Here is a 55897-nt window from a genome sequence, read left to right as displayed (position 1 = left end):
CTGACGCGCCGCCAGATTGTGATGGTATTTATGGTGCAGGGCGCGACGGCCGGGATTGTCGGTTCGGTGCTGGGCGCGCTGCTTGGCGTGCTGCTCGCCAGCCAGCTGAACAACCTGATGCCGCTGATTGGCGCTTTCCTTGACGGGGCGGCGCTGCCAGTCGAAATTTCTGTAACGCAGGTGTTGACCATCGTCATCACCGCGATGGTCGTGGCGCTGCTTTCCACGCTTTATCCTTCCTGGCGCGCCGCCGCCGTTCAACCCGCAGAGGCTTTACGTTATGAGTAACCCGATCCTGTTGCAGTGCGACAACCTGTGTAAACGCTACCAGGAAGGCAGCGTGCAGACTGATGTGCTGCGCAACGTCTCTTTTAGCGTAACGCCCGGCGAAATGATGGCGATTGTTGGCAGCTCCGGCTCCGGCAAAAGCACCCTGATGCACCTGCTCGGCGGGCTGGATACGCCCACTTCCGGCGACGTGGTATTCAACGGTAAATCGCTGAACGGGATGTCTTCAGCCGCGAAAGCGGAGCTGCGTAACCGTGAGCTGGGCTTTATCTATCAGTTTCACCACCTGCTGCCGGACTTCAGCGCGCTGGAAAACGTAGCGATGCCGCTGCTGATCGGCAAAGCCGCAAAGGGCGAGGCGGAAGCCAAAGCCATTGAAATGCTGGCCGCAGTGGGTCTGGAAAAGCGCGCCGCGCACCGTCCTTCTGAGCTTTCGGGCGGGGAACGTCAGCGTGTGGCCATCGCCCGTGCACTGGTTAACAGTCCGCGTCTGGTACTGGCGGATGAGCCGACCGGTAACCTCGATGCCCGCAACGCGGATGCCATCTTTGACCTGCTGGGCGAGCTGAACGTGCGGCAGGGTACTGCTTTTCTGGTGGTCACCCATGACCTGCACCTGGCAAAGCGCCTTAACCGCCAGATGGAGATGCGTGACGGCCAGTTGAGCGGGGACGTAACCCTGGCAGGGCTGGTGTAATGGCGGGATCTCTTTCTCTTCTTCTGGGCCTGCGCTTCAGTCGCGGGCGCCGCCGTGGCGGCATGGTTTCGCTGATTTCAGCGATCTCCACCGTGGGTATCGCGCTCGGCGTGGCGGTGCTGATTGTCGGCCTGAGTGCAATGAACGGCTTCGAACGCGAGTTGAACAACCGTATTCTGGCGGTGGTTCCGCATGGTGAAATTGAGCCGGTGAATCAGCCTTTCACCGGCTGGCAGGCGCTGTTACCGAAAGTTGAGCAGGTCAAAGGCATTGCCGCAGCTGCGCCGTACATCAACTTCACCGGCCTGATTGAAAGCGGCGTCAAGCTGCAGGCCATTCAGGTGAAAGGGGTGGACCCGCAGCAGGAAAGCAGACTCAGCGCCTTGCCTGCCTATGTACAGAACAACGCCTGGCAGAGCTTCAGCGCCGGTAAACAGCAGATTATCCTCGGCCAGGGCGTGGCGAAAAGCCTGAACGTCAAACAGGGCGACTGGCTGACCATCATGATCCCAAACAGCGACCCGCAGCATAAGTTGCTGCAGCCGAAGCGCGTGCGCTTGCAGGTCAGCGGCATTCTGGCGCTCAGCGGCATGCTGGATCACAGCCTGGCGCTGGTTCCCCTGGCCGATGCGCAGCACTATCTGGCAATGGGTGACAACGTCACGGGCATTGCACTGAAAATGAGCGACCCGTTTGCCGCGCAGAAGCTGGTGCGTGATGCCGGTGAGGTCACTCACTCTTACGTCTACATCCGCAGCTGGATTGGGACTTATGGCTATATGTACCGCGACATCCAGATGATCCGCGCCATTATGTATCTGGCAATGGTGCTGGTGATTGGCGTGGCCTGCTTCAATATCGTCTCCACGCTGGTGATGGCGGTAAAAGATAAAAGCGGTGATATCGCGGTGTTGCGTACCCTGGGGGCGAAGGATGGGCTGATCCGGGCTATCTTTGTCTGGTATGGCCTGATGGCCGGGCTGGTGGGCAGCGTCAGCGGCGTGGTGGTCGGCGTGCTGGCGGCGTTTAATCTCACGCCGATTATTCGCGGAATTGAAACCTTAACCGGCTACCATTTCCTGTCCGGCGATATCTACTTTATCGATTTTCTGCCGACTGAAGTGCACTGGCTGGACGTGACTATCGTGCTGGCGACCTCTCTGGTGCTGAGTCTGATAGCCAGCTGGTATCCGGCCAGAAGAGCGAGCCGTATCGATCCGGCCCGCGTGCTCAGCGGCCAGTAGCAGAGGTCCGGATGTATTACGGTTTTGACGTGGGCGGTAGCAAAATCGCCCTTGGGGTGTATAACCCACAGCGCCAGCAGGTCTGGAGCAAGCGCGTTGCCACGCCGAAAGATGACTATGCGGCCCTGCTGGACGTGCTGGTCACATTGACCCATGAGGCAGATGCTTTCTGCGGCGAGCATGGCAGCGTGGGCGTTGGCGTACCTGGTCTGCCAGTGCCGGATGACGGAACCCTGTTCACCGCCAACCTTCCTGCCGCTCGTGGTCAGCGGTTTCAGGCCGATCTCAGCCAGCGACTGGGGCGTGAAGTGCGTATCGATAACGATGCTAACTGCTTTGCGCTCTCCGAAGCCTGGGACGATGAGTTTCAGGCTTACCCCGTGGTGCTGGGGCTGATCCTTGGCACCGGGGTGGGCGGTGGCCTGATTGTTGACGGTAAACCGGTAACCGGCCGCAATTATGTGGTTGGCGAGTTCGGTCATATGCGGCTACCGGTTGATGCCCTGGATGTGTTGGGCTGGGACGTGGAGCTGCCCGTTTGCGGCTGCGGCAAGCGTGGCTGTATTGAGTCATGGCTCGCAGGTCCGGGATTTTCCCGCCTGTGGCAGCGCTATAATCAGTCTGCTCTCAATGCGCCGGAGATTATCACCCGTTATTATCAGGGAGATGCACAGGCCATTGCGCACACTGAACGCTATAAAGATTTGCTGGCCGTCTGCCTTGGCAATCTGTTGACGATGGTCGACCCGCACCTGGTGGTGCTGGGCGGCGGATTATCCAATTTCGATGCGCTCTTTGAGGGGCTGGAAGCACGGGTCAGCAGGCATCTGCTGCCGGTGGCCAGGCCGCCACGCTTTGCCCGGGCGCGTCACGGAGACGCAGGCGGAATGCGCGGTGCCGCGTTCCTGCACGTTAAGGAGTAGAGGAGTTATGATGCGTACCCCCCGTCGCCGACTGAGACTGGCACGTTACAAGAAAACCCGACGTCAGGTGCATCAGCGCTTTCGTCAGCGCATTTTTGAACGCGACCGCAATATAGAAATTGCCCGCAATCCACTGCCCCGGGTGGTGGTGCTGACCGGGGCTGGGATCTCCGCTGAGTCGGGGATCCGTACCTTCCGCGCGGCAGATGGCCTGTGGGAAGAGCACAAGGTGGAAGATGTTGCCACGCCGGAAGGCTTCACCCGCGATCCGGCCAGGGTTCAGGAGTTCTACAATGCCCGTCGTCGGCAGCTTCAGCAGCCTGACATCCAGCCCAACGCTGCACATATGGCGCTGGCGGAACTGGAAGCGGCGCTGGGAGATCACTTCCTGCTGGTGACCCAGAACATCGATAACCTGCATGAGCGTGCCGGAAACAGTAACGTCATCCATATGCACGGTGAACTGCTGAAGGTACGCTGCGCCACCAGTGGTCAGGTATTGCACTGGCAGGAGGATGTGAAAGCGTCCGATCGCTGCCACTGCTGCCAGTTCCCGTCGGTGCTGCGCCCGCATATAGTGTGGTTTGGCGAGATGCCGCTGCAAATGGATGAGATTTATGCCGCGCTGGCTGAGGCGGATTACTTTGTTGCTATCGGGACTTCTGGTCATGTTTACCCGGCTGCGGGCTTCGTGCATGAAGCGAAGCTGCAGGGCGCGCATACCATTGAGCTGAACCTGGAGCCAAGCCAGGTTGGCAGCGAATTTGAAGAGAAGGATTACGGTCTTGCCAGCGAAGTGGTGCCGAAGTTTGTGCATAGCCTGCTGCAGAAAATCGGCAAGTAATCGATGATAGTTCGACCCTATCAGCACTGGTTCCGTCGCCTGTTTGACTGGCACGGTTCCGTGCTGTCAAAAATCCTGTTTCGCCTGTCGCTGAATCTGCTGATGTCGATTATCGCGGTGATCAGCTATCAGTGGTACGAATCACTGGGTATCCATCTCACCACTGCACCCTTCAGCCTGCTCGGGGTGGCAATCGCCATTTTCCTCGGTTTTCGTAATAACGCCAGCTATGCCCGTTTTACCGAAGCGCGCACAATTTGGGGCTCGCTGCTGATCACCCAGCGTTCTCTGCTGCGGCAGATTAAAAGCATCCTGCTGCTGGATGATGCAGCCGCACGGGAGTTCGCCGCACTGATGGCAGCGTTCGCCTGGAGTCTTAAGCATCAGCTGCGACAGACCGAGGCCAGCAGCGACCTGCAACGGCTGCTGGCGGAGCGCTGGCACGATCGGGTGCTGAACAATCCGCTACCGGGCAACCAGATTTTGCTCTGTATGGGGTTGTGGCTGGGCGAGCAGCGGCAAAAGGGCACTTTGTCAGATATTTTGTGGCAGAGCGTTGATGAAAATCTGAATCATTTGTCACAGGTGCTTGGTGCCTGTGAACGTATCGCCACCACGCCGATCCCGTTTGCCTACAGCCTGATCCTGCACCGCACCGTCTATTTGTTCTGTACGCTGCTGCCGTTTGCACTGGTCTCCGATCTACACTACATGACGCCGCTGGTGTCGGTGTTTATCTCTTATACCTTCCTGTCTCTGGAGTCGCTGGCTGAAGAGCTGGAAGATCCGTTTGGCACTGATGCTAACGATCTGCCGCTGGATGCGATTTGCGTGGTGATTGAACGCAACCTGAAGGCGATGAATGGCGACTTCCCACTGCCCGAGCCGCTGAAGCCGGACAGCCGGTTTAACCTGACCTAGGGCGCTGTTCTGCCACTATCAGCGATGGGGAAACGTAACGCCGTCGTCTGGGGAAATTTTCCTGAAATCATTCGGTTATCATTTTTTCGCTCAAACTGGAAAAATATTTTCTCCTCCGGCGAAACTTTTTACTGCTCCGCAGCGAACTGTTGAAGACAGCAGTTCTCTTAACCCTGATGGAGCTTTTCATGAACCGTACTAAAAAAATTTTATGTTCTGTGACCGCCGCTGCCTTCATGAGCCTCGCCCTGCCAGCCATTAATGCCGAAGCGGCGTTGCCGGTCGGTTCCCAGGCCCCTGACTTCAAATTGCAGGGTGCACTGGCGGGTAAACCGCTGACTTTCTCCCTTCAGCAGGCGCTGCAGAAAGGGCCGGTCGTGCTTTATTTCTTCCCTGCGGCGTTCAGCAAGGGTTGTACTATTGAGGCCCACGATTTTGCTGAGGCCTCTGATGGCTTCAAAAAACTGGGCGCAACGGTGATTGGCGTGACTGCCGGTAATACCGATCAGGTGGCTGACTTCTCCAAACTGGAGTGCCGCGATAAATTCGCAGTGGCTGCCGATCCGGGTGCCAAAATCGCCGCTGAATATCAGACCACGATGCAGATGCAGGGCAAAACGCTTTCTGACCGCACCTCCTATGTCATCGCTCCGGACGGCAAAATCCTGCTGAGCTACACCGACCGCAATCCAGACACGCACATTCAGAAAGCGATGGATGCAGTGAAACAATATTCTGCGTCACACGCATCCCGATCCTGATTGCCCGGTAAATCTTCAGCCGACAGAGGCCCGTTATGTTAACTGCAATTTTGTCCGCCTTTTTAGGCGGCATTATCCTCAACTTTATGCCCTGCGTGTTCCCGGTGATCTCGCTGAAGGCGCTGGGCCTGCTGCGCCATCAGGGAAGCCCCTCCGGCGCACGCGCGGAGGGGCTGGCTTTCCTGGCCGGTGTCGTTGTCACCATGCTGGCGCTGGCCGGTATTCTGCTGGCTGCGCGGGCAACAGGGAACGCTGTCGGCTGGGGCTTCCAGCTGCAGTCTCCGCTGGTGATTGCTATTCTGGCGTTGATCATTCTGGCGGCTGCTATCAACCTGCTCGGCGTGTTTGAAGTCGGGCTTTCACTGCAGCGTGTGGGTGAAATCGAAATGGGTAGCAGCTCGCTGGTTCGTTCGGCGCTGACCGGGGCACTGGCGATCGTGGTTGCCACGCCCTGTTCGGCACCGTTTATGGCCAGTGCTGTCGGTTATGCGCTGGTTCAGCCGCCCGCCGTTTCTCTGGCGATATTTTTCTCGCTGGCTGTGGGCTTTGCCGCGCCGTTTACGGTGGTGTCACTGTTCCCTCAGCTGGCAAAACACCTGCCTCGTCCTGGTGCATGGATGGATATTCTCAAGCGCGGGCTGGCTTTTCCGATGTTGGGCGCCTGGGCATGGCTGGTCTGGGTGCTGGCCCAACAGGCGGGAACCGCAGCACTGGCGACAATCCTGGCCTGCTCGGTGCTGCTGAGCTTTACCGCCTGGATGTACGGTATGGCACAAAAACGCCGCTTCTCCGGCAAGCCTCATAAGGTGATGTTTGCCGTCACATTGGTACTGTTTGTCGCGGTGATTGCGCCGATTTCTGCCATTATGCAACCCGGCTCACCTCTGCCCGACGGGCAGGCGGCTCCCACCGTTACGCAAGTTAAATGGTCGCCGCAAACAGTTGCTGCGGAGCGCGGGCACGGTAAGGCTATACTGGTAGACTTCACCGCATCATGGTGCATTACCTGTCAGGTTAATCAGCGCACCACGTTGTCGACCAATACGGTGAAACAGGCACTGCTGCGCACCGGCACGGTCTACATGGTCGCGGACTCGACAAAATTCAATCCGGACATTGATGACGTAATGAGTGAGTTCGGGCAGGGCGGTTTGCCGCTGTATATTGTCTATCCGGCAGATGGCAGTGCACCGAAGGTATTGCCGCAGGTTCTGACTCCGTCAATTGTGGTCAACGCACTGGAGCAGGCAAGCGGCAAAAAGGTCTGAAAACAGGCCGGGGCTTAAAGGCGGTCAATGGATAAAACCGACACACCACGAGAGGAATGGCCAATTCTGATGGCGCAAGCGCAGGCTGGAAACCAGCAGGCATACACTCGTCTGCTGACTGCGCTGGTGCCGGTTATTCGCTCAATGGTGCGCAAGCAAATTGACGATGCGGTACTGGTGGAAGATGTGATTCAGGATGTTCTGCTGGCCGTGCATCGGGTTCGCCACACTTACGATCCCGCCTGCCCATTCCTGCCCTGGCTGATGGCGATTGCGCATGCCAGAACCATTGATACGCTGCGGCGGCGTGGACGGCAGCGCCACTGGGAAGTGGCAGAAGTAGAGTCCGTAGCCCATTCGGAAGCGGTTTTTGTCTCCCAGGAGCGTCAGGATCCGCGGGAGGAACTGGGCGTTTATCTTGACCAGCTTTCCACCCGGCAGCGACAAATCGTCGAGCATGTCCACCTGAGGGAAATGAGCCTGGCGGAAGCCGCAACGCAGAATAACCTGACGGTCCCCGCCGTAAAGTCACTTCTGCACCGCGCGCTGACCAACCTTCGCCGTTTTGGAGCTAAGCATGACCGATCATGATTTATTAATTGATAAACTCAGCCGCGGTGCTTCACCGGTGAAGAGAACGCGGCCAACGGGCTGGCGCGTGCTGGCGTGGATAGCGATGGCGCTGCCCTGTGGCGCGGCAGCCAGTCTGATCGTGCACCGAACGCTGAACGACTGGTCGCAGCCGGGCATGCAGTGGGCGGCACTGCAGCTGTTGCTGACATTTCTGACCGGTACGTTGGCTATTCGTAATGCCTTCCAGATGAGTATTGCCGGACGCCGTCCACTTGGCTGGCGATGGTTTATGCCGCTGGTGGGAGTGTGGCTGGTCAGCATTCTGATCAATCTGCGCAACGCGCCTGAGACAGCGGGGCATATGGAAGGCACCAATTGCTATCTCTTTATGATGGTGGTCAGTATACCGATGATGGCGATTGTTATCGGTTATCTGCGCCAGACCCGTGCGCTGTTCCCGGTTCGCAGTCTGGCGGTGGCAGGGGCTGGTGTTGCCTGCATGGCGCTGTCGTTACTGTCGTTGTGCCATCCCATTCATCTGCACTGGCTGGACTTTATTCAGCACCTGGGTGCGATAGCCACTATCGTGCTGCTTACCATCCTCTTTGGCCGCAGGTGGGTGGTGTTAAGATAGCGTTTCCGGCCAGCTGTAGCGGCCGGTATCCGCTAAGCTTCGATTTCCCCGTTGCCCGGGGCTTCGGTCAGTGAGATCGTTGTTCTTGCTCTTTTTATTCCGCCTGTGGGCGCCGGGGCAGTGAAAGAATGACATGCGTAATCACCCCGCCAGCCAATCCCCAGAATGCGGCGCCGACGCCCAGTAGCGTCAGGCCTGAAGCCGTAATCAGAAAGGTAATCACCGCCGCCTCCCGCTGTTTCTCATCCACTAATGCCCGTTGCAGGCTTCCGGCAATGGTGCCCAGCAGCGCCAGTCCGGCAATGGTATGGATCAGGGCAGGCGGCAACGCACTGAACAGTTGGCCGATGGCACCCCCAAAGACTCCCGCCAGCAGATAGAAGAACCCGGCACAGGCTGCGCCCCAGTAACGACGTCGCGGGTCGGGATGGACATCCGGACCCATACAGATGGCGGCAGTGATCGCGGCAATACAAACCGAAAACCCGCCGAACGGCGCAAGCAGCAGTGAGGTCAGCCCGGTCCAGCTCATCAGCGGCGAAATGGGCACCTGATAGCCTGCAGCCTTCAGCGTGGCAATGCCTGGCGCATTTTGCGATGCCATAGTGACTACAAAGAACGGCACGCCAATCCCCAGCAGCGTGGAGAGGGTGAAGTGCGGCGCAATAAATTCCGGCGGCGCAAAGCTCAGCGGCTGGTGGGAGAAGTGGATCTCGCCCTTCAGCGCGGCACTCGCCAGCCCGGCCAGCAGCGTCAGCACGATAGCGTAACGGGGCAGGTAACGTTTCATCAGCAGATACGTCAGGCACATGACCGCCGTCAGGGTGAAATCGAGTTTAAACGAACTAAAAGCATCCATGCCGAAGCGCAGTAAAATCCCGGCCAGCATCGCAGCTGAAATTGCCTGTGGAATGTAATTCATCAGGCGGGCAAACAATCCGGTCACGCCACAGAGGAAGATCAGCCCGGATGCGAAGATGAACACGCCGATGGTCTCCGGCATTGGTGTACCGGGCAGGCTGGTGACCAGCAGGGCCGCCCCCGGCGTTGACCAGGCGGTCAGTATCGGTGCGCGATAGTAGAGGGACAGACCCATTGAGGTAATGCCCATCGCCAGGCCGAGCATGCTCAGCCAGCCGCCAATCTGCAGCGCTGTTGCTCCCGCCGCCGCGGCTGCCTGGAAGATAATTGCGGCAGAACTGGTATAACCCACCAGTACGGCGACAAAGCCCGCCACTATGGCAGGGAAAGTAAGATGTTGCAGAGCGAAGGACGGGCGCATAGTATCTTCCGTATTGAGCGTTATAGCGCACAAACTAGCACCGTGCGTTATAACGCACAAGCGCATTTTGGGTGAAAGATAAGGAGGTCCAATGGCCGAACATCCGATCCAACTGGGTCTGACCCTGAAGTCTTTACGGCAGGCGCGCGAATGGAGCCTGACCGAAGCCGCCACACGGACAGGCGTCAGTAAAGCCATGCTGGGACAGGTTGAACGGGGTGAGTCCAGCCCGACCGTGGCGACATTGTGGAAAATTGCCACCGGGTTTAACGTGCCATTTTCACTTTTTATCCCCGCTGACCTGCCACAGGAAGCCTCAGAGGTGATCCGCAGCGGGAGTGCCACCGCCTGGCAGCAAAACCATGCTGCTATGAAGGTCACGCCACTTTTTCCTTTCGATCCCGGTTTACGCTTCGATATGCTGGCGATAGAGCTTGCTGCGGGCGGGTTAAGCAACTCGTCTCCCCATGACAAAGGTGTGATTGAGCACGTAGTGGTTACGGAAGGGGAGTTACAACTGGCGGTTAACGGGAAATGGCATACCCTTAATGCGGGTGAGGGTTTACGTTTTCAGGCAGACTGTCCGCACAGCTACCGCAATGATGGCGGCCAGCCGGTGAAGTTCCACAGCCTGATTCATTATCCACAAGGACATTGATCACGATGAGGGACGAAGCCGGGGCAGTCACCCGCAGCTGAACTGACCTGACGCAATATTCTTTCAGAAAAAGTTACAGATAATAAAACCTGTCATTCAGAGGGAAGGAAGATGAATAATTTACTCGACCGCTTCTTGCACTATGTTTCATTTGATACGCAATCAAAAAGCCATGTCCGCCAGGTGCCCAGCACGGAAGGACAATGGCGGTTGGCAAAAGTGCTGCAGGAAGAGCTGGAAACGCTGGGCTTCAGTGAGGTCACGCTTAGCGAACACGGCATTGTCATGGCCACGCTGCCCACCAATGTTGACTGGCCGGTGCCGACGATTGGTTTCATCTCCCATATGGATACCTCGCCGGATTTCACCGCCAAAAATGTGAATCCACAGATCGTAGAGAACTACCGGGGCGGCGATATTGCGCTGGGTATCGGTGATGAAATTCTCTCACCCGTGATGTTCCCGGTCTTGCACAGCCTGATTGGCCATACGCTGATCACCACTGATGGCAAAACGCTGCTGGGTGCGGACGACAAAGCAGGCGTGGCCGAAATCATGACGGCGATGGTGCAGCTGAAAAACAGCAATCTGCCGCACGGTAAAATCCGCATTGCCTTTACGCCGGATGAAGAGATCGGCAAAGGTACCAGCTGTTTCGACGTTGCGGACTTTGGCGCTGAATGGGGCTATACCGTTGATGGCGGCGGCATCGGCGAGTTTGAATATGAGAATTTCAACGCGGCCTCGGCGACGGTCAAAATCACCGGCAACAATGTGCATCCCGGCACGGCAAAAGGGGTGATGGTGAACGCGCTGGATCTGGCGATGCGTTATCAGGCCGCGATGCCAGAGAAAGAAGTGCCCGAACACACTTCAGGTTACGAAGGTTTCTACCATCTGCACGGCATTAAAGGCGGCGTGGATAAAGCCGAGCTGCATTACATCATCCGGGATTTTGACCAGCAAAGCTTTTCGGCGAGGAAAGAGGTGATGAAGAAAATCGCGGCGACGCTGAGCAAAGATCTGCAGCCAGGCTGTGCGATCGAAGTCAGTATCGACGACAGCTATTTTAATATGCGCGAAAAAGTTGAGACTCATCCGCACATTATCGAGCTGGCGCTCCAGGCGATGCATGAATGCGATATTGAGCCGGACGTGAAGCCAATCCGTGGCGGCACTGATGGCGCGGCGCTCTCCTTCAAGGGCTTGCCATGCCCGAACCTGTTCACCGGCGGTTATAACTACCATGGGAAACATGAGTTCGCGTCGCTGGATAATATGGAGAAAGCGGTGACGGTGATTATGCGTATTGCGACGCTGACCGCTGAGAAGGCAAAGAAATAACGACCGGGCGGAATAAATTCGCTCCCTACAGGCATTATCATTCTTCTGTAGGGGCGAATTTATTTACTGATTGTGCCCGATAATCCTGACGCGGCCTGACCTACTCTTCTTCGCTGAAATACCAGTAGCCACTGTTCACCAGCGCGGCCAGTTGCGCGAGGAATGACGGGTCGTCCAGTACGGCACCCAGCTCTTCCGCGCCCAGTGAATGCTGATTCGCCAGTATGGTCAGCGCTTCACGGTGTGGAGACTCAATCTGCTCACCGTTCACAAACACCGCATGACCAATCGACAGCACCCGCAGGCCCCCGAGTCGCAGCAGGCGGTCACCCTGTTGCAGCGCATCGTAGATCTCATCTGGCTGATACGGCGGCTCTGGCGGCGCGACGTCCAGCTCATGGCGGGACTGAGAGATAAACTCACCAAACCACTGGTTGAAATGCTCCGGCTGGTTGATCACATCCAGCATCATTTTGCGGATACCCTCCAGCTCCTGTGGCAGGATCTCGGCCATATTTTCACGGGACGGGACATCCGGATCGCTGAAGCGGTAGCTGCCCAACTCGCGGGAAAGAACGTAGTCAGCAAATCCGCTAATCAGCTCGCGACCGCTTGGCGCACGGAAGCCCACAGAGTAGTTGATAGCGCTTTCCAGCGAGTAGCCTTCGTGCGGGAATCCTGGCGGGATGTAGAGGATATCACCCGGCTCCATCTCTTCATCAATGATCGCCTCGAAAGGTTCGACCTGCAGCAAATCCGGATGCGGACAGTGCTGCTTCATCGCCACTTTTTCACCCACGCGCCAGCGACGGCGGCCTGTGCCCTGGATAATAAACACATCGTACTGGTCGAGGTGCGGACCAACGCCACCACCCGGCACCGAGAAGGAGATCATCAGATCGTCAGTACGCCAGTCAGGGAGAAAACGGAAAGGGCGCATCAGCGCGGCAGAAGGTTCGTGCCAGTGATCTACCGCCTGAACCAGCAGTGACCAGTTGTTCTCACCAAGGTGGTCGTAGCTTTCAAAAGGACCATGGCTGACCTGCCACTTGCCATCCTGATGGCTGACCAGGCGGCTGTCGACTTCGTTTTCCATCGCCAGGCCGGCCAGTTCATCCGGGGATATCGGGTCAACAAAGTTTTTGAAACCGCGTTTGAGCACCACCGGACGTTTCTGCCAGTAGCGCTGGATAAAATCGGGCCAGTTAAGATCGAGCTGATAATCCATGATGAAGTTCCTGAAACGCTGAATTTCATCGATTATAACAGCGGCAGTGCAACCCGGGGTAACGCATTTAGCTTCGGATTGCTAAGTCTGAAAGTGGTCGCATTTATTCGCCGTCGTGCAGCATTTCCTGACGTTTGAAAATGACTTCCATCCGCGCACCGCCCAGCTCGCTGTTGGTGGCGATAATATCTCCGGTGTACTGCTCCAGAATATCTCTTGCCACTGCCAGCCCCAGCCCCTGCCCTGGTCGCAGCGTATCAGCCCGCTGACCGCGAATAAAAATGACATCCCGTTTGCTTTCAGGAATGCCCGGGCCATCATCATCGACAATCAGATGCAGCTCGTTATCCGTCTGGCGGGCGGTGATCTCTACAAATTCCAGGCAGTATTTGCAGGCGTTATCCAGCACATTGCCCATCACTTCCATAAAGTCATTCTGTTCGCCGACAAAGGTCAGTTCCGGAGAAATATCCAGCGTCAGCACCACGCCTTTGCGCTGATAAACCTTATTCAGTGCGGAACAGAGGCTGTCCAGCAGTCCCGGGACGGAGTGCAGTTCACGCTTCAGCACGTTGTGATCGGCCTGCATGCTGGCCCGGTGCAGGTAATACCCGATCTGCTGAGAGATGCGGCTGATCTGTTCGAGCATAATGGGTTCGGCCTGCTCGATGGAGAGGTTACGCCCGCCACGCAGGGATCGCAGAGTGGTTTGCAATACTGCCAACGGTGTTTTCAGGCTGTGGGTCAGATCGCTCAGCGTGGTGCGGTAACGTGTGTAGCGCTGGCGCTCGTTATCCAGTAGCAGATTAAGGTTGCGCACCAGGCTTTTCAACTCCTGTGGCGGCTTGGGATCCAGTGCATCCCGCGTGCCATTCTCCAGTTCACGCACCTGACCCGCCAGGGTGCCAATCGGCCGCAGGCTCCAGTGCGCCGCCAGCCACAGTAGCGGGATCACCAGCAGCAGATTAACCAGCAGCACGTAGCTGAACCATGACCATACCACGTCAGAATGCTGCAGCTCCTGCGGGATAGAATCAACCACCACAATGGTCAGTGCGGGCAGGGTAGGTGTCGCCTCGTAGCGGTTGACCGCCACCGAGTGGGTAAAGGTATCGTTATTATCGTCGTCATAAGCCGTCAGCTTATTCTGCGCATCCTGATTATCGCCCAGCGCCTGACGACTGGTACCGTTATCGGTGTTAATCTCATAAAAATCAGCGCGTTTCAGCCACTCACGTTTAATCTTGTCACGGATTTCAGGCACGTCACGCAGCTGCCACAACAGTTTGCCTTTCTCGTTGTAGATATACACGATCGTCGGGAAGTTTAGAGAAAACCGCTCCGGCTGGGCGATAGTCAGCTTGTTGTCCTGCCATTGAGCAAGAGTAAAGAACAGATTGCTCTCGGCACGCATCACCCGGTAGGTGTTTTTATCGAAGCTGACCACATAACCCACCACGGCCACCATGCCGTAAGAGAGCGAGAGGATCAGCACCACCGCCGCTGTTGCCAGCAGAAAGCGCGCACGCAGGGAAAAGGGGGTTTTAGGACTGAATGTTGGCATCAGGTTATAAATCGAACCTGTAGCCCTGACCCCGGACGGTGGTAATCACATCTTTCGGGTATCCGGCCTGCATTTTTTTACGCAGGCGGCCCATCAGCACATCGATAGTGTGGCTTTCGCGCAGTTCTGCGTCCGGGTACAGCTGCAGCATCAGCGAGTCTTTACTGACCACTTTGCCGGCATTGCGGATCAGCGTTTCAATGATGGTGTATTCAAAGGCGGTGAGTTTGATTTCCTTTTGATCGATGGTCAGCTCGCGGCGCGAGAGATCGACCTGGAAAGGGGCCAGAGTGATAATTTGTGAGGCCAGACCGCTGTTGCGACGCATCAGCGCCTGCATGCGGGCAACCACTTCTTCGATATGGAATGGTTTGGTCACGTAGTCGTCGGCACCGGCTTCCAGCGCTTCTACCTTGGCCTGCCAGCCTTCACGGGCGGTGAGCACCAGAATCGGCTGTTTCACTTCCTGACCGCGCCAGCGGCGGATCAGCGTCATGCCATCTTCATCAGGCAGCCCCAAATCGACCAGGGTAATATCAGGCGAGTGTTCGTTCAGAAAGTAATCCGCTTCTTTGGCATCTTCGGCTGCATCAACCTGATGGCCCATTTCCCGCAGCTGGACGGCGAGATGATGGCGCAGCAGAGGGTTATCTTCCACAATCAATACGCGCATAACATTATCCTTTCTGTCAGATTCAAAGGTGGCCTCAGCCTTATAGTAATCTGAAGAAAGTATAGGTTAAAGCAGATAAACAGCAGGTTAACACAGGCCGACTTGCACCGGCCTGTGTCGGGGAGGCTTACTTCAGATCGTCAACCATCTGAACTGCACGGCCCAGGTAGTTGGCCGGGGTCATTAACTTCAGGCGGGTTTTCTCTTCTTCCGGCAGGTCAAGGCCATCGATAAAGGCCTTCATGCCAGCCGCGTCAACACGCTTGCCGCGGGTCAGCTCTTTCAGCTTCTCATAAGGCTTCTCAATGCCGTAACGACGCATCACGGTCTGGATTGGTTCAGCCAGCACTTCCCAGTTGTGATCCAGTTCATCCAGCAGGCGGTCGCGGTTCACTTCCAGCTTGGCGATCCCTTTCAGGGTAGCCTGATAGGCGATCAGCGCATAGCCGACGCCAACGCCCAGGTTGCGCAGTACGGTAGAGTCGGTGAGATCGCGCTGCCAGCGGGAAACCGGCAGTTTGCTTGCCAGATGCTGCATCACCGCGTTGGCCAGGCCGAGGTTGCCCTCGGAGTTTTCGAAGTCAATCGGGTTCACTTTATGCGGCATGGTGGAGGAGCCAATTTCTCCAGCGATGGTTTTCTGCTTAAAGTGGTTCAGCGCAATGTAGCCCCACACGTCGCGATCGAAGTCGATCAGGATGGTGTTGAAGCGTGCCATGCAGTCGAACAGCTCGGCAATATAGTCGTGCGGTTCGATTTGCGTGGTGTAAGGGTTCCAGGTTATGCCCAGAGAGGTCACAAAGCTTTCGCTAAGCTGGTGCCAGTCCACTTCCGGGTAAGCGGCGATATGGGCGTTGTAGTTACCCACTGCACCATTGATTTTGCCCAGCACTTCAATGCGTTCCAACTGGCGCAGCTGGCGCTCAAAGCGGTAAGCCACGTTAGCCATCTCTTTACCCAGCGTTGAGGGGGTGGCAGGCTGACCGTGAGTACGGGACAGCAGCGGAATATCGCGATACTGCACCGCCAGGTCTTTGACCGCAGCGATGATTCTGTTCCAGTAAGGCACTATCACGTCGCGACGGGCCGCTTCCAGCATCAGCGCGTGGGACAGGTTGTTGATGTCTTCAGAAGTACAGGCAAAGTGAATGAATTCTGCGACTGCGTGCAGCGCGGCATTTGGCTCCACTTTCTCTTTCAGGAAGTATTCAACTGCCTTCACGTCGTGGTTGGTGGTGCGCTCGATTGTTTTAATGCGCGCAGCGTCTTTCTCATTGAAATTGGCGACAATCGCATTAAGGAAAGCGTTTGCGTCGGCATCAAATGCAGGAACTTCCTTGATCTCTGCGCAGGCGGCCAGTTTCTGTAACCAGCGAACTTCCACCTCAACGCGGAATTTCAGCAGACCATATTCGCTGAAAATGCCGCGCAGCGGGCTGACTTTGTCGCCATAACGGCCATCAACGGGGGAGACGGCTGTCAGAGAGGATAATTCCATCGGTGCAACTCCTGAATCGGTTAACAAATTAAAGTGAAGACTCGGTGATACGGGATAACAATTGCTTCGCCTCACCGGCGAGACGATTGCGTGAAAACATCAGTTGCAGCCGGCCGCCGCCAACCTGGTGCCACAGCACCGCAGCGCGAATACCGGCCAGCAGGGTGGCGCGAACTTTACTCTGGATCTGCGAATTCTGCAGCACGGCAGGCGAGCCTGTGACCTGAATTCGCGGGCCCAGCGGGCTGATCACATCCACATAAATAGCCGCCATGGCGCTGAGCAGCGTATCAGAATCTAAGTCATAGTGTACCAGTTGACGGTCAAGCTGGCTGATGCGCTGTGCCAGCTCGTTCAGGGCACTTTTGTTGGCGCTGAGCTTACGTTCCAGCACCATCATGCTGAGCGTGTAGCGGGTCAGCTCTGCGCCTGCACCATGACGGCTGCTGCTGTTCAGTACCGCCAGCAGCGTCTCCAGCCCGAAACGCAAATGGGCTTCATCATTACCAAACACTGCCAGGGTGGAGGAGGGGTTCATATCCACCACGCTGCTCAGCGAGGTTTTCAGCGCTTCTGGCGGGCAATGCCCCTGGTGCGCCAGTTGCTGCACCAGATGCGCAGACTGGCAGATCCCTGCCAGGGCCAGCGTAATATCGTAATAATTCTTCGCCACGGTAACTCCAGTATGTGCAAGTCGTGCAGTGTTAAACCCGGACAGACTTGGCCGGTAAAAGGGTTATAGCAGTGGCTGACGTTCTTCAATGATGCCGCCACCCAGGCAGACTTCATCAAGGTAGAACACGGCTGACTGGCCCGGCGTGACTGCGGCCACCGGCTCATCAAAGCGCACTTCAAGACGATCTTCACCCAGTGGCGTAATGGTGCATGGGATATCGGCCTGACGATAGCGGGTTTTCACCGTGCAGCGCAGTGGCGCTTTCAGGATTTCACGGTCGACCCAGTGCAGCTGCTGTGCAATCAGTCCGGTGGACATCAGGCGAGGATGATCGTGGCCCTGAGCAACAACCAGCAGGTTTTTAGCCACGTCTTTATCGACCACATACCACGGTTCTTCGCTGCCCTCTTTAGTGCCGCCAATGCCCAGCCCTTTACGCTGACCAAGGGTGTGATACATCAGCCCCTGATGTTCGCCCACCACATCGCCATCCACGCTGACGATTGCGCCAGGCTGGGCAGGCAGGTAGCGCCCCAGGAAGTCACGGAATTTTCGCTCGCCGATAAAACAGATGCCGGTGGAGTCTTTTTTCTTCGCCGTCACCAGCTCAAGCTCTTCCGCGATGCGGCGCACTTCGGGTTTCGCCAGCTCGCCGACCGGGAACAGGCTCTGAGCGATCTGCTCATGACCCAGTGTGTAGAGGAAGTAACTCTGGTCTTTGTTGTCGTCCAGGCCGCGCAGCAGGCGGCTTTTGCCATTCACATCCTGGCGGCGAACATAGTGGCCCGTGGCGATGAAATCCGCGCCAAGATCTTCGGCCGCGAACTCCAGGAATGCCTTGAATTTGATCTCTTTGTTACAGAGGATATCCGGATTCGGGGTCCGGCCTGCCTTGTACTCTTCCAGGAAGTGCTCAAAGACGTTATCCCAGTATTCTGCCGCAAAGTTTACGGTATGCAGGTAGATGCCAAGTTTATCGCAGACTGCCTGTGCATCGGCTAAATCTTCCGCTGCGGTGCAGTATTCCTCACCGTCATCTTCCTCCCAGTTCTTCATAAACAGGCCTTCCACCTGGTAGCCCTGCTGCTGCAGTAACCAGGCGGAAACGGAGGAGTCGACACCGCCGGACATCCCGACGATCACTTTTTTCTGACTTGCTGACATGAGGAATACCCGACTTTAGTGGCAGTTAAAGGCTGCCCTTTAAAATTGCGGCGTATTCTACCATGCGTCCGTCGCGGGCGCATCCTCGCTAAAAGGCCACTGAAATGCGCTTAACACTTCCAGCGGATAGCGCGGACCCTGCTGATAAATCCGCAGACTTTCAGCAACTAACGGAGAACGCAGCTTTTTAGCCGTCAGGATCTCTTCCGCAGGTAACCACCAGCAGCGATCGATATCACGATCCTGAGGATAGGTTGGCAGCATTTTTGGTAAATCCAGCGCGAAAAGAAACCGCAGGAAAGGGGTGCTATCCGGCGCAATCCACTGATGCAGGCGCAAAAACGATTGCGGAACGCCCTCAAGGCCGGTTTCTTCATACAGCTCACGAACGGCAGCCTGCAGCAGGGTTTCATTGGCTTCCAGATGCCCGGCCGGCTGGTTCCAGGTCGCCCGGCCGCGAACCATCTCTTCCACCACCAGAAATTGCCCCTCAGCCTGAACTACAGTTGCGACAGTGACGTGAGGTTTAAACATACCTGACTCCTTGTTGCCAATAATGGCTCAAATAGGGAACTCGCCGGTGACATCGCGCCATTCACCTGGCGGTAAATCCTGCAGCACCATCCTGCCCATAGCAAAGCGGATCAGGCGCAGGGTAGGGAAGCCGATATGGGCCGTCATGCGGCGAACCTGGCGGTTACGTCCCTCATAAAGGGTGATTTTCAGCCAGCTGGTGGGGATCGCTTTGCGCTCCCGAATCGGCGGATTTCGGGGCCATAACCACTCCGGTTCGCTGACCCGTTCCACGCCTGCTGGCAGGGTGGTACCATCTTTCAGATTAACGCCATCACGTAGTGGCTGAATATCCTGTTCGTCCGGTGCACCTTCTACCTGAACGTAATAAATTTTGCCGGTGCGTTTGCCAGGCTGAGTCAGCATTGCCTGCAATGCGCCATCGTTGGTCAGCACCATCAGCCCTTCGCTGTCGCGATCCAGGCGGCCTGCGGCATACACGCCCGCAACCGGAATAAAATCCTTCAGCGTACTGCGCCCGGCTTCATCGCTGAACTGCGGCAGCACATCAAAAGGTTTGTTAAAAACAATAACACGCCTGGGCCCTTTGTGGGCCTGTCGGGCGGCTGCTGGCGGGCTGAATCGTTTAACGCGGTGATTCTTAACGGAAGATTTACGCATGTTCTTTGCACTTGTTAACAATAAGCGCATTATAACGCAAACCGGTGAGGATTGGCGCGGGAGGAATATTCAAGTAGTATTGTCCCGCATCTTACAAATCATTAACAAAAAAGCGCTCGAAGGAGAGGTTAATGGAAAGCAAAGTAGTTGTTCCGGCGGAAGGTCAGAAAATCACCCTGGAAAAGGGCAAGCTCAACGTACCAAACAACCCAATCATCCCTTTTATCGAAGGTGACGGGATCGGCGTTGATGTTTCTCCAGTGATGATCAAAGTTGTCGATGCCGCTGTGCAGAAAGCTTATAACGGTGAGCGTAAAATTTCCTGGATGGAAATTTACACCGGTGAGAAATCGGTAGAGCTCTACGGCCAGGATGTCTGGCTGCCAGAAGAAACCCTCGACCTGATTAAAGAGTATCGCGTGGCTATTAAAGGCCCACTGACTACCCCAGTCGGCGGCGGTATTCGTTCCCTGAACGTGGCCCTGCGTCAGCAGCTTGATCTCTACATCTGTCTGCGCCCGGTGCGTTACTACACCGGCACGCCAAGCCCGGTAAAACGTCCTGAAGACACCGATATGGTGATCTTCCGTGAGAACTCCGAAGATATCTATGCCGGTATTGAATGGAAAGCGGGTTCTGCCGAAGCGGATAAAGTGATCAAGTTCCTGCGCGATGAGATGGGCGTGAAGAAAATTCGCTTCCCTGAGCAGTGTGGTATCGGCGTGAAGCCTTGCTCCGAAGCAGGCACCAAGCGTCTGGTTCGTGCGGCGATTGAATACGCGATTACCAACGATCGTGATTCCGTCACGCTGGTTCACAAAGGCAACATCATGAAGTTCACCGAAGGCGCTTTCAAAGACTGGGGTTACCAGCTGGCGAAAGAAGAGTTCGGCGGCGAGCTGATCGATGGCGGCCCGTGGATGAAGATTAAGAACCCGAATACCGGCAAAGAGATCGTCGTGAAAGACGTGATCGCCGATGCGTTCCTGCAGCAGATCCTGCTGCGTCCGGCTGAATATGACGTTATTGCCTGTATGAACCTGAACGGCGACTACATCTCTGATGCCCTGGCGGCGCAGGTTGGCGGTATCGGTATTGCTCCGGGCGCAAACATTGGTGACGAGTGTGCGCTGTTCGAAGCGACCCACGGTACAGCACCTAAGTATGCTGGTCAGGATAAAGTGAACCCGGGTTCAGTGATCCTGTCCGCTGAGATGATGCTGCGTCACATGGAATGGTTCGAAGCCGCCGACCTGATTGTTAAAGGCATGGAAGGCGCGATTGCTGCCAAAACCGTGACCTATGACTTTGAGCGTCTGATGGATGGCGCTAAGCTGCTGAAATCATCAGAGTTTGGCGATGCAATGATCAAGCATATGTAAGCCCGATTCTGCAACATAAAGCCAACATATTTTGTTAAATTTATGTTGGCTTTTTATCCCCTCAATTTTTCCCCAAAACTTCCCCAAAACTTCCCCAAAACTCTTCCCCAAAACTGGTTATGAAATAAGCGATTTAAACGGCAATCACCGTCCAGTTTTTTCCCCGATCATCATGATATTTTTCTGTCTGTCTGAGCGATTTATGGCCGAGTAGTTTCTGCGTATCAATTCCCTGAGAATTATAAAGTCGTTCTGATAAAGAGCGCTGTTCATGAAATGTCGGCGCCTTTCCCTCAGGCCATGACATTCCGGTTCTGTCCCTGGCCTTTTTGAATGTCGTGGTAATGGCGCTGGTGGAAACCTGTCCACCTCTGGTTGCCTGTGATGTGCTGTGCCGGAAATGCACCAAATACTTACTGACAACAGCATCCCGACACTTAGCCACAACTTCACGCAGAGAGATGTCCAGCGCTTCACAACGGAGTGACAGCGGGAATGCCACTTTAGCGCCGGTTTTCTCCTGCTCAACGTGGAGCATGTCATCCCAGATATCGCTGAATTTCATTCGGGAGATGTCGCCGATCCGTTGTCCGGTCACGATGGCAGCATCATGGCGCACTGGAGATAAGAGGGATGCTGCTCAGCGGCAGAGTAGATTTCTTTCCACTCATCGAGAGAAAGGCGTTCGCGTATAACCCGGTTCCGCGGCTGGCGGGTAGCCTGTGCCGGGTTATAGCCGGGAGGTTAGGCCCAGCACCCAGCTTTACGAGTTTGAAGGAGCACTGTATGTCATTGACCGCGCCATTATGCCTCAGGCTGGTCAGCCGTTTGTTTTTGAACTTAACGGGGCGTGCGCGGTTGGTAAATTGATGGGTAGTGCGCTAATCACGTTCGATGAAGAATCGATTGAGGGACCAGCACTGGAAGAGGTGATACTATTTGGCGTTGTGACCCACACAATCACGCAGCTATATAATGAGCGGCCGTGACTTATACGCCGGGTTTTTGGTTGCCCTTTGTATAGATCACGTTATTATAAATGGTAACGGATGATGTGACATAAGGGAAGATCATGAGTGATATTGAGTTGGAATCAGCGTTGCTAAAAAACGGCTTCAATGATAAGAACATAAAAGATCTGCAAAAAATAATAAACAGAAGCGAAGGTCGGGAGACTTTATCAACCTTACTGGTCGATTTAAAGAGGCGATTTTATGCTGGTTGCCTTATGTTAATAATAATTTTAATGCCATTGGCTTGTAAAATTACATTTGATATCAGTGGTTCGCTTACTGCATATTTGATAGCATTCGTTTTTGGTTTTTATTGTGTATATCAGATAGTTCCGTTAGTGCTTGCCTGGAAAGCATATCGATTTCTTTCTAAAAGGGGGTAATACCCCCTTCGTTTATTTTTCTTGCTTTATATCTTTGTATGTCAAGCCCATCTGGCCTATTTTTCCAGCAGCAGACACTCCTTTGATAGCAAGTGCTGGCCTACTCATTGAAGATATTTTCCGGAAGTAATCTGAGGGTATATAGTGAAATAATCTCCAGGCTTTAGGCTTCAATGATAATTTTAGTATGCCATAATATGAAGTCCCCAGGTCGACGCCCTGGTAAGCGAGCATTCCTAGTTTACGGTCGAAACCAAAAAATTCAGCCGAATCCATATATGCGTTTTTCATAAACCCAACGGCATCCTTATTTCCTTCTAATTTTGAGATTTTTTCTACTAATGTGCTTGTACCATTCAAAATAAGATGGACGCCGACAACAGTACCAATTACATTCCCCGTGGCTAATGATGCAGCCATAACGCCCGCGCCAGCTACTATCTGAAGCCCACCTAAAATAACTCCAATCCCATCGATCACATATCCAATAATTTTTTCATTGTCGTGATAAAACTTAACTGATGCACTAACTGCGGCACGGCCGGTGCTTAACATCTCGTTTTGGACACCAAGAAAGTGTCGCTCTTGTCTAAGATTGTTCAGACATTCCTGACAAACAGCATCGTTCTTTGCGGACCGTATAGTTTGTATCTGAGAGGATATAAATCTTTGTACCTCATCCATAAAACGCATGCGAGTTATCAAATCCGTCAGGTGCATAGATGAAACAGTGCGTGCAGTCGCTGAAAGCTGACGGGCTTCCAGGTTAGCCATAGTGAGAAAATAATCAGAAAAGCGGTCCTTTGCTAAGTAGTTATCCATAACTCGTCCTTGTGCTGTATGTAAGATGACCAACCGGTCGCCATTGCGGTGCAGAATAAGGAAAGCTATCTGGCCGCCTGTTAACCACCGTTACTATGTGGTTTTCGGTGAGGGATGTAAAGTTAGGGTACAAAATTACAAAAAAATCATTCCCCAAAATTAAAGGCATCTGTTTGTTATTGTAGAGGTTTTATCTTGCATTAAAGTGCAGATGTTAAAGAGTTTTTCCAGTATAAATTTCAATAAAATCAATGCAGTAATACTTGATTACGCAGGTGCTGCTGCGTCACATGGATTGGTTCGAAGCCGCAGACCTGATTGTTAAAGGCATGGAAGGCGCGATTGCTGCCAAAACCGTGACCTATGACTTCAAACGTCTGATGGATGGCGCTAATCTGCTGAAATCTTCCGAGTCTGGCGATGCAATGATCAAGCATATGTAATTTCTTTGCTTTAAAATAAAGCCCGCAATAATGTTAGAATTATGCGGGCTTTTTGTTGTTTAGAATCCTTTGTTTAACGGGCTATTGTTCGGACGACAACCCGAATGAAAACCAGATGGGTAGAAGGGGCTCTATCAATTCCGCATCTTCGCGCAAACACCAGAAACGGCCTCTTTTTGTGCAGGCGGGTTGAAAAAATTGTTCCTGCATTAAGTCGCAAAGCAGACGCTAACGCAATCAGTTGAATCAGGCCACGTATAGTGACCTGAATAAAGAGGGGGCTGAATGTATTACCTGCTTTCATTTGTTAGGGTAAATCACGCATTGAACTCCAGCATTGATGGCTCATGCAATGACCGCCGCTGGTCCGACGAATACCGCTGGGGTCATGCCAGCGACAGGCCGTGGTTATACCTTCACAGAGGGCGCCAGAAACGTCTTCATCTTTATTTTTCGAGAGATTTCTCATATCCAATAATCCGTTTATAGTGAGCCCCCATGGCTCATGAAAATGATTATCAATTCAGATATACGCTGTCAAAAAAAGCTGGAGAAATTATCGTCATTTTTTATGGTTAAACAATGAATTAAGTAAATTTAAGGGCAGGGAATAAAAATTTCTTTTAAGTGATACGAATAAATAAAATGTGAATTGAGTTACAATCATTATAAGTGTTGGTGACATGTCGTATCAAGGGGCAATATTACCGTTTTGGGTTGAAACATAACTAAGGCGTGGAGGTTACCGTCTTTACGCCTTTAACCATTCTGTTGTTAAGGCAGGAACGTCATCTGCAAACCTGAAAGTGGGAAGAGCATTAGCCGGTTCAGGTGAGCCGATATTTTTGCCTGAGCGCCGTATGGCGCGGTTTCTCTGGTGGAAATTCCCCCCAGCCAGAATGCGAATTCAAAAACTGAAGGATTCTTCACATACTGAATGGGGCAAATCAGCCACCAGCACCCCTAAAGAGGAAAGCTATGACCAGCATTCATCACACCAGTACGTTCACTCTTGGCAGCCGCAGCGTAAGACGGCTGGGTTACGGCGCAATGCAACTTGCAGGCCCGGGCGTTTTTGGACCGCCAAAGGATCGGGATGCGGCAGTCGCCGTTCTGCGGGCTGCCATTGCGGCGGGTGTTAATCATATTGATACCAGCGACTTCTATGGTCCCCACGTCACCAACCAGATTATCCGCGAAGCGCTTTCGCCATACCCTGACGATCTCACTCTGGTGACCAAAATCGGGGCCAGACGCTCAGAAACGGGAGACTGGTTGCCCGCCTCATCCCCTGACGCGCTAACCCAGGCGGTTCATGACAACCTGCGCAACCTGGACGTTGAGGTACTGGACGTGGTCAATTTGCGGATCATGTTTGACCGTTCCGGCCCGGCTGAAGGATCGATTGAGGAACAGCTGACAGCATTAATCGCGCTGCAGCAGCAGGGGCTGGTTCGCCATATTGGTCTGAGCAACGTCACGCACGCCCAGGTTGAGGAAGCACGGCAGCTGACGGAGATCGTTTGCGTGCAGAATATGTACAATGTTGCTCATCGTAACGACGATCGGCTTATTGATGAACTGGCACGTGATGGTATTGCCTATGTGCCGTTTTTCCCGCTGGGTGGGTTTTCACCACTACAATCATCAACACTGTCTGAGGTTGCCACTGAACTTGAAGCTACCCCAATGCAGGTGGCTCTCGCATGGTTGCTGCAGCGTTCGCCAAATATCCTGTTGATCCCGGGAACCTCTTCCGTGAAGCATCTGCAGGAAAACCTGGCGGCAGGTGAGCTTGATCTGTCGGCGGAGATCGTCGCTAAGCTGAACGGTATTTCAACAGTTAGCCCCTGAGCCTCGACCGGCGCAGGCATTTCTAAACAGAAAGAACCTGCGCCTGTAATCCGCTATCCGTGCAGTAATTCTCTCCAGAGACACCATCGGACAGATATTCCATTCTGGTATTACAGCATCACTGTATTTACACAATGGCTTCTGTTTTGTCGTGATAACTGGAATAGACATTGATATGCCGCCTGTAAGGCTCCAGTAAAATATCATGATACAAACCATTACAATCCTGGGGGGTATTTTTAATGCCGATTAATTAATATAGCCACGTAAGAAAACGGAGTTCAGGCAATTAAGGATAATGGAATGAAGAAGTTTGTCTGTAGTATCGCGGTTATGTTGATTTCTCTGGCTGCTCATGCGGAAAAGGTTGGGTACAGGGGAGATGTCTTGTATTTTACGGCGGATCCAGCGTCGCATCCTGAAGCAGTACATAACTATCAGGATGGATTGTTAATTATCGATATGGGGAAGGTTGTTGCGGCAGGTGATTATGAGACGCTGAAAACAAAATACGATGTTAAAGAGATCGTTGATTATCGCGGCCGGATAATCACGCCAGGTTTTATTGATACACATGTTCACTACCCGCAAATCAGCATGACAGGTTCTTATGGCGAACAGTTAATCGGCTGTCTAAATGACTACACTTTTCCCACGGAAGAAAAATTCAGCGATAAGCAATATGATTCGCATGTTTCCGACACATTTCTGAAACAACTGATTGATAACGGTACCACTACCGCACTGGTTTTTGCCACCAGTAATCCTGTCTCGGTTGATGCACTTTTCCAGTCTGCGCTGCAGAAAAATATGCGGGTAATTTCAGGAAAAGTACTGATGGATCGCAATGCTCCGGCACCTTTGCTGGACACCCCGGAGACCGCCTACAGCCAGAGCAAGGCACTGATCCTGAAGTGGCAGCATAAGGGGCGTCTGGACTATGCGGTTACGCCACGCTTTGCACCCACCTCAACTGACGCGGAGCTGGCCATAGCCGGTAAATTGCTGAAGGAGTTTCCGGATGTATATCTGCATACCCATCTGGCGGAAAACAATCAGGAAGTCGCCTGGGTGAAAAAGCTGTTTCCGTGGAGCCGCAGTTATCTCGACGTTTATGACCACTATGGGCTGGTCACTGCCAAATCAATTTTTGCTCATGCTATTCATCTTGATGACCAGGATTATGCGGTGGCAGAAGCGAAGCAGGCCAATTTTTCATTCTGCCCGACCTCTAATCTTTTTTTAGGCAGCGGCTTATTTAATTTAGATAAAGCCCGGAAATATCATATCAATGTTGGTCTGGGAACCGATATTGGTGCAGGGACAACTTTTTCGTTGCTTCAGGTAATGGATGAGGCTTATAAAGTTACGCAATTAAGAAAAGCGTATAGCGAGAACCCGCAGGAAGTCACGCCATTATCACCAATGGAAAATTTATATCTCGCCACGCTCGGGGGAGCCAAAGCGCTTTCGCTGGATAAATATATTGGCAGTTTTGAAAACGGGAAAGAAGCTGATTTTGTGGTGCTGAATCCGGCGTCAACAGAATTGCTGAAAATGAGAACGGCGAACAGTAAAAATACTGCTGATGTTATCTTTCCGATAGAAATAATGGGGGATGACCGTACAGTTGAACATACATATATAATGGGAAACAAAGCTAAGTAGCTCAGGCGCTAAGGTGCCCGGCGTTGCAGGATTAACTGGGCGAGTTCGTAGAGTAAATTTTCAATCCTAAGCCTTAACGGAACTGACGTTATTGCCACAAACAGGAGCCCTAAAACAATTAGCATAACCAGCGACCAGATCAGTTTACGACGCATTGCTTATCCTCAGCAGGAACCCCTTGGCCCGATAGTATCAATGGGAAAGCACTTTCATTCAATGGGATATTATTGATTGAAAAGTGTGATGGGGTAAACCTCAGGAGGAAATGTGGTGGGACGAACTCATCCTGAATTACAGAAACGGGAGCGTATGCTCCCGTTTCTGTCTGCCCATCAGGATCTGATAAAGCTAAGCAATTCCTGATTGATAAGATCCTTGTGCGTACTGCACAACCCATGAGAAGCGCCAGCAATAACTTTTACTGTCGGGTCAGGCAGCAGTTTCACCGCCGCCTCGCTGGAAGACGCCGGAGGAACTATCTGGTCGTCATCGCCGTAGATAACCAGAGTGGGAACCGTCATTTTTTTTAAATCCTCACGCTGATCTGTTTCTGAAAAGGCCTGAATGCAGTCGTACAGCGACTTAATTGATCCCTGCATCCCCTGCAGCCAGAAGCTGTCTTTCAGGCCCTGGGAAACTTTTGCCGTGTCGCGGTTGAAACCATAAAATGCCGTAGAGAGCTCTTTAAAGAAGGAGGAGCGATCGTTTTGCACACCCTCGCGGATACCGTCAAAAACCGTTCGCGGGAGTCCACCCGGGTTCCAGTCGGTCTTGATCATAACAGGAGGGACAGCACCAATCAGAACGGCTTTGGCCACGCGAGCGGTGCCGTGACGGCCAATGTAACGGGCAACTTCGCCACCGCCAGTTGAATGTCCGACATGGATCGCTTCGTTGAGATCCAACGCAGCAGTCAGTTCAGCCAGATCGTCGCCGTACTGGTCCATGGTGTTGCCTTGCCAGGGTTGAGAAGAGCGGCCATGCCCACGCCGGTCATGGGCGATGACGCGGTACCCGTTCGACGCGAGAAAAAACATCTGATCTTCAAATGCATCGCCGGACAATGGCCAGCCATGGCTGAACACAACTGGCTGTCCTTCTCCCCAGTCTTTATAGAACAAATGGGTTCCATCTTTCAGTTTCAGATAGCTGCTCGATGACATATTTTCACTCCTTTATTAAGGGCCTGGTCCAGTGGACAAAACTGAATCTGCTTAAAAAGAAAGCAGTTAAAGGCTAGCCCAAAATGGCGGGCCTGTCCCCATTGAATCAGGCTCAGCACGATGTGAATCGGGGAAGTGACCCGGGATAAATTTCAGCGGCAAAAATAATTTTATAAATTTTTCACGCGTACGCATTCCCCAACCTAAAGTATTACCATCAGCTGCTTCAGCTTAGTCAATGCAGTTACGACCCCGGCCCCGGCCGGGGTTTTTTTATTTCTCATCCTGATGGGAAGGGCTGTCGCAAAAAGGAGGCATTATGTCTGGTCATCTTATCGCCGTTAGCAGTAGTGCTGCATCTTCAGCCGGAATTGCGCTGTCCAGCCATCTGGGCGGAGTGAATTTCAGCGTACTTTTTGGCGCTTTTGCTGGCGCTGTTTTTTATGTTGCCGGTGCCGCCGATCTGCGGCTGTGGGTGCGGGCGTCTTACTTCCTTGTCTCAATGATTTTCGGTGTTTTTGGCGCCGGTCTGGCCGGTGCCAAACTGGCTGAAGTTCTGGGTTACAGCGAGAGGCCGCTGGATGGGTTGGGAGCGGTGCTGCTCTCCGCTCTGGCTATCAAAACCTTAACGTTTTTCAACCAGCAGGACCCGGTCGCCTGGCTGGCTCGCTGGAAAGGAGGCTTCAATGGTCACAAATGATCCTCTGGTACTGGTGAATGTCGCCGTCTGTAGCTCCATCGTTTTACGACTGATGTTGTTTCGTAAACCCGGAGCCAGGCATGAGTGGTGGGCGTCATGGCTGGCTTATATGATCGTGCTGTCTTATGCCTCTGTCCCTTTCCGCTATTTCTTTGATCATTATGAACACACCAGCTGGGCGGCAGTAATGATTAATCTGATCATCTGTGCCGCGGTATTCCGCTCAAAAGGCAATGTGGCCCGACTGCTGGCCGTGCTCAGACCATCGGACAGGTAGTATTGCCTCATCATTTTAATCAGTAACTAGCCTACAGAAAGGCCTTGTGAAGAGGAGAAGTTGATATGAGTCAGGGAGTTACGTTGCTTAAATTTGAAGAAGGCTACCGCGATGTCCCCTTTATCGACACGCTGGGTTTTCCGACGGTGGATTGTGGCATCAAAATTAGGCCGAAATTTGCTGTTGCCGATCAGGAAGCACAACTCGCTGGAGTTTTTGCATCACGCAAAATTGCTGTTTAAAACCTGGTCGGCCTGGCTGGCGTCACTCGGGTCTGCAATCAGGCCTGGGTGCAGTCGTTCCCGGACTCTGCCATGCAGGCCTGGCAGATGTTACTACCGGATGTGAAAGCCGTTATCCCGCAAAACGACCTCGGTCTGATCGGGGCTTTTATGGTGGCGATGGCGGTGATGTCACAGTTTGTCCGGCAGAACAGTCTGGCCAATGCCAGACAAAAACTGAATAGCGGAGGGCACCCATAGCCAGCCTTTCGCTGCAAAGAGCCGGCAGGCATCAGCCCGCTGGCAAAACACGTTGTAAACGTAAAGAGGAAATAATCATGACTGATATCACTCAAAATACCGATGCAGCAACCGCTACTGCTCCGCAGGCAGCACCAGAGACCACAACCATTGCACCAGCCACAGCGGCAGTGGATACCACCGTCACTCAACCACAACTGGCATCCGGCCCGGCTCCCGCTACCGCCGCTTATGATTCGCTTCACGCTCAGGTGATGTCGGATCCGGTGGCGGTTAACAGTATTACCCCCATTGCAGCTGTTACTGACTCCAGGTTGACACAGGCTCAGGCCGACCTGGCCGCCGCCAGCAGCACCGGGCAGGCTGGCAGTCTTATCGCCAACGATCCCCTGCTGGATAAGGTGGGCAAACTGCTCAATTTTATTGGTCACGACGTTGGCGAGTTCAGAGAAATTGTCGCGCTGGCCCGGAAGCTGGTCGCGAAATAATTTACAATGAACCAGCCTGACCGTTTGCAGAAACAACTCCTCCGGGCGTCGCTCTGACGCCCTGTCATTCTGGCCCAACCGGGCATCCCATCGTAAATCGCTAAACCACACTGGAGGTAATTATGATCGAAGTGAACGGCCTTGCAGATCTGAGAACCACCTCACCAACCAAAGCGGGAGACATTGCCGCACTCAACGTTACTACGACAAGGACTCTTCCTTCCACGGAGGGGGGATTTTGTCGGTTTACTGGGGACCACCACGCTGGCCGATGACGGAGGTACGATGGCAAAGGGCAGCGGCTTTTACTGGAAGCGCATCATGAGCGACACCGGGCAGGTCAATCTTTATCACTTTGGCGCGAAGGGTGACGACACGGTAATGACCGGCTCGATGAAAGAGGGGGGGGACAGCGGCTATAAGCTGACCACTACCTCAACGACGGATACCTGGTACCGCATCGGTAAATTTGCTTTTCCGAAGGTCAATCCGCAGTGGATGCTGGAAATAGTCAGCAAGCTGTCCACCGCCAATCCGTCAGGAACCGCCGCGAATCCGGGAAGTGTTCCTTGTTTACACCGGATCTGTCAGCGGTCACTGATGAGACCACTATTGGAACAGTGACCCCTAACACACGCTTAAGTTTTCATAATGGATTGGCGGGGAGAGGCGCGCATGAAAACGGCGTAGTTACCATGGCAACGACTGAGGCTGCAACACCTGATGGCACTGCTTGTGCAGGATACATCACCCTCAATATCAACGGGACTGACCGAAAATTCCCTTACTTTAGCTAATCAATTAGCCGAAGCTGAAACCGCCCGAAAAGGCGGTTTTTTTTAAGTCTGAATGAAACTGGCGATTTTTTTAATAAAAAAGGGCTGGCAGTAGACTAAAAACGGTGAAATAGTGCAGTTCTGCGCCCAGGATTAGTCTGTATTTTTGCGAGCAGGGAGCATTTTTGGCTCAGGAAACAGCCTTTTTCGTCAAAAAATCGTAAATATACGCCAAAATGAGGTTACTGAAAAAAACAAGGGTTGAGATGGCAAGACGATGGTCCGTAAAATAGGGCCAAAACTCAAATCAGGAGAATTCTGTGTCAGAAGCTGCGTCCGTTGAACATCAGCCCAATCGACTGGAAGAGGCGAAGAACATTGCCTTAGGTTGGCGCATTGTGGGTCAGATTGAGCCGCAAACGCTGGAAGAGGCGATCCAGATGCTGCGGGACAGCTCAGCCCATGCGGCAAAGGTATACGATCTGCTGTATGCCGAAATAATCCAGAGGGCAAAAGGATAATTTCTGCGGGTCACGCGCTTTTAACCAGACCGGCAGTGCGGGAGAGTGACCACTGTTCCCAACATCTTTGCGGATCGATATCCGTGTATCCCCTGGAGGGATCCAGATTTCGCGCTATGCCGTCCGGCACGGAGATACAGGTAGCGCTGTCGCGGATGGCTTCCACTTCCTGCTGAGTCAGTAAACAGCCTTTACGCTGCTCGGCATTCAGCAGCAGCCCTGCGAGCGAAGGGATGAAAATAATAGCCATAATGATGCTCTCAGTGAGGGGTCTTGTGAACATCTTCGGCGAAGGGCGGTAAAACTTTAGGCAACGAATTCGCTTCCTGGTGCGGAGTGGCAATATTTACGCTCTAACCGGGAATATCAAGCCAGCAAAGCGTTGAGAACTTAAAACTCTTCTGCGACCAGCCACTGGTCCGCTTCATCAAACATCTCTTCAATGATCCGCAGCATCACTGACTTGTCACTCTTACTGGCATCGGTTTTTACCCCGTTGGCCTGCATGGGTTTGACCTTCACTTCGGCATCCGGAAACACGCGCTGGATCCGCTTCTCCAGCTCGTTCAGGATCAGTTCCTGCGCATTGGGCAAACCGGCGACGTTGCGCTTATCGTAAATCAGTTCAACAAACATGTGAGGGGATCCTGGTTGTAAGTGCTGGATAAAAATACAGTTAAATGCGGCAATCTTCAATAACTTTTTATGCTGAACTACACTGGTTAGGGTCTTACAACAAAAGGGAATGCATGATGAAAAACAAACTGATTATGGCGATCATTCTGGCGACGACAGCGCTGCTGGCCGGGTGTTCCAGCGACCATGTGATGCAGATGAAAGATGGCAGTACCGTGGTGGTGCAGGGCAAGCCGCAGGAGGATAAAGCCACCGGCATGGTGATTTACACCGACGAAAACGGTAAGCAGCAGGCGGTTAACCAGGCGGATATCAAAGAGATGAGCAGCCTGAAAAACTGAGACTTCAGGCGGAGTCTGATTGTGTAAACCAGGCGACATGGGCAGAATTGTGTGCCAGGCTTTTTGGCCTGAATGTTAACGAAATCAGAGAGAAAGCCCGGAGAACCCTGCCCATGATTCGCACTCTAGTCACCGGAGGCTTACTGGCCTGCACCTCAATTGCGGCCTGGGGCTCGAACGCCTCGCCGCCAATGCTTAACACCGAGTTCCAGATTACCTGCCCGGGTCGTCCCACCATGACCGTGACCAACGCCCAGTATGGCCTGACCACCGTTATGTGGCCAGGTGATAACTTTCAGATAGCCGCCGGGGACCAGCAGTCCCGTACCGATAACGGCGTGAAAGTGGCGATAACGCTGTTCCGCAATGGCGACCAGATGATCGTCAATAAGTCCGATGACGAAACTTATTTCTCTTACAGTGGCGGCCAGAAGCTGGTGCCCTGCAGCCGCACCAGCGAGAAAGAGAACAGCACGGTAACCCTGCAACGCACCGATGCGTCCGGGAATGTAGAATCCTGATCCTGATTTAAGTGTAATCTGTTTCTGTGCTGATTCTTTCCACAGCTGTGACCCTCTGCTATCAGGTCCCTTGATCACAACGGAGAATTAAGGATGGAAGTCATTTTATCGCACAACCCGACGCCGGAAGATCTTGCCGAAGTCCTGGCAGGGTTAGTTGCCTTCAACGCAAAGCACATCAACGTTGATGAGATGAAAGACATCGGGGTGTTTATCAACGGACCGGAAGGCCGCAAACTTGCAGGACTGACCGGCTCTACCCTTGGCAACTGGCTAAGGATCAATATGCTGTGGGTCAGCGAGTCTCTTCGCGGGCAAGGGCTGGTACGGCGTTGATGAAAGCGGCTGAGGAAGAGGCTCGCCTGCGCGGCTGCGTGTATGCGCAGGTTGATACCGCCAGTTTCCAGGCCCGGCCTTTTTACGAAAAGCTGGGCTACTTTGTGCGCTTTCAACTGGAGGAATATCCCCGGGTTCATCAGCGCTTTTATCTGACTAAAACGCTTTAAGCCCGGCTACTCGGGCAGCCGCTGGCGCAGATCCAGCGGCGAACTCTCCGCTTCATCCAGCAACGCCAGCCACTCACGCATGGTTACCTCCTGCCAGGAGAGATGTGCGGTTGTCGTACCCATCAGGATCACATCTGGCCGCAGCGCGCGGTAAAACTCCAGCGACTGTTTCAGGTCGGCTTCATTGCTCTCAGGCACCAGCACCGTGACCCATCGGTCATGATAAAGCGTCACCGTATCGCCAACGAACAGGTACGTTTTGCCGTAGGGTGAAGCATACAGATAGCTGGTGCTACCCGGCGTGTGGCCTGGTGTTGGCACCACGTGAAAACTGCCGCAGTGCACTTCGGCCTGGTTAAAAGTGTCGTCAGCCTCAGCAAATGTACTGATCGGTCCCAGCGCGCGGTTATGGCAGTAAAGAGCGGAATTGAAGCGTTGTTGCAGGAGGCGGGCGCCCGGTCCCGCTTCATGCCAGTGGGTGAGATAGTGACGGATCGAGCCGCCAAGATCGCCAATCGCGTTATGGTCTTCAGGATTCTCAATCCTTGAAATCAGCAGATTGCCACGTCCATGTTGCAGCAGGAAACCATGCATCATCAGCGCTGGTTCAAATTCATTGGGCGGAAACTCCGGTGTGGATACCCAGAGGTCTTCATACAGCTGCTTCATGGGCGCTCCCGGATGTTTACGGCAGCGTCGGGTGTCCTGATAGCGTCAGCTTGCTGGTGGTGCCATTGACCTGCAGGTGTCCCTGAGCGCCCAGCGGCAGCGTCACGGTATTCCAGTGATGGCCAAATTCCAGACCGGTTACCAGCGACAGGCCAGTGACCTGACGTATCAGCGTCCAGACGCTGTCAAAGTCGTAGCCATTGTCGTAATCAGTCAGTTTTGCTCCGGTAAAACTCCCGGTGACGATCGCTTTTTGTCGTGCCAGCAAGCCGCTCTGTGCCAGCTGTAGCAGCATCCGTTCCACGCGAAACGGATGTTCATTCACATCCTCGATCACCAGAATGCCGTCATCAATCTGCGGCATCCATGGCGTGCCGATCAGCGAAACCAGCATGGCCAGATTGCCGCCCCAGATCCTGCCAGAGACATCAACCTGCTGTTCGTGCCGTTCCGTTTGCCACTCAACAGTAAATTTAGGCGATGTCAGCGCGCGCCAAAAGTGATCGACGGTGAAATCAGATAAAGCCTCAGCGCCAAAATTGCCTGCCAGCATCGGCCCACTGAAGGTAATGGCACCCTGTTGCAGCAGAGCCAGTTGGATAACAGTAAAGTCGCTGTGGCCGCAAATAGCCAGCGGGTGGGTTGCCAGACGGGCGGCCAGCGCTGTGGCATCGAAGTGCGGCAGCAGGCGGGTTGCGCCGTAGCCGCCCCGGACGGCCAGCACGATATCAGGCTGGCAATCAGGCTGGATTAATTGATGGAGGTCAGCCAGGCGCTCGGCATCGCTGCCCGCGAAACGTTGCTCACGGCGGAGGAGCGCTTTAGCGTTACCAACCTGATGCCCCTGAGCCCGTAGCCGTTCCACGGCCAGCTGTGCCGCCTGCTGATTATGACAATAGCCAGAAGGAGCAATCAGATGAAAAGAGCGGGGAGTAATCGACATAATCTTCACTTTTACCCTCAAAGCGGCGCAGGAATGGCCGTTTTTCAATAGCCTTTCTCCGCTCCGGAATAAAAAAAGTCGCCTTTTGCTGCAAATTGTGTGATTTTTATGCAGCGCTGGTGAATCATTTTACGCCACTGGCGGTCCAATACGACTGATGATGACGAAAAGCCGCTCTGAAGTCACTCTCACCCCGGTGAAATTCAGAGTTACGGTAATTTTCTCTTGCCCGGCAGCAGATATGATAAAGCGCGAGGCTAAGGCTCTGAGGATGAATATAGCGTGAGAAGCGTGAAAACAGTTTCGATACTGGGTGTGTTACTGCTGGCGGGCTGCGCCAGTGAACCCCACAAACAGACAGTGACTCAGCAGCAGCAAACGCCGCTGACCAAAGCCCCACCGGAAAAGGTGGCGCAGGCCTGGTCACTGTTTACCGAGAATGCGGCCCATAACTATGGCATCGATCAGAAGCTGGTTGACGCGATTATTTCGGTCGAATCGGGCGGCAATCCAACGGTAGTCAGCAAGTCGAATGCCATTGGATTGATGCAGATTAAAGCCTCAACGGCGGGGCGTGAAGTGTATCGGGTGCAGGGACGACGTGGCCAGCCTACCAGCTCGGAGCTGCGTGACCCGGTGAAGAACATTGATATCGGCACGGCCTACCTGAAAATCCTGCAGGACCAGTCGCTGTCCGGCATCCGTAATCCGGAAACAATGCGCTATGCGACGATTGTTTCCTATGCCAACGGCGCAGGTGCGCTGTTGAGAACCTTCTCCCGCGACAGGGATCGGGCGATTGCGATGATTAACTCGATGACGCCGGAAGAGTTTTATCAGCACGTGCAGGATAAACATCCGGCCGCTCAGGCCCCACGCTATCTGTGGAAAGTCACCACGGCTTACCGCACCATCTGATGTTCAGCGGCGGGCTGATTTCCAGCCCGCCAGCTTCCTGCCAGACATGTGCCGTTGCCAGCTCGCTTTTCAGCCCGGCCAGTGAAGGGAACGAACTCTGCCCGCCATATTTCTGAATGGAATGCGCGCTGACCTTACAGGCAAAACCAATCGCCGGTGCCTTCTACGGAAGCCAGGCAGCCGGGGGCGTACTGAGCATTTTCACTGTTCTGTATATGCTCAGTGCGGTGTTAACGCCATTCCTGAAAACGCCTGAAGAGTTAAAAGATGAGAGGGTGCTTGAGGACAAATTATCTGGGGGCTAAGGGCTGCGGCGGCGGCCCGAAGAACAGCGTTACTGGAAGCGGTTGGCTTTATCACGGGCCAGCCTCTCCAGCGAGAAGATCACCTGCTGCAGCTGACGTTCCTGCCCGGCATTCATGGTGACAAAACGGAAGCTGAGACGGGGAGTCACCACAGTTTCATTTTTATTGCCCACCACGCTGCGTTTCCCGACGTTGATCAACTGCGCATCCACTTCAAAACGACCATATTCACCCAGCTCCACGCGCAGTTGCCTGAACTGTTCTCCGCCTTTCAGGCCTGCTGGTACGGTAGAGTCACCCAGCACGCCAATCCCGCCCAGCGATAGATCCTGCAGACGCATCCGGCCTTCGCCGCTGCCGTCCGGCCAGTTCACGTAGCAGTAAAAGACCGGATCGAGTGGGGCAGAGACGCGGAAAAACTCGCGGCGCTGGATCATCCACAGCAAGTCTGGCAGGTCGGCACCAAACGCGGGCAGCCCGTCATGGCTGGCGGCTTCAAGCGAGCTGAGAGCAAACTCCACTTTTGCACCGTGCGTTTCCGCTGTCAGATGCAGCTCCTGAGCCTCCAACGCCAGCTGGTTGTCGTAGTCATTGCTGCCGTAATCGACCACCAGGCGGTCCTGGTCGGCGGAGAGCAATTTGGTAATAAACTGTCCTCTGCTGTGTGAAACCATCACTGGCGTTTCGTTCTTCAGCAGATTCTTCAAAACGCCCAGCACGGCCAGCGGGCCACGCTTGAGGTACTGTTCTTTATCTTCTTCTTTCACATTCGACTCCAGTTGAATGTCAAAAAACGCGCTGTCAGTGGTGACAGGACGAATTATCGGCAGCGCGGCGTAAGCCTTTAGACTTGTCTGAAAAAAAGTTTGGATTTAAATCACAGAGTTATAATCCTGGCCTATACTAATGCCGTCTTAACAGGAAAAACAAAGGAGCAGTAAATGGGTATTTTGTCATGGATCATTTTTGGTCTGGTCGCCGGGATCATCGCTAAATGGATCATGCCTGGTCGTGATGGCGGTGGTTTCATCATCACCGTGATCCTGGGGGTGGTGGGTGCCGTAGTGGGTGGCTGGATCAGTACCTTCTTTGGCTTCGGAAAGGTGGATGGCTTCAACTTTGGCAGCTTTGTGGTCGCCGTGATTGGCGCGATCGTGGTGCTGTGGATCTACCGCAAAGTCAAAAGCTGACGAACCCGAAATAAGAAAAGGGAGGCAATTGCCTCCCTTTTTTACGTCTGAAGATCAGAAATCATAACCCACAGTGGCAATGACTGTACGCTCAGCACCCCAGTAGCAGTAGCCTGTACCGTAGCAGGCAGAAACGTAATCACGATCGGTCAGATTGTTGGCATTAACCTGCACGAACGCGCCTTTCAGGCTGCTATTCCAGGCACCCAGGTCGGCACGCACGGAGGCGTCGAACAGGGTGACAGAAGGCAGACGAGTAGTGTTTTCATTATCCGCCCACTGTTTGCCGATGTATCGCACGCCAGCCCCGACGCTGATCCCGTAGTCGAACTGGTATTTCGCCCAGGCCGAAGCCATGGAGTCCGGGGTAACGTATGGCGTGTGGCCGTCGTTACCGTCCACGGAATCTTTGTAGCGCACGTGGTTCAGCGTGTAGTTAGCAATGGTGCTCAGACGCGGAGTCAGCTGGTTGCGGGCTTCCAGTTCCACGCCCTGTGAATGGACTTTCCCGGCCGGTTCGTAGTAAGAGCCCACCACCACGCGGTTGCCGACATCTTTCTGCGTCAAATCGTACAGCGCGATGGAGTACATGTCAGAAGTACCCACCGGCTGGTATTTCACACCCGTTTCATACTGCTCAGAGGTGGTTGGCTTCAGCAGATTACCGTCTTCACCGGACAGTGACTGCGGGGTGATCGCCTGACTGTAGCTGGCGTAAGGTGAAATGCCGTTATCAAAGGCATACAACAGCGCGGCACGGCCACTGACGTGGTCATCCTGACGACGATATTTGGTACCGAAATCATAGTTATCTGTCTGCGAAACAATGCGGTCATAACGACCGGATACGTCCAGATGCCATTTCTGCCACGTCATCTCATCCTGCAGATACACCCCGGTCTGGTAGTAGCGACGCTGCGAATCAAAGAAGGTGTAGCTCTGACGCGGGCCGATCGCTTCACCGGTCAGGGCGTTCAGCTGGTTAGCGTAACCGCTGGCATCGCTCAGGTCATTTTTGTACTGATGGTATTCCGCACCCAGCACGACTTTATGCTCCAGCTCGCCGGTGGCGAAGTCCGCTTCCAGCTGATTATCCAGGGCGAAGGCATCCAGTGAAGAACGGGAGCCGGAGTAGTAGCGGTTCAGCAGATCCGGGTTAGTGGTGTCCCAGCCAATCTGATAGACCTGATCGAGGTCGACGTTTGAGTGCGAGTAGCTGGCGTTTGAGCGGAACGCCCAGGTGTCGTTGAAGCGGTGAGCGAATTCATAGCTGTAAATCTGCTCATTACGCTTGAACTGATCCAGCGAGCTGTCGCCGTCATAGAAGCCGGTGCTCAGCTTGCGCCCGTTGTGTTCGGTAATGCTGCCGTCACCCGGCACCGCGCTGTGGTAACCGCCTGAAGGATCTTTCTGCAGATAAGCGCGCAACAGCAAAGAGGTATCCTCGTCCGGCTGCCAGAGCAGGGAAGGGGAGATAGCGTATTTCTCTTCGCGGGTGTGGTCATATTGCGTGTTGCTGTTGCGGGTGATGCCGGTCAGGCGAAACGCCCACTGATCGTTGATCGCATTGGTGTAATCAAAAGCCGCGCTGTTGGTACTGTTGGTCCCGGTGGAAGCACGGAAGTGGCCCTCCTGGGTGAACTGCGGACGTTTGGAGGTTTCCATCACCAACCCGCCAGGCACGGTCTGACCATACAGGGCAGAAGAAGGCCCTTTGATCACGTCGATGCGGTCGAGGAACCACGGATCGACCTGCAGCACGTTGTAACTGCCCGGATCGCTCATCAGGCGCAGGCCGTCGAGGAAGATATTGTCGACATCGCCACCATGGAAGCCACGCAGTGAAACGGTATCGTAACGGCTGGCTGCACCGGCAAAGTTGGTAAAGGCACCGGCGGTATAGTTCAGCGCCTGGTTTACGTCCAGAGCGCCCTGGTCTTCCATCTGCTGGCGGGTTACCACGGAGACGGACTGGGCGGTAGTAATCAGGGGACGATCGGTCTTGGTCGCGCCTTTGCTGGTTTTTGCAGTGTAACCGATGGTCGGTGTGGTCGCCGTTTCGGTTGGTTGAGCGGTTACCACCAGGGTATCAGCGGCAAAGGAGAGGGCTGGTGTGGCAAGCGCGATGGCGCAAAGCAGAACGGAACGCTTCAGGGTAAAAGCCATTCTCATTGTCAAATCCCTTACAAATAAATGCGAGCAAAATAGATCCGCCTGCGCAGGGGAACAGCTGAAAGACGCGCAGTGAGGTAATGTAAAGATTTATGATAATCTCAATGAGAATTATTATCTTTTCGTTAACGTGTTTCAAGCATTGATTTTGCTTATATATTCACCTGGAAAGATAAGGGAATTATCAGGGCGGGCTAATTTGGGCGGCACCGGAGTGCCGCCGGAGGATTACTGACCTTTGGTGATATCACCGACGTTATTACAGGTGACCCCTTTCGGACAGTAGAGGTCCATCAGTTTCAGCGTGACGCCGTTGGTCCAGCCGAATCCGTCCTGCAGTGGATATTCACCGCCGCCACCTCCGCCCAGGCCTTTACCTTCAACAACGTATTTCTCCACCAGCTTGTGTTGTTTGTCATAGGTGGTCTGCACGTTGTTCAGGAAGCGCATGCCAATATCTTTTGCCAGCGCCTGTTTGCCATAATTATTCAGCCCTTCGACAGCTGCCCACTGCAGCGGTGCCCAGCCGTTTGGCGCATCCCACTGTTGCCCGTTGTTATTGGTGGTGGTGACCAGACCGCCTTCTTTCACCAGCTGTTTCTGCACTGCCGTCGCGGTTTTGGCTGCTTTATCCTCCGTCGCTACTTTCAGGTAGAGCGGGAACAGGGTGGCAGCGGTCAGCTGCGGGCGTACAGCGGCTTTCTGCCAGTCATAGTCGGCGTACCAGCCTTGCCTGCTATCCCACTGATAGCGATTGATTGCATCCTGACGCTTTTTCGCCAGCGCGTCGAAACGCTGGCTGGCCTCGTCGTTCTTCGCCAGCTTGTTGGCATGGGCGAGAGTCTGCTCAAGATGGAACATTAGCGCGTTCAGATCGACCGGCAGAATAGTGGTAGTCTGAATGGTGGAGAGGTCGCCCGGTTTGGCAAACCAGCGCGAACTGAAATCCCATCCTGAAGCCGCACCGGCACGCAGATCGCGATACAGCTCTCCTTTATTACGCTCAGTGACATCTTTCGCGGTGGCGATGTCATCCATATAAGATTCTGTACGCGGCACGTCGCGTGCATTCCAGTAGCGGTTAAGCAGGGTGCCATCTTTCAGCTTCACCACGCGCTTGCTGGCTTCGCCCGGTTTCAGCTTATCAGCATCCGCCATCCAGTAATCGTACTCTTTTTGCAGTTCAGGCAGATAGTTACTGTAAGCGCTGTCGCCCTCATGCTGCGCCAGCAGATCGACCATCATGCTGAAGAACGGCGGCTGGGACCGGCTGAGATAGTAGCTGCGGTTACCGTTAGGGATATGGCCGTATTTATCCAGCAGCGAGGCGAAGTTCTCCACCATATCCTGCACGCGATCCCAGTGGCCGCTCTCGGCCAGGCCCAGCATGGTAAAATAACTGTCCCAGTAATAGACCTCGCGGAAGCGGCCGCCCGGCACGACATACGGTTTCGGCAGCGGCAGCAGCGAATCCCACTGGTTAGCCTGGTTCGCTGAGCGCGTCAGCACCGGCCACAGACCATCGATGTGTTCCCGCAGGCTCTGCCCGGCTGGCGGCACATATTTTTCGCCATCCGCAGGCAGGGTGAAGTTGGTGTCAACGAAATGACGCAAATCGAAATTGCGCTGCTTCTTCTGCATCTGCCAGTCAGCCAGAATGGAGGAGGGATTACTTTTCGGAATGGCATCAGCAAAGGTTTTCTGGTCAGGGAACAGTTTTGCCGCCTGTACCGCATGGAAGAGAGGCCCTAAACGGATATCAGGCGGCTGCGGCGCATCGCTCAGCATGTGCTGCTGTTGTGGTTCGGCGGCCATGACATAACCGGCCTGTGCCAACGCGGCAACCAGTAAGGGCAGCGCCACAACGGTTTTCCATTGACGTTTTTCGACTCTCTGCATTAGTAGTTCTCCATGTCCGGATCCGGTGATCCGTAAGTTATTGACCCTGAAACAAACTTTAGACGAGATTCCGACTGCCGTCCGCTGTACTGCCGGGAAATGTGAAGCAGTCAGGGTTTTTAAGTCAGGCAAAACAGCATCAAACTGGCCTGAGGCTGCACCAGAAAATGATCCCCCTTGCACCGTTGTGGTGATAATTTCACCGCTCATTCTCTGTGCAATGCCGCGCAATGGCAGGCAAAGCCTTGTCAGGCAATTAATTAATTAGTTATTTAAAAAATGGCACAGGCATTGCAATTCTGTTGGCAGGAACGTACGGACAGTGTGACCGGCAACGTTCTGATTCGCTTATTGCTTTTTTTATCATCAGGGCCTACAGGCGACACGCCTTCTTATCCGGAGTTAAAAGCATGAGAATGAAAACACTGTTATTAAGCGCCATCACCGCCTGCTCCCTTGGCGCTTTTTCGCTCTACTCCTTTGCGGCTGATAAACCGCTGGCGATGGATGCCGCACTGCACGCGCAGTTACCCGAAAAAATCCGCAGCAGTAAAACCCTCAATCTGGTTACCGATGCGCACTATCCACCCTGCGAATCCTTCGCTGAAGATAACAAAACCATGGTCGGCTTTGAGCCGGATCTGTGGGACGCGCTGGGCCAGGTGCTGGGCGTGACGGTGAAACCGGTCTCAATCGACTTTGCCGGGTTGATCCCGGGCGTGAAAAGCGGTCGTTTTGATGTGGCGATGGAGTGTATCTCCGACAGCCTGGAGCGTGAAAAACAGGTGACGTTTGTAAACTACGCCTACGCCACCAGCGAGGTGTACACCCTTGCGACGGAAAAAAACATCAAAGACGATCCGCTGACGCTGTGTGGCCTGAAGGTAGGCCTGCAGACCGGGACTGACTTCGAGCACGCCATTAACGAAATCTACTCACCTTACTGCATCAAAAACGGCAAGCCGGATATCCAGAAAGTGACCCTGGCTTCCGCTGATGCGGTGCTGCTGGCGCTCTATTCCGGTCGCGTTGATTTTGTCCTCAACGATGCCGCTTCGGTGGATGACATCAGGAAGAAAGCGCCGAAGCCAATCCGCACCGTCACCATGCCATTAATGCCGAAATACTACCTGGGCATCGTGGTCGCGCATGAGAACAAACAGCTGGCCGATGTGCTGCAAAAAGCCCTGACCGTGCTGGTAGAGAACGGCACCTACGACAGGGTGATGGACAAATGGAACCTTGGCCCGATGAAACTGGAAAAACCAGGCATCAACCTGACCAGTACTGACCCGCTGTAATGGTTCAGCTGACGGGTGACAACAGGCTGCACTGCGATGTGCTGGTTGTTGGCTCTGGTGGTGCGGCATTAAGTGCCGCACTACGCAGCGCGGCAGCAGGATTGTCGGTGATTATCGCTGAGAAGTCCGTCTGGCTGGGCGGCACCACCGCGATGTCCGGTGGTGCTACCTGGGTTCCGGCCAATCATCATGCACGGGCGGCAGGGATTGCCGATTCACCACAGGAGGTGATGCGCTATCTGACAGGCAGCGCACCCGAGGGGTGGGAAGCGACAGAATCTGCGCTGTGGCAGGCATTTGCCGACAGCGCTGGTGAAATGCTGCAGTTTGTTGAACAGCATACGCCACTGCGTTTTGCACTGACATCTGAAGGCGATCCGCTGGCTAACGTCGGCGGGGCAATAAAACAGGGCAGGATGGTGGCACCATTGCCACTGCGGGCCAGCGTGCTGGCGGAAAAAAGCTGGAAAATACGGCCTTCGCCGCTGCCGCAGCTCTACACCTACCATGAAACTATCGGGCTGGATATCTGGCATCACCCGCTGCGGGAAAGCCTGCGGATGGCTCCAAAGCTGGCCTGGCGGGCACTAACCCGCACGCGAACCAAAGGTGCAGCTCTGGTCACCGGCCTGCTGGAAGGTTGCCGCAGGCTCGGCTGCCGGATTGAAACCGATGCGCGGGTGGAGAAGTTGTTAACCAGCGGCGATAGCCGGGTTAGCGGTGCATTGCTCAACCAGCACGGCAAGCTGCTGCATGTTACCGCTGCACGGGGTGTGGTGCTGGCCTGTGGCGGGTTCGAATGGGATGCACAACGGCGCACGGAGCATTTTCCTGGCAGCACGGATTTTATTGCCAGTCCACGGAGCAACAGCGGCGATGGGCATCGCATGGCAGAGGACGTGGGCGCGAAGCTGGCGCATATGGATCAGGCCAATATCGGCGGCGGTATCCCGGCCCGCTATCTGGGAGAGCCGTACGGCCTGTCAGTGTTCTTTCAGTATGAACCGAATGCCATTCTGGTTAACCGGCACGGCAGGCGGTTTGTTAACGAATTCACATTTAACCTTGGCGAGGCGCTGGATGCGCGGGACGAGAGCGGAATGCCTGCTCATCTTCCGGCCTGGATGATTGCCGATGCCGGTCTGTTAAGCCGCTCTCCGCTGCTGCGTTATTACGCCTGGCGGACACCGGGCTGGCTGCGCAAGGCTCATTCGCTAAGTGCGCTGGCAGCAGAGATTAATCTGCCTGAGGCGGTATTGCAGGAAACGGTCAGCCGGTTTAACGGTTTCTGCCTGCGGGGAGAAGACACTGATTTTCAGCGTCATCTCTCGTCGGCGCATGGCAAAAGCGATAAGCGGCTGCGCGGCGGTCTGCTGCCGATTGAGAACGGGCCGTTTATCGCCATACCGTTTAACCGGACGTTCCTGGCAACCAAAGGCGGCCCGCGCACGGATGAGTATGGCCGGGTGCGACACCGTAACGGAAACATTATTCAGGGGTTGTTCTGTGCGGGCGTGGGAATGGCCAATCCGATTGGCACCCGCGCGGTTGGGGCAGGCACCACCCTGGGGCCGAATCTGACCTGGGGCTACATTTGCGGTCGCACCCTGGCGCAGGGCGTCATGCAGGAAACTGAACGCTATCCGGAGGTGCAGCAATGCACGGATTAACGGGAAAAACCGCGCTGATCACCGGCGGCTCGAAAGGCGTCGGGCTGGCTATTGCGCAAACGCTCGCCAGCAATGGCGTCAATATTGCATTACTTGTCAGGTCGGACAGCGAAGCGGCAGAGCACGCCGTGAATCTGCTGCGCGGACAGGGAGTGAAAGCCGGTTTCTGGCTGGCAGACATGACTTTACGTACGGAGGTCACCGCTGCCGTACAGGCGATCAGCGAAGAACTGGGCGGCATTCAGTTGTTGATCAATAACGCAGGTGCCACCGCTCAGGCTCCGCTGCTTTCACTGACGGACGAACAGTGGCAGAAGGTGGTTAACGTCAATCTGAATGGCACGTTCGTGGTCAGTACCGAAGTGGTCAGAGGCATGAAGGCGGGCGGCGTGGTGGTCAACATTGCCGGAGCCTCTGCGCATCGCTGTTATCCCGGTGCGGGCGCTTATGGCCCGTCGAAGGCGGCGATTGTGAACCTGACCCAACAGATGGCACTGGAATGGGCTCCGCTCGGCATTCGTGTCTGCGGCGTCAGTCCGGGGCCGATCCGCCCGGCAGATTCCGGCTGGCAGCAGCACGAGCCGGGGCTGGCTGAGGAGGTGACGCGCCTGCCGTTAAAACGGGCTGGCACGCCGGAAGAGATTGCACAGACGGTCTGTTTTTTGGCCTCAGAGGCTGCCAGCTACATTACCGGACAGATGCTGGTGGTCGACGGTGGCGGGGCCAGTACCTGGTATATGACGCAGTAACCAGTAAAGGGGAAAGCGATGACAGCAGCAGGCACGGTGGTGGAAGCCCATCAGGTGCGGAAATCGTTCAGCGGCGTCGAGATCCTCAAGGGCGTCGACCTGACTATTGGCAGGGGGGAAGTGGTTTGTCTGATCGGGCCTTCCGGCTCGGGGAAATCGACCTTTCTGCGCTGCATCAATCATCTGGAAAAGATTGACGGTGGGGCGCTGTATGTCGATGGCGAAATGGTCGGCTACCGGCGAGAAGGTGACCGTTTATACGAGCTGAAAGAGGCCGAAGTGGCGCGTAAGCGGATGCATATCGGCATGGTGTTTCAGCGTTTTAACCTGTTTGGCCATATGACCGCGCTGGAAAACGTGATGGAAGCGCCGGTGACGGTGAAAAAGATCCCGAAAGCTCAGGCCCGCCAGGAAGCGGAGGCGCTGCTGGATCGCGTCGGGCTGAGCCACCGCTATCACTCTTACCCTTCGGCGCTGTCGGGCGGTCAGCAGCAGCGGGTAGCGATTGCCCGGGCGCTGGCGATGAAGCCGACGCTGATGCTGTTCGACGAGCCGACTTCTGCTCTCGATCCCGAGCTGGTGGGTGAAGTGCTGGACGTAATGCGCAGCCTGGCAGAAGAGGGCATGACCATGGTCATTGTCACTCATGAGATGTCTTTTGCCCGCGACGTGGCGTCAAAAGTGGCGTTTATGGACAACGGCGCGATAGTGGAGACCGGGGCGCCGCAGGCAATATTCAGTGCGCCAGCCCATCCGCGCACGCGGGATTTCCTCACCAGAATTTTGTAATCGTGAAAGCGGGTAAAGGCGTTGACTTCGCTTATCTGCAATGTTAATTAATCGATTAATTAATTCGAATTTCAGTACGGATCCACCATGCGTAACGAAAAGAGAATCGCCATGACCGATAACCAGCAGGCGCTGCAGGACAGCAGACTGAGAGCCACCAGAGAGAACCCGTGGCCGCACGATGATGTGAAAGTGGTTCCTTCGCGCTATTACGGACGCTGGATCTCCGCTTTGGTGATCGCCGCGCTGATCGGTCTGGTGGCCGAATCGATGATCACCAACGAAAACTTTGGCTGGGCGACGGTTGGCAAATACCTGTTTTCGCCGACCATCCTCAGCGGGCTGCTAACCACCAGCTGGCTGACGCTGGTGATTATGGCGCTGGCCATTGTGCTGGGTGTGCTGATCGCCGTGATGCGGCTGTCATCCAATCCGCTGCTGGTGGGCTTTAGCGGCGGCTGGATCTGGTTCTTTCGCGGCACGCCGGTGCTGGTTCAGCTGATCTTCTGGTACAACCTGGCCGCGCTCTATCCGACGGTGAACATCGGCATTCCCGGCGTCTTCTCGCTGTGGTCTGGCAGCATGAATGACCTGATCACACCATGGACCGCGGCGATTTTGGGGCTGGGGCTGAATGAGTCCGCGTATATGGCCGAGATTATTCGCGCCGGGATCTCTTCGGTGGATGACGGCCAGCAGGAAGCGGCGAGGGCGCTGGGTATGCGTAAAAACCAGTACCTGAAGCGGGTCACCCTGCCGCAGGCGGTGCCGTTTATCATTCCGCCAACCGGGAATCAGATTATCGGTATGCTGAAAACCACTTCGCTGGTCAGCGTGATCTCCCTGTCGGACCTGCTCTATTCCGCGCAGGCGATCTATTCAAGAACTTACGAAAATATCCCTTTATTGATTGTTGCCTGCATCTGGTATCTGGTCGCCACCACGCTGCTCAGCGCGGTACAGACCCGCATAGAAAAACATTACAGCAAAGGCCGGGTGCGTTAAGCGCACTCAATAACTGTTTTTGACCGGGGGAAGAACATGAGGCTGGGTTTATTCAACTTAATGTCTTTCAAAGATAATGCTGGCGGGTTGCAGGGCGTTATCCGCGATACGCGAGAGATGATCCAGGTGGCGGAGGCGATTGGCTTTGAAACGGCCTGGTTCGCCGAACACCACTTTACCAACTACTCAATCAGCGTGTCGCCGCTGATGATGGCGGCGCATATGGCGGGTCACACCAGTCGCATCAGGCTGGGCACGGCGGTGATCGTCCTGCCGCTGTACCAGCCGATGCGGGTGGCACAGGAGATCGCGCTGGTGGATCGCCTGACCGAAGGGCGGCTGGTGCTGGGGATCGGCAGCGGCTATCAGGCTTGGGAGTTTGACCGTTACGGGCTGGATGTGGAGGCACGTACTGAACAGCTGCTGGCGCACTGGCAGTTTGTCAGCGATGCGCTGACCGCCGGAAAAACCCTCTCTGCCAGCCGTTCCGGCGCGCCGCTGTATACCGATTTTCTGCTGGATACGCTGCAGCAACCGTTGCCGCCGCTGTATGTCACCTCCACCAATCCGGCGGTACTGAAGGCCTTTGAACCCTGGCAGGCGACGCCGTTTATGACTGCCGGTTACCGCGGGACGCACAAACTGCGCCAGATGGTGCGGGATGCCCGCGCTGGCTGGCAGGAAGCGGGGCTAAACGGTGATATGCCGGTGGCCGTGCAGCAATATATTCACGTCACTGACAGCCGCAGCGAAGCGCGCGAAGCTGCCGGGCGGGCGATGTTTGTCGCCAGAATGATTGCGGCGCTGCAGGGCAACACCAAGGTGACCGGAGAGGCGTTTATCGAAGCGCCGCCGTTTGCCGGAGAGCCTTCACTGGACCAGGTCTGCGACAACCTGATGTTCGGCGATGCTGAAACCGTCGCCGAACGGATCATCAGCGAAGTGCGTGAAATCAGGCCGAGCCACTACAACTGCTTTTTCCAGTTTGGCGATATGCCGCTGGCGAAAGCGCGTCGTTCGCTGGAGCTGTTTGGCGAAAGAGTCGTGCCGCTGCTGGAAGCCCACTTAGGCAAAATCACTGTCGATCTCAATCCTGCTATGGCCCGTTGAGGAGGAATGTTATGCACACTGAACAGAAAATCGAGTGCCGTTTTGACGACGGCGAAACCATTGCCCGGCGGATCCTGGCGCAGCAGAGTGACAACGCGCTTAGGGCAGAAACGCTGCCAGCAGAAGCTTATAACAGCGATGAGTTCTACCGTATTGAAGAGCAGAAGGTGCTGCGCGAAGACTGGCTGTTCGTCGGACATATGGGCCAGTTGCCGAAGGAAAATGACTTCTTCACCCTCGATATGATCGGCGAGCCGCTGTTGATAGTGCGCAAGGCTGAGGGCGTGCGTGTGATGTCCAACGTCTGCCTGCATCGTTGGGTGCCGATTGCCAGCGGCAGTGGTAACGCGCAGGTTTTCGTTTGTCCGTTCCACAACTGGAGCTACGACACCGAGGGCAAACTGACCGGCGCGCCCTCCATGCAGCAGGCTGAAGGCTTCGATCGCCATAACTGTCAGCTGCCCCAGATCCGCCACGAAATCGTCGCTGGTATGATTTTCGTTACCTTCTCCGCCACCATCGGTTCACTCAGCGAACGTTTTGGCGACCTGTTGCCGGTGCTGAACAAGTATCACCTCGCGGAGTTAGAGTGCGCCTTTACCCTCGATTACGACTGCCCGTTCAACTGGAAAATGGCGGTGGAAACCTTTATCGAATGCTACCACCACGCCGGAGTGCACCGCACCACGCTGGAGGACAGTTTTCCGGGCCGCCTCACCTGGATTGGTGAAGACACGCCGGGGTGGACGGTGTGCCATCAACCGCTGCGCAAAAGGGGCGAACTCAGTGAAATCCTCACCGAGGGGCTGGTGCCTTTTGGCGGGCTGGAAGGGGAAGATCTGCGCCACAGCGACCTCTATCTGCTCTATCCGACCTGCCTGATGTCACTGAACCCGGACCGCGTGACGCTCAACGTGATCCTGCCGATGAGCAAATCGATGTCGCAGTGGCATCGCGTGGTGCTGGTTTCGAAGGAAGCGGCGGCACGTGAGGATTTCCCGGCAACGGTTGATCGCATGCGAAGTGGGGTGATGACCATCGTCGCGGAGGATCTGGAAATTAACGCCGAACAGCAGCGCGGCAGCCGCTCGCAGCTTGCCAGGCCTGGCCGCCTCAGCCATCTGGAAACCTCGGTCTGGCACCTTGCCAACTACCTGAAACGCAAACTGGCCGTATAAGGACCCCCTATGAGAACCCTGAAGCTGGGCCACTCCGGCCTGGAAGTCTCTGCCCTCAGTCTGGGCTGCGTAACCTATGCGCCGCCGTCGGCCAGCGGTTACAGCTGGACCTTTGACGAAGAGCAGAGCCGGACATTTATCAAGAAAGCGCTGGAGTTGGGGATTAACTTCTTCGATACCGCGAATATTTATGCCAAAGGTGCCAGTGAGGAAGTTCTGGGCAGGGCGCTAAGGGATTTTGCCAACCGCGACGAAGTGGTGATCACCAGCAAGCTGTATAACCCGATGCGGCAGGGGCCGAACAGCAAGGGGCTGTCGCGTAAGGCGATCTTTGCCGAATGCGACCATAGCCTGCGCCGCCTCGGTACTGATTATATCGACCTCTATCAGATCCACCGCTGGGATTATGAAACGCCGCTGGAGGAGACGCTGGAAGCACTGCATGACCTGGTAAAGGCGGGCAAGGTGCGTTATCTCGGCGCGTCGTCAATGTTTGCGTGGCAGTTCAGCAAGGCGTTGCAGGTTCAGAAATACCACGGCTGGGCGCGCTTTATCGCTATGCAGAACCACCTCAACCTGCTGTACCGCGAGGAAGAACGGGAGATGCTGGAGCTGTGTGCCAGCGAAGGGGTGGGCGTGACGCCGTGGAGCCCGCTGGCCCGTGGTCGTCTGACCCGTCCGGTAGAGCAGCAGCAGAGCAGCGACCGTGGCGGTAAAGATTCCTATGCCGACTTCCTTTATCGCGCAACTATCGATGCCGATCGCCGGGTCATTCAGGCGGTGACCGATGTTGCCAGAGCACACGGTGTGTCGCAGGCGCAGATCGCGCTGGCGTGGGTTTTCACCCGCAAAGCTGTGGCGGCCCCGGTCATCGGTGCCACCAGGTTTCTCCATCTTGAAGAGGCGGTCGCCGCCAGTGAACTGACCCTTACTGCGGAGGAGATCGGCCTGTTAGAAGCGCCGTATGTCCCGCACCCGATCGTCGAACATACCTGAGGCAGAGTGATGATGAAAACAGCCGGACAGATTGCAGAAATTAAAGAGTCCCTGAAGCAGAAGGGCGTGGAGTATTGCATCGGGGCCTACGTGGATATTCACGGCGTGCCCAAGGGCAAAGTGGTGCCGATTGAGCACCTGAGCCATATGGCTGCCGGGTCGGAGCGCTATACCGGTTATGCGCTGGACGGCCTCGGTCAGCTGCCGAATGAAGATGAGCTGACCTCGGTACCGGATCTTGACCATATCATCCAGCTGCCGTGGGAACCGAAAATCGCCTGGATGCCTGCCGATAATCACTTCCAGGGCAAGCCTTATGACCTCAACACCCGCGTGGCGCTGCAGAACGTGCTGAAGCAGGCTAACGAGATGGGCTTTGGCTTCAATCTGGGGATCGAGTGCGAAATTTACCTGCTGAAGCGTGAAGAAGATGGTTCGCTGACGGTACCGGCGAAGGACAACAAGCTGACCAAACCCTGCTACGACCTGCAGGGCTTTGTTGACCAGTTTGCCTGGCTGGACAAAGTTTCCGGCACTATTAATGCGCTGGGCTGGGATCTCTACTCGCTGGACCACGAAGACGGCAACTCGCAGTACGAGTTCGACTTCAACTATGCCGATGCACTCACTTCCTGCGACCGTTTTATCTTTTTCCGTTTTATGGCCAAGCACTACGCCAAAGAGCTGGGGCTGGTGGCGACCACCATGCCTAAGCCGTTTGCGGACAAAACCGGCACCGGCGCGCACTTCAACATGTCACTTTACGATCTTTCAAGCGGCGATAACCTGTTTAAACATCAGCCGGGTAACCAGGACGATCCGTGGGGGCTGGGGCTGAGTGAAACCGGTTACCACTTTATTGGCGGACTGCTGAAGCACGGCCGTGCATTGTGTGCCGCATTCGCACCCACGGTGAACAGCTACAAACGTCTGGTGCGCCAGGGCGCGATGAGCTACTTCAGTTGGGCACCTGTGTTTAACTCCTGGGGCTCCAACAACCGTACCAATGCGGTCCGCGTTCCGGCTGGCGGCGGGCGCTGTGAATCCCGCAATGCCGACGGTGCGGTGAACCCGTATCTGGCGGCAACGCTGGCGCTGGCAGCCGGGCTGGAAGGCATTCGCGAGAAGATTGACCCACGTCAGCCGAATGAAGACAACCTTTACGCGATTGGCGAAGAGGAGCGTAAGGCCCGCGGGATTGATTTCCTGCCACAAAACCTGCTGGAAGCGGTGGAGGCTTTTGACAGCGACCCGTTTGTGGAAGCGACGCTGGGCAAGGCGCTGAAAGACGAGTTTGTAAAATACAAACTGCAGGAGTGGAACAGCTACCACCTGCACGTCAGCCAGTGGGAAATCGACCGTTACAGTACGATTTTCTAGGATGAACGGCGGCCAGACTTTAGCGCTGCGGGTCACGCAGCGCAGGGATAAGGGGGGTGTGCTGCTGCTGGAGCTGCAGGCGGCAGAGGGCGGTTTGCTGCCGCCTTTTACCGCCGGAGCGCATATCACGCTGCAGCTGGGTAACGGTCTGGCGCGGCAATACTCCCTGTATAACTCGTCAGCGGAGCAGCACCGTTACTGTATTGCGGTGCTGGTTACCCGCCATTCACGTGGTGGTGGAAGCTGGTTAAAGGAACATGCTTTGCCTGGCATCGTGCTTTGGGCAAGTCCCCCGCTGAATAACTTTCCTCAGGGAAAGGGGGACGATCCGCTGTCACGGGCGACAACCGGCCCGTTGCCGTTTGAGGAGAATGGCATTACGCCCCGGTTGTTGCTGGCCGGTGGTATTGGTATCACTCCGCTGCTGGCGATGGCCGAAGTTTGCTCCCGCCAGTTTGCATTTCACTACGTTGGGCGCAGCGATACGCTAAGTGCTTTTGGCAGCATGGAGCATTTCGGCTTACAGGCTCATTCGGCGATCGATGAAAGCCTGTTTACCGGACTGACGGCGAAGACGGAAGTGTATCTGTGTGGCAATGGCGCATTTATGCAGGCTGCTCGTGAGGCGCTGGCTGCCCGTGGCGTGGGCGATGAGCGGATTTTTGCTGAGTCATTCTCGCTGGCCTTACAGGAGGATGAGCAGGGATTCTGGCTGGAAATTGCCGGTGAGGATCGCCGCATCTGGGTTAATGGTCAGCAGACGATGGCCGAAGCACTGATCGAAGCGGGCTACGAGGTGGCGATTTCCTGTGGCATAGGGCAATGCGGCAGCTGTGCGTTGGATATTGTGGAAGGCGAGGCCGATCATCGTGACGCTTTCCTGACCAACGAGCAGAAAACGGCACAGCGGAGGGTGATGCCGTGCTGCTCGCGGTCGTTATCGCCGGTTCTGGTGATTGATGCCCCGGAGTAGATTTTGATTTACGTCTGAAGCGGATTGGAAGGTCGGTGTTGAACACCCGGTGCGTTCCACCTTACCGCTCCCCCACAAACTTCTGAGTTGTGAATGAGGGAAAAGAACAAATACAAGGCCCTCTGGCGAACACCGGACGTTCAGCTATTCAGGAAGCAGACTTCACCAGTGCAACTGTTCAGGCAGCAAGTTCGTTACCTGACGCAAGAATATCAGCGACTAACGGGGTTCCAACTGTTCGAACACAAACTCGCGCATCACCTGAATCGCATGTTTGTATTTAAAGGTTGGGAACATCACGTTGCGGAACAGCACGCCGTCGAGGAAGGTTGAGATCAGCATTGCCATATCGGCCGGGTTCACTTCGCGGAACTGCCCGCCAGCAATGCCTTCCTTGATGGTATTTTTGAGGATCACCGACTCCTTCTCGTAAAACTTTTTGATCGCTTTATCGATAGAAGGGATACGGCCATTGGTGCTGGAGTAGTCGAGGCTGATTTTTGCCAGCTTTTGCAGCAGATGGAACTGCAGAATGTGGATTTCAATCCACAGAAACAGAATCTCTTTCGGGCCGTTTTCGCTGCCAATCACGCTGTCGAACTTGCGGAAGGCATTCTCCACGGCGGTTTCAATCACCTTAACGAACAGGTCTTCTTTTGAGCCAAAATAGTAATAGATCAACGCCGAATTCAGCCCGGTGGCGGTGGCAATATCTTTAATTCTGACCGAGGAGTAATTCTGGTGCGCAAACAGCTCGAAGGCAGACGACTGCAACAGCTCGGCCACTTCGCTCTGGGATTTTTTGGCCTTCCTGCCGGTTTCACTGGTGGAACGTTCCGCTTCCTTCATCTGGTCACCCTTATGGCGTCTGCGCTGAGCCCGGTAAATTAAGTTAACTAGTTAATTAATCATATCATATTCAGAGGCAGAATCCGCATGAACCAACATGAAATTCATTACCTGGGCGACCTTGATTTACAGCACGGCGGCGTGCTTGAGCAGGCGGCGATTGGCTGGCAGTCATTTGGTGAACTAAACGTCGCGCGGGACAATGCAGTGGTGCTGTTCAGCTACTACACTGGCACGCACCAGAGCTACTATCCGCTGATAGGTGAAGGCAGAGCACTGGATCCTGCCCGCTGGTATATCGTGCTAATCAACATGTTTGGTAACGGCGTTTCAACCTCGCCCGACAATTCACTGAACCAGCCTGGCAGCCGCTATCCGCAGGTGACGCTGATCGACAATATTAATGCCCAGTATCAACTGCTGATCACGACGCTGGGGATTAAAAAAATTGCCCTCGTTAGCGGCTGGTCGATGGGCGCGATGCAGGCCTGGCACTGGGCGGCCGCCTGGCCGGAGCGGGTGCGTAATTTGCTGGCCATCTGTGGTTCCGCCCGCTGCTGGCCGCTGAATTATGTTTTCCTCGAAGGGGTGAAGGCCGCGCTGCAGGCCGATCCACTCTGGCAAAACGGACAATATACTCAGCCTCCCTTACAGGGGCTGGCGGCTTTTGGCCGCTGCTATGCAGGCTGGGCTTATTCAGCACAATTTTATCGCGAACAGCTATGGCGGCGGCTGGGGTTCGACAGCCAGCAGGCATTACTGGATGAATGGTGCGCTGACCACCAGAGCTGGGATGCCCACAATCTGCTGGCGATGCTTTACAGCTGGCAGCAGGCAAACATTGGCGATCTGCCTTGCTATCAGGGCAATCTGCATGCCGCACTGGAAGCCATAACGGCGCGCACGATTGTGATGCCTTGTGATACCGACAGCTATTTCACGCTGGAGGAGGGGAAGCTGGAGTGCGAGCGGCTTAAAAACGGCGAGTTCCGGCCCATTATTTCACCGTTCGGCCACTGTGCCGGGGCACCGGGACGTTTTGCAGAAGAAACTGCTCAGATTGAACAGGCGATCCGGGATCTGCTGGGATAACAGGCCGGTCAGTAACCGGCCTGCCGGGCATCAGTCAATAATGCTCAGTTCCACCACGCGGCCCTGATCGAACCAGGTTTCCAACCCGGTAACGCGCAGTTCCAGTGCACCTTCCACCACTTCCCCAATATAGGAAATGGGCAGCGGTTCCGCTGCGGTATCGTCGCCATACACCACGCAGAACTGCTGGCGCGGGCTGTAATAGCAGACTGCACCGGTTGCTTCCCCATACTGCTCGCGGCGCAGCTTGCCAACATCTTCAGTTTTATATTTATTTTCCCAGGGAGCGACAATTGGCATGGTGAAAAACACCATATCGCCAATCAGCTTGCCATGTTGCAGTACGCTCCTCATCGGCAGCTTTTCACGCAGCACCTTGCACAGGTTGGGGACCTTGTCATCCCACACTTCAATCACGCAGACTTTCTCGCCCGCCACACTCATCTGTAATTTCATGATCTCTCCAGGCTGTCAGGCTTTGACGCGGCGGAAGCCGTCACCCAGCCCCCATGGAAGAATAAAGTCGACCCACATATGCAGGCGGTTAGCCCATGAGAGGGCCGCGTGCGACAGGCGAACCAGCTCGTCCAGCGTCCGGCAACCGGCAGCGACGCTGACATAAGTGTGCAGCAGCTTTGCCGCCTCCGGCAGACTGACAAAATCAAAGAAATCAGCCTTGTAGCCGATGATTTCCTGAATGATCATCTGCAGCGTTTTTAAATCTGCCGCCTCAGGATTATCTTCCGCCACGCGGATCAATCCCCACAGCATCTCGTCGGCCAGCGTACGGGCTTCCCCTTCAGCAAAAATAATGGTGCTGAGATACTGGCCACGTGCACCAGTACCGCGCGGCACTTCGCCCCGGCCCAGCGCGGCGATTTCGGCTGGCTGCTCGAACCAGATTTTTTCTCGTTGCTGATCGAAAAGCGCGATCGCGTCATCAACCGTCATAACTTTTCTCCTGTTATTGGCATTGTCTGAATCCTGCCCGACCTGCGGCATGGTCCCAATTAATTAATTGAGTAATTAAATTTTGCAAGGTTTGTGCCAGACTTGACTGTAAATTAACCAGTTAATTAACAATGGGTTGCTTTGTGAGCGTTCTGTAGGAGCGATTTTCACGCTGTAAGACAGTGTGCTTGCACCAGTTTGAACAGCAGGAAGTGCCCTGTAGCGGCACACCGGCCTGCCATCACCTTAACGCAAATTTCAGACATCGGGAGCGACTGAGATAATGTGCTAAAATAGCGTCAACTCTGCCAGATATTTAAAAATGCTTTTTTTTGTTTGTTAATGGAA

General features: G+C 54.7%; 56 protein-coding genes and 6 pseudogenes (1 of these 62 only partly in view). 40 read left to right on the top strand and 22 right to left on the bottom strand.

Features of this window, described 5'->3' with window-relative positions:
• The 10 genes from lolC to GSQ70_RS13605 all read left to right on the top strand — a co-directional run.
• Window positions 1–288, top strand: partial view of a lipoprotein-releasing ABC transporter permease subunit LolC gene (lolC, locus tag GSQ70_RS13650; protein ID WP_158783045.1) — the 3' end only. The gene continues 912 nt to the left of window position 1, outside the view; the window shows 288 of its 1200 coding nt (coding positions 913–1200); its start codon lies off the left edge, out of view; it ends in the stop codon at window positions 286–288.
• On the top strand, window positions 281–985 hold the full coding sequence (gene lolD / locus GSQ70_RS13645) for a lipoprotein-releasing ABC transporter ATP-binding protein LolD (protein ID WP_158783044.1): 705 nt from the start codon (window positions 281–283) through the stop codon (window positions 983–985). Before lolC ends, lolD begins: the two co-directional genes overlap by 8 nt.
• Window positions 985–2229, top strand: coding sequence for a lipoprotein-releasing ABC transporter permease subunit LolE (gene lolE / locus GSQ70_RS13640; RefSeq protein ID WP_158783043.1), 1245 nt, complete (start codon window positions 985–987; stop codon window positions 2227–2229). Before lolD ends, lolE begins: the two co-directional genes overlap by 1 nt.
• Window positions 2230–2240: 11 nt before the next feature.
• A complete protein-coding gene (gene nagK, locus GSQ70_RS13635; RefSeq protein ID WP_158783042.1) occupies window positions 2241–3152 on the top strand; it encodes an N-acetylglucosamine kinase in 912 nt (303 codons plus the stop codon).
• Between the two features lie 10 nt (window positions 3153–3162).
• Complete coding sequence (gene cobB / locus GSQ70_RS13630; RefSeq protein ID WP_199257329.1) at window positions 3163–3996, top strand: Sir2 family NAD+-dependent deacetylase; 834 nt, start codon at window positions 3163–3165, stop codon at window positions 3994–3996.
• A 3-nt stretch (window positions 3997–3999) separates the two neighbouring features.
• Entirely contained in the window at window positions 4000–4917 is a 918-nt protein-coding gene (locus GSQ70_RS13625; protein WP_158783040.1) for a bestrophin family protein, read from the top strand.
• A gap of 188 nt (window positions 4918–5105) precedes the next feature.
• Entirely contained in the window at window positions 5106–5678 is a 573-nt protein-coding gene (locus GSQ70_RS13620) for a peroxiredoxin (protein WP_158783039.1), read from the top strand.
• A gap of 35 nt (window positions 5679–5713) precedes the next feature.
• Window positions 5714–6946, top strand: a complete 1233-nt coding sequence (locus GSQ70_RS13615; protein ID WP_158783038.1) for a protein-disulfide reductase DsbD — start codon at window positions 5714–5716, stop codon at window positions 6944–6946.
• Between the two features lie 27 nt (window positions 6947–6973).
• On the top strand, window positions 6974–7537 hold the full coding sequence (locus tag GSQ70_RS13610; protein ID WP_158783037.1) for a sigma-70 family RNA polymerase sigma factor: 564 nt from the start codon (window positions 6974–6976) through the stop codon (window positions 7535–7537).
• Complete coding sequence (locus GSQ70_RS13605; RefSeq protein ID WP_158783036.1) at window positions 7524–8153, top strand: NrsF family protein; 630 nt, start codon at window positions 7524–7526, stop codon at window positions 8151–8153. The genes GSQ70_RS13610 and GSQ70_RS13605 overlap by 14 nt, the downstream gene beginning before the upstream one ends.
• 94 nt (window positions 8154–8247) lie before the next feature.
• Here the strand turns inward: GSQ70_RS13605 and GSQ70_RS13600 are convergent, their stop codons facing one another.
• Window positions 8248–9435, bottom strand: a complete 1188-nt coding sequence (locus tag GSQ70_RS13600) for a benzoate/H(+) symporter BenE family transporter (RefSeq protein ID WP_158783035.1) — start codon at window positions 9433–9435, stop codon at window positions 8248–8250.
• 91 nt (window positions 9436–9526) lie between these two features.
• Here GSQ70_RS13600 and GSQ70_RS13595 point away from each other — a divergent pair, with 91 nt between their 5' ends.
• Together GSQ70_RS13595 and pepT are read left to right on the top strand one after the other, a co-directional pair.
• A complete protein-coding gene (locus tag GSQ70_RS13595; RefSeq protein WP_158783034.1) occupies window positions 9527–10093 on the top strand; it encodes a helix-turn-helix domain-containing protein in 567 nt (188 codons plus the stop codon).
• A 111-nt stretch (window positions 10094–10204) separates the two neighbouring features.
• Window positions 10205–11437, top strand: a complete 1233-nt coding sequence (gene pepT / locus GSQ70_RS13590; RefSeq protein WP_158783033.1) for a peptidase T — start codon at window positions 10205–10207, stop codon at window positions 11435–11437.
• A 100-nt stretch (window positions 11438–11537) separates the two neighbouring features.
• Here pepT and GSQ70_RS13585 read toward each other — a convergent pair whose 3' ends face one another.
• From GSQ70_RS13585 to rluE, 8 genes are all read right to left on the bottom strand, one after another.
• The gene (locus GSQ70_RS13585; RefSeq protein WP_158783032.1) at window positions 11538–12665 is read right to left on the bottom strand and encodes a cupin domain-containing protein; all 1128 of its coding nucleotides are present in this window, start codon (window positions 12663–12665) and stop codon (window positions 11538–11540) included.
• 103 nt (window positions 12666–12768) lie between these two features.
• Entirely contained in the window at window positions 12769–14229 is a 1461-nt protein-coding gene (gene phoQ / locus GSQ70_RS13580) for a two-component system sensor histidine kinase PhoQ (protein ID WP_158783031.1), read from the bottom strand.
• Between the two features lie 4 nt (window positions 14230–14233).
• On the bottom strand, window positions 14234–14902 hold the full coding sequence (gene phoP, locus GSQ70_RS13575) for a two-component system response regulator PhoP (RefSeq protein ID WP_158783030.1): 669 nt from the start codon (window positions 14900–14902) through the stop codon (window positions 14234–14236).
• A gap of 127 nt (window positions 14903–15029) precedes the next feature.
• Window positions 15030–16400, bottom strand: coding sequence for an adenylosuccinate lyase (gene purB, locus GSQ70_RS13570; RefSeq protein WP_158783029.1), 1371 nt, complete (start codon window positions 16398–16400; stop codon window positions 15030–15032).
• A 28-nt stretch (window positions 16401–16428) separates the two neighbouring features.
• A complete protein-coding gene (gene hflD / locus GSQ70_RS13565; RefSeq protein ID WP_158783028.1) occupies window positions 16429–17073 on the bottom strand; it encodes a high frequency lysogenization protein HflD in 645 nt (214 codons plus the stop codon).
• Window positions 17074–17136: 63 nt separating this feature from the next.
• The gene (gene mnmA / locus GSQ70_RS13560; RefSeq protein WP_158783027.1) at window positions 17137–18240 is read right to left on the bottom strand and encodes a tRNA 2-thiouridine(34) synthase MnmA; all 1104 of its coding nucleotides are present in this window, start codon (window positions 18238–18240) and stop codon (window positions 17137–17139) included.
• A 57-nt stretch (window positions 18241–18297) separates the two neighbouring features.
• Complete coding sequence (locus GSQ70_RS13555) at window positions 18298–18774, bottom strand: NUDIX domain-containing protein (protein WP_158783026.1); 477 nt, start codon at window positions 18772–18774, stop codon at window positions 18298–18300.
• Between the two features lie 27 nt (window positions 18775–18801).
• Window positions 18802–19464, bottom strand: coding sequence for a 23S rRNA pseudouridine(2457) synthase RluE (rluE, locus tag GSQ70_RS13550; protein ID WP_158783025.1), 663 nt, complete (start codon window positions 19462–19464; stop codon window positions 18802–18804).
• Window positions 19465–19565: 101 nt separating this feature from the next.
• On the opposite strand from rluE, the gene icd reads away from it, so the two are divergent.
• Complete coding sequence (gene icd, locus GSQ70_RS13545; RefSeq protein ID WP_158783024.1) at window positions 19566–20816, top strand: NADP-dependent isocitrate dehydrogenase; 1251 nt, start codon at window positions 19566–19568, stop codon at window positions 20814–20816.
• 133 nt (window positions 20817–20949) lie between these two features.
• Here the strand turns inward: icd and GSQ70_RS13540 are convergent.
• A pseudogene (locus tag GSQ70_RS13540) lies at window positions 20950–21560 on the bottom strand (tyrosine-type recombinase/integrase); the annotation flags it as partial.
• Between the two features lie 328 nt (window positions 21561–21888).
• On the opposite strand from GSQ70_RS13540, the gene GSQ70_RS13535 reads away from it, so the two are divergent.
• On the top strand, window positions 21889–22212 hold the full coding sequence (locus GSQ70_RS13535) for a hypothetical protein (protein ID WP_158783023.1): 324 nt from the start codon (window positions 21889–21891) through the stop codon (window positions 22210–22212).
• A gap of 12 nt (window positions 22213–22224) precedes the next feature.
• Here GSQ70_RS13535 and GSQ70_RS13530 read toward each other — a convergent pair whose 3' ends face one another.
• Window positions 22225–23034 (bottom strand): DUF4225 domain-containing protein, encoded by an 810-nt coding sequence (locus GSQ70_RS13530; protein WP_158783022.1) that lies wholly within the window; start codon window positions 23032–23034, stop codon window positions 22225–22227.
• Between the two features lie 278 nt (window positions 23035–23312).
• On the opposite strand from GSQ70_RS13530, the pseudogene GSQ70_RS13525 reads away from it, so the two are divergent.
• From GSQ70_RS13525 to guaD, 3 genes and pseudogenes are all read left to right on the top strand, one after another.
• Window positions 23313–23477, top strand: a pseudogene (locus GSQ70_RS13525) (NADP-dependent isocitrate dehydrogenase); the annotation flags it as partial.
• Between the two features lie 978 nt (window positions 23478–24455).
• Window positions 24456–25331, top strand: coding sequence for an aldo/keto reductase family oxidoreductase (locus tag GSQ70_RS13520; RefSeq protein ID WP_158783020.1), 876 nt, complete (start codon window positions 24456–24458; stop codon window positions 25329–25331).
• A 333-nt stretch (window positions 25332–25664) separates the two neighbouring features.
• Entirely contained in the window at window positions 25665–26999 is a 1335-nt protein-coding gene (guaD, locus tag GSQ70_RS13515; RefSeq protein WP_158785311.1) for a guanine deaminase, read from the top strand.
• A 332-nt stretch (window positions 27000–27331) separates the two neighbouring features.
• Here guaD and GSQ70_RS13510 read toward each other — a convergent pair whose 3' ends face one another.
• Window positions 27332–28162, bottom strand: a complete 831-nt coding sequence (locus tag GSQ70_RS13510; protein WP_158783019.1) for an alpha/beta fold hydrolase — start codon at window positions 28160–28162, stop codon at window positions 27332–27334.
• A gap of 319 nt (window positions 28163–28481) precedes the next feature.
• Between GSQ70_RS13510 and GSQ70_RS13505 the strand changes: the two genes are divergently transcribed.
• From GSQ70_RS13505 to GSQ70_RS13475, 7 genes and pseudogenes are all read left to right on the top strand, one after another.
• Window positions 28482–28862, top strand: a complete 381-nt coding sequence (locus GSQ70_RS13505; RefSeq protein ID WP_158783018.1) for a putative holin — start codon at window positions 28482–28484, stop codon at window positions 28860–28862.
• Entirely contained in the window at window positions 28849–29139 is a 291-nt protein-coding gene (locus GSQ70_RS13500; protein WP_158783017.1) for a phage holin family protein, read from the top strand. The genes GSQ70_RS13505 and GSQ70_RS13500 overlap by 14 nt, the downstream gene beginning before the upstream one ends.
• 65 nt (window positions 29140–29204) lie before the next feature.
• A pseudogene (locus tag GSQ70_RS26020) lies at window positions 29205–29321 on the top strand (lysozyme); the annotation flags it as partial.
• A pseudogene (locus GSQ70_RS13490) lies at window positions 29293–29621 on the top strand (hypothetical protein). The pseudogenes GSQ70_RS26020 and GSQ70_RS13490, both read left to right, overlap by 29 nt.
• 77 nt (window positions 29622–29698) lie before the next feature.
• On the top strand, window positions 29699–30109 hold the full coding sequence (locus tag GSQ70_RS13485; RefSeq protein ID WP_158783016.1) for a hypothetical protein: 411 nt from the start codon (window positions 29699–29701) through the stop codon (window positions 30107–30109).
• Window positions 30110–30231: 122 nt separating this feature from the next.
• Window positions 30232–30481 (top strand): annotated as a pseudogene (locus GSQ70_RS26415) (amylovoran biosynthesis protein AmsF); the annotation flags it as partial.
• A 724-nt stretch (window positions 30482–31205) separates the two neighbouring features.
• Window positions 31206–31406 carry a hypothetical protein gene (locus GSQ70_RS13475; protein WP_158783015.1) on the top strand — a complete coding sequence of 67 codons (201 nt, stop codon included), beginning with the start codon at window positions 31206–31208 and terminating at the stop codon, window positions 31404–31406.
• A gap of 10 nt (window positions 31407–31416) precedes the next feature.
• On the opposite strand, the gene GSQ70_RS13470 is transcribed toward GSQ70_RS13475, so the two are convergent.
• Window positions 31417–31656, bottom strand: a complete 240-nt coding sequence (locus tag GSQ70_RS13470) for a hypothetical protein (protein WP_158783014.1) — start codon at window positions 31654–31656, stop codon at window positions 31417–31419.
• Window positions 31657–31796: 140 nt separating this feature from the next.
• Window positions 31797–32042 (bottom strand): DinI-like family protein, encoded by a 246-nt coding sequence (locus GSQ70_RS13465; protein WP_158783013.1) that lies wholly within the window; start codon window positions 32040–32042, stop codon window positions 31797–31799.
• 116 nt (window positions 32043–32158) lie between these two features.
• Here GSQ70_RS13465 and GSQ70_RS13460 point away from each other — a divergent pair, with 116 nt between their 5' ends.
• The 3 genes and pseudogenes from GSQ70_RS13460 to GSQ70_RS13450 all read left to right on the top strand — a co-directional run bounded on the left by GSQ70_RS13460 (window position 32159) and on the right by GSQ70_RS13450 (window position 33410).
• Window positions 32159–32383 (top strand): YgdI/YgdR family lipoprotein, encoded by a 225-nt coding sequence (locus GSQ70_RS13460; protein WP_158785310.1) that lies wholly within the window; start codon window positions 32159–32161, stop codon window positions 32381–32383.
• Window positions 32384–32496: 113 nt separating this feature from the next.
• Window positions 32497–32904: a hypothetical protein gene (locus GSQ70_RS13455; protein ID WP_158783012.1), complete on the top strand. Its 408-nt coding sequence runs from the start codon at window positions 32497–32499 to the stop codon at window positions 32902–32904.
• Between the two features lie 93 nt (window positions 32905–32997).
• Window positions 32998–33410: pseudogene (locus GSQ70_RS13450) on the top strand (GNAT family N-acetyltransferase).
• A gap of 6 nt (window positions 33411–33416) precedes the next feature.
• Here GSQ70_RS13450 and GSQ70_RS13445 read toward each other — a convergent pair.
• Both GSQ70_RS13445 and ldcA read right to left on the bottom strand, forming a co-directional pair.
• Window positions 33417–34079 (bottom strand): MBL fold metallo-hydrolase, encoded by a 663-nt coding sequence (locus GSQ70_RS13445; RefSeq protein ID WP_158783011.1) that lies wholly within the window; start codon window positions 34077–34079, stop codon window positions 33417–33419.
• Between the two features lie 16 nt (window positions 34080–34095).
• A complete protein-coding gene (gene ldcA, locus GSQ70_RS13440; RefSeq protein WP_158783010.1) occupies window positions 34096–35022 on the bottom strand; it encodes a muramoyltetrapeptide carboxypeptidase in 927 nt (308 codons plus the stop codon).
• A gap of 291 nt (window positions 35023–35313) precedes the next feature.
• Here ldcA and emtA point away from each other — a divergent pair, with 291 nt between their 5' ends.
• Window positions 35314–35940: a membrane-bound lytic murein transglycosylase EmtA gene (gene emtA / locus GSQ70_RS13435; protein WP_370521114.1), complete on the top strand. Its 627-nt coding sequence runs from the start codon at window positions 35314–35316 to the stop codon at window positions 35938–35940.
• A 334-nt stretch (window positions 35941–36274) separates the two neighbouring features.
• Here emtA and GSQ70_RS13430 read toward each other — a convergent pair whose 3' ends face one another.
• Complete coding sequence (locus tag GSQ70_RS13430) at window positions 36275–37012, bottom strand: flagellar brake protein (RefSeq protein ID WP_158783008.1); 738 nt, start codon at window positions 37010–37012, stop codon at window positions 36275–36277.
• Window positions 37013–37186: 174 nt separating this feature from the next.
• Between GSQ70_RS13430 and GSQ70_RS13425 the strand changes: the two genes are divergently transcribed.
• A complete protein-coding gene (locus GSQ70_RS13425; RefSeq protein ID WP_158783007.1) occupies window positions 37187–37435 on the top strand; it encodes a GlsB/YeaQ/YmgE family stress response membrane protein in 249 nt (82 codons plus the stop codon).
• Window positions 37436–37489: 54 nt separating this feature from the next.
• Here the strand turns inward: GSQ70_RS13425 and GSQ70_RS13420 are convergent, their stop codons facing one another.
• Both GSQ70_RS13420 and treA read right to left on the bottom strand, forming a co-directional pair.
• The gene (locus GSQ70_RS13420; protein ID WP_158783006.1) at window positions 37490–39607 is read right to left on the bottom strand and encodes a TonB-dependent siderophore receptor; all 2118 of its coding nucleotides are present in this window, start codon (window positions 39605–39607) and stop codon (window positions 37490–37492) included.
• A 228-nt stretch (window positions 39608–39835) separates the two neighbouring features.
• Window positions 39836–41506 (bottom strand): alpha,alpha-trehalase TreA, encoded by a 1671-nt coding sequence (gene treA, locus GSQ70_RS13415; protein ID WP_158783005.1) that lies wholly within the window; start codon window positions 41504–41506, stop codon window positions 39836–39838.
• A 410-nt stretch (window positions 41507–41916) separates the two neighbouring features.
• Between treA and GSQ70_RS13410 the strand changes: the two genes are divergently transcribed.
• The 10 genes from GSQ70_RS13410 to GSQ70_RS13365 all read left to right on the top strand — a co-directional run bounded on the left by GSQ70_RS13410 (window position 41917) and on the right by GSQ70_RS13365 (window position 52657).
• Window positions 41917–42807, top strand: coding sequence for an ABC transporter substrate-binding protein (locus tag GSQ70_RS13410; RefSeq protein WP_158783004.1), 891 nt, complete (start codon window positions 41917–41919; stop codon window positions 42805–42807).
• Window positions 42807–44477, top strand: a complete 1671-nt coding sequence (locus tag GSQ70_RS13405; RefSeq protein WP_158783003.1) for an FAD-binding protein — start codon at window positions 42807–42809, stop codon at window positions 44475–44477. The genes GSQ70_RS13410 and GSQ70_RS13405 overlap by 1 nt, the downstream gene beginning before the upstream one ends.
• A complete protein-coding gene (locus GSQ70_RS13400; protein ID WP_158783002.1) occupies window positions 44465–45226 on the top strand; it encodes an SDR family NAD(P)-dependent oxidoreductase in 762 nt (253 codons plus the stop codon). Before GSQ70_RS13405 ends, GSQ70_RS13400 begins: the two co-directional genes overlap by 13 nt.
• Before the next feature lie 18 nt (window positions 45227–45244).
• Window positions 45245–46015, top strand: a complete 771-nt coding sequence (locus GSQ70_RS13395; RefSeq protein ID WP_158783001.1) for an amino acid ABC transporter ATP-binding protein — start codon at window positions 45245–45247, stop codon at window positions 46013–46015.
• Window positions 46016–46102: 87 nt separating this feature from the next.
• Window positions 46103–47020 (top strand): amino acid ABC transporter permease, encoded by a 918-nt coding sequence (locus GSQ70_RS13390; RefSeq protein WP_158783000.1) that lies wholly within the window; start codon window positions 46103–46105, stop codon window positions 47018–47020.
• 36 nt (window positions 47021–47056) lie between these two features.
• Window positions 47057–48130, top strand: a complete 1074-nt coding sequence (locus tag GSQ70_RS13385) for an LLM class flavin-dependent oxidoreductase (protein WP_158782999.1) — start codon at window positions 47057–47059, stop codon at window positions 48128–48130.
• 11 nt (window positions 48131–48141) lie between these two features.
• Window positions 48142–49308, top strand: coding sequence for an aromatic ring-hydroxylating dioxygenase subunit alpha (locus GSQ70_RS13380; RefSeq protein WP_158782998.1), 1167 nt, complete (start codon window positions 48142–48144; stop codon window positions 49306–49308).
• Between the two features lie 9 nt (window positions 49309–49317).
• A complete protein-coding gene (locus tag GSQ70_RS13375; protein ID WP_158782997.1) occupies window positions 49318–50304 on the top strand; it encodes an aldo/keto reductase in 987 nt (328 codons plus the stop codon).
• 9 nt (window positions 50305–50313) lie between these two features.
• A complete protein-coding gene (glnT, locus tag GSQ70_RS13370) occupies window positions 50314–51684 on the top strand; it encodes a type III glutamate--ammonia ligase (RefSeq protein WP_158782996.1) in 1371 nt (456 codons plus the stop codon).
• Window position 51685: 1 nt separating this feature from the next.
• Entirely contained in the window at window positions 51686–52657 is a 972-nt protein-coding gene (locus GSQ70_RS13365; protein ID WP_158782995.1) for a PDR/VanB family oxidoreductase, read from the top strand.
• A gap of 219 nt (window positions 52658–52876) precedes the next feature.
• Here GSQ70_RS13365 and GSQ70_RS13360 read toward each other — a convergent pair whose 3' ends face one another.
• Window positions 52877–53506 carry a TetR/AcrR family transcriptional regulator gene (locus tag GSQ70_RS13360; protein WP_158782994.1) on the bottom strand — a complete coding sequence of 210 codons (630 nt, stop codon included), beginning with the start codon at window positions 53504–53506 and terminating at the stop codon, window positions 52877–52879.
• Window positions 53507–53593: 87 nt separating this feature from the next.
• Here GSQ70_RS13360 and GSQ70_RS13355 point away from each other — a divergent pair, with 87 nt between their 5' ends.
• Complete coding sequence (locus GSQ70_RS13355; protein ID WP_158782993.1) at window positions 53594–54598, top strand: alpha/beta fold hydrolase; 1005 nt, start codon at window positions 53594–53596, stop codon at window positions 54596–54598.
• 30 nt (window positions 54599–54628) lie between these two features.
• On the opposite strand, the gene GSQ70_RS13350 is transcribed toward GSQ70_RS13355, so the two are convergent.
• On the bottom strand, window positions 54629–55054 hold the full coding sequence (locus tag GSQ70_RS13350) for a DUF3830 family protein (protein ID WP_158782992.1): 426 nt from the start codon (window positions 55052–55054) through the stop codon (window positions 54629–54631).
• A 15-nt stretch (window positions 55055–55069) separates the two neighbouring features.
• On the bottom strand, window positions 55070–55549 hold the full coding sequence (locus GSQ70_RS13345) for a hypothetical protein (RefSeq protein ID WP_158782991.1): 480 nt from the start codon (window positions 55547–55549) through the stop codon (window positions 55070–55072).
• Window positions 55550–55897 lie beyond the last annotated feature (348 nt).

Source organism: Pantoea sp. BAV 3049 (assembly GCF_009765445.1).
In the GTDB taxonomy this organism is placed as follows: domain Bacteria; phylum Pseudomonadota; class Gammaproteobacteria; order Enterobacterales; family Enterobacteriaceae; genus Erwinia.
Note: the sequence above shows the minus strand (reverse complement) of the source record. Positions and strands in the feature narration are given on the sequence as shown.

Excerpts from the sequence above, each read along its gene's own strand:
- GSQ70_RS13455 (WP_158783012.1), top strand. The coding sequence starts at position 32,497 with ATGATTCGCACTCTAGTCACCGGAGGCTTACTGGCCTGCACCTCAATT.
- GSQ70_RS13510 (WP_158783019.1), bottom strand. The coding sequence starts at position 28,162 with ATGTCATCGAGCAGCTATCTGAAACTGAAAGATGGAACCCATTTGTTC.
- GSQ70_RS13615 (WP_158783038.1), top strand. The coding sequence starts at position 5,714 with ATGTTAACTGCAATTTTGTCCGCCTTTTTAGGCGGCATTATCCTCAAC.
- GSQ70_RS13595 (WP_158783034.1), top strand. The coding sequence starts at position 9,527 with ATGGCCGAACATCCGATCCAACTGGGTCTGACCCTGAAGTCTTTACGG.
- GSQ70_RS13410 (WP_158783004.1), top strand. The coding sequence starts at position 41,917 with ATGAGAATGAAAACACTGTTATTAAGCGCCATCACCGCCTGCTCCCTT.
- GSQ70_RS13625 (WP_158783040.1), top strand. The coding sequence starts at position 4,000 with ATGATAGTTCGACCCTATCAGCACTGGTTCCGTCGCCTGTTTGACTGG.
- GSQ70_RS13395 (WP_158783001.1), top strand. The coding sequence starts at position 45,245 with ATGACAGCAGCAGGCACGGTGGTGGAAGCCCATCAGGTGCGGAAATCG.
- treA (WP_158783005.1), bottom strand. The coding sequence starts at position 41,506 with ATGCAGAGAGTCGAAAAACGTCAATGGAAAACCGTTGTGGCGCTGCCC.
- GSQ70_RS13350 (WP_158782992.1), bottom strand. The coding sequence starts at position 55,054 with ATGAAATTACAGATGAGTGTGGCGGGCGAGAAAGTCTGCGTGATTGAA.
- GSQ70_RS13470 (WP_158783014.1), bottom strand. The coding sequence starts at position 31,656 with ATGGCTATTATTTTCATCCCTTCGCTCGCAGGGCTGCTGCTGAATGCC.
- mnmA (WP_158783027.1), bottom strand. The coding sequence starts at position 18,240 with ATGTCAGCAAGTCAGAAAAAAGTGATCGTCGGGATGTCCGGCGGTGTC.
- GSQ70_RS13355 (WP_158782993.1), top strand. The coding sequence starts at position 53,594 with ATGAACCAACATGAAATTCATTACCTGGGCGACCTTGATTTACAGCAC.
- icd (WP_158783024.1), top strand. The coding sequence starts at position 19,566 with ATGGAAAGCAAAGTAGTTGTTCCGGCGGAAGGTCAGAAAATCACCCTG.
- GSQ70_RS13380 (WP_158782998.1), top strand. The coding sequence starts at position 48,142 with ATGCACACTGAACAGAAAATCGAGTGCCGTTTTGACGACGGCGAAACC.
- guaD (WP_158785311.1), top strand. The coding sequence starts at position 25,665 with ATGTTGATTTCTCTGGCTGCTCATGCGGAAAAGGTTGGGTACAGGGGA.
- GSQ70_RS13345 (WP_158782991.1), bottom strand. The coding sequence starts at position 55,549 with ATGACGGTTGATGACGCGATCGCGCTTTTCGATCAGCAACGAGAAAAA.
- GSQ70_RS13610 (WP_158783037.1), top strand. The coding sequence starts at position 6,974 with ATGGATAAAACCGACACACCACGAGAGGAATGGCCAATTCTGATGGCG.
- purB (WP_158783029.1), bottom strand. The coding sequence starts at position 16,400 with ATGGAATTATCCTCTCTGACAGCCGTCTCCCCCGTTGATGGCCGTTAT.
- GSQ70_RS13405 (WP_158783003.1), top strand. The coding sequence starts at position 42,807 with ATGGTTCAGCTGACGGGTGACAACAGGCTGCACTGCGATGTGCTGGTT.
- GSQ70_RS13385 (WP_158782999.1), top strand. The coding sequence starts at position 47,057 with ATGAGGCTGGGTTTATTCAACTTAATGTCTTTCAAAGATAATGCTGGC.
- ldcA (WP_158783010.1), bottom strand. The coding sequence starts at position 35,022 with ATGTCGATTACTCCCCGCTCTTTTCATCTGATTGCTCCTTCTGGCTAT.
- GSQ70_RS13365 (WP_158782995.1), top strand. The coding sequence starts at position 51,686 with ATGAACGGCGGCCAGACTTTAGCGCTGCGGGTCACGCAGCGCAGGGAT.
- rluE (WP_158783025.1), bottom strand. The coding sequence starts at position 19,464 with ATGCGCTTATTGTTAACAAGTGCAAAGAACATGCGTAAATCTTCCGTT.
- GSQ70_RS13600 (WP_158783035.1), bottom strand. The coding sequence starts at position 9,435 with ATGCGCCCGTCCTTCGCTCTGCAACATCTTACTTTCCCTGCCATAGTG.
- phoQ (WP_158783031.1), bottom strand. The coding sequence starts at position 14,229 with ATGCCAACATTCAGTCCTAAAACCCCCTTTTCCCTGCGTGCGCGCTTT.
- GSQ70_RS13400 (WP_158783002.1), top strand. The coding sequence starts at position 44,465 with ATGCACGGATTAACGGGAAAAACCGCGCTGATCACCGGCGGCTCGAAA.
- lolE (WP_158783043.1), top strand. The coding sequence starts at position 985 with ATGGCGGGATCTCTTTCTCTTCTTCTGGGCCTGCGCTTCAGTCGCGGG.
- GSQ70_RS13585 (WP_158783032.1), bottom strand. The coding sequence starts at position 12,665 with ATGGATTATCAGCTCGATCTTAACTGGCCCGATTTTATCCAGCGCTAC.
- GSQ70_RS13425 (WP_158783007.1), top strand. The coding sequence starts at position 37,187 with ATGGGTATTTTGTCATGGATCATTTTTGGTCTGGTCGCCGGGATCATC.
- GSQ70_RS13390 (WP_158783000.1), top strand. The coding sequence starts at position 46,103 with ATGCGTAACGAAAAGAGAATCGCCATGACCGATAACCAGCAGGCGCTG.
- GSQ70_RS13375 (WP_158782997.1), top strand. The coding sequence starts at position 49,318 with ATGAGAACCCTGAAGCTGGGCCACTCCGGCCTGGAAGTCTCTGCCCTC.
- GSQ70_RS13465 (WP_158783013.1), bottom strand. The coding sequence starts at position 32,042 with ATGTTTGTTGAACTGATTTACGATAAGCGCAACGTCGCCGGTTTGCCC.
- GSQ70_RS13445 (WP_158783011.1), bottom strand. The coding sequence starts at position 34,079 with ATGAAGCAGCTGTATGAAGACCTCTGGGTATCCACACCGGAGTTTCCG.
- GSQ70_RS13420 (WP_158783006.1), bottom strand. The coding sequence starts at position 39,607 with ATGAGAATGGCTTTTACCCTGAAGCGTTCCGTTCTGCTTTGCGCCATC.
- GSQ70_RS13555 (WP_158783026.1), bottom strand. The coding sequence starts at position 18,774 with ATGTTTAAACCTCACGTCACTGTCGCAACTGTAGTTCAGGCTGAGGGG.
- GSQ70_RS13530 (WP_158783022.1), bottom strand. The coding sequence starts at position 23,034 with ATGGATAACTACTTAGCAAAGGACCGCTTTTCTGATTATTTTCTCACT.
- phoP (WP_158783030.1), bottom strand. The coding sequence starts at position 14,902 with ATGCGCGTATTGATTGTGGAAGATAACCCTCTGCTGCGCCATCATCTC.
- GSQ70_RS13500 (WP_158783017.1), top strand. The coding sequence starts at position 28,849 with ATGGTCACAAATGATCCTCTGGTACTGGTGAATGTCGCCGTCTGTAGC.
- GSQ70_RS13485 (WP_158783016.1), top strand. The coding sequence starts at position 29,699 with ATGACTGATATCACTCAAAATACCGATGCAGCAACCGCTACTGCTCCG.
- GSQ70_RS13620 (WP_158783039.1), top strand. The coding sequence starts at position 5,106 with ATGAACCGTACTAAAAAAATTTTATGTTCTGTGACCGCCGCTGCCTTC.
- glnT (WP_158782996.1), top strand. The coding sequence starts at position 50,314 with ATGATGAAAACAGCCGGACAGATTGCAGAAATTAAAGAGTCCCTGAAG.
- GSQ70_RS13520 (WP_158783020.1), top strand. The coding sequence starts at position 24,456 with ATGACCAGCATTCATCACACCAGTACGTTCACTCTTGGCAGCCGCAGC.
- pepT (WP_158783033.1), top strand. The coding sequence starts at position 10,205 with ATGAATAATTTACTCGACCGCTTCTTGCACTATGTTTCATTTGATACG.
- GSQ70_RS13605 (WP_158783036.1), top strand. The coding sequence starts at position 7,524 with ATGACCGATCATGATTTATTAATTGATAAACTCAGCCGCGGTGCTTCA.
- GSQ70_RS13535 (WP_158783023.1), top strand. The coding sequence starts at position 21,889 with ATGAGTGATATTGAGTTGGAATCAGCGTTGCTAAAAAACGGCTTCAAT.
- lolD (WP_158783044.1), top strand. The coding sequence starts at position 281 with ATGAGTAACCCGATCCTGTTGCAGTGCGACAACCTGTGTAAACGCTAC.
- nagK (WP_158783042.1), top strand. The coding sequence starts at position 2,241 with ATGTATTACGGTTTTGACGTGGGCGGTAGCAAAATCGCCCTTGGGGTG.
- GSQ70_RS13505 (WP_158783018.1), top strand. The coding sequence starts at position 28,482 with ATGTCTGGTCATCTTATCGCCGTTAGCAGTAGTGCTGCATCTTCAGCC.
- cobB (WP_199257329.1), top strand. The coding sequence starts at position 3,163 with ATGCGTACCCCCCGTCGCCGACTGAGACTGGCACGTTACAAGAAAACC.
- GSQ70_RS13460 (WP_158785310.1), top strand. The coding sequence starts at position 32,159 with ATGAAAAACAAACTGATTATGGCGATCATTCTGGCGACGACAGCGCTG.
- GSQ70_RS13360 (WP_158782994.1), bottom strand. The coding sequence starts at position 53,506 with ATGAAGGAAGCGGAACGTTCCACCAGTGAAACCGGCAGGAAGGCCAAA.